Source organism: Streptomyces sp. NPDC001970, assembly GCF_053594115.1.
This window is the reverse complement of sequence record NZ_JBSFDW010000034.1, coordinates 1-57,671: the sequence shown is the minus strand read 5'-3', so window position 1 is coordinate 57,671 and position 57,671 is coordinate 1. Positions and strand designations below refer to the sequence as shown.

Below are 57,671 nucleotides of genomic sequence, written 5' to 3'. Positions count from 1 at the left end.
GCGGCCGGCGGCGTGCGCAAAGGCGCCGTAGCCGACGGCGCCGCAGAGGAAGCCGCCGCGGACGATGTTGTTGATGTTGATGAATCCGGCGATCCGGCCGTCGTCGCGGTCGCAGACCAGGAGGCCCTCCTTGGTCGGATCGTCGATGAGCTTGTGCGCGTAGGCGGCGTACGCCTCGCCCGTCTCGGGCGGGAAGAGCCAGGGCCGGTGCAGGTCTCTGCTCGCGCGGGCGAGCGCGGTGAACTCGTCGGCGTCGCCGGGACGGTAGTGCCGTATGCCTACGCGCGGCCCCTCGGCGAGCAGGCTCAGGGGTTCGGAGCGGGGGGAGGCGTCGGGCTTCATGTCGCCAGGCTAGGCCCATTCCGCGGTCACTTGTCGCGGCGCCGGACGAGGTACCCACCGCAGAGCAGGCCCAGGATCGTCGCGGCCGGCAGGGGCAGGTACAGCGGCATGACGACCTCGGGGACCAGGACCCTGAACCTTCACCCGACGGGTGTTCTCGAAGATGAAGATCAGCGTGAGGGCCGCGAGCACCAGGAACGCGATCCTCGCAGCGGTGAGCCGGCCACCGAGACCGCCTCCCCCGAGCCAGCCCCCGTCTTTGCCGCTGCCGGTCGTGCCGCCTCTCGAGGCGTCCTTGGGGCTCATGGGACCAGGATGGACGGATCCTGGCCCCATGAGGGCGGCGGAGCGGGCCGTACGGGTGAGACACCGACAGGCCCGCGCATCCTTGTCAGACAAGCTACTGCATGCCCGGTCCCTCAAAACTCCCCGGCCGTGAACTACGGTGGAAGCAACAAGGACATCGAATACCCAGCCCGCGCCAGTGAGCTGACAAGTGAGCCGGGGAGACGCAGTGGCAGTCAGCGGACCAGCCAGCGGACGAGCGAGCGGACCGCAGCGCCGGCCGGTCGTCGTCCTGTACGAGCGGATCGCGGACGCCATCCACGACGGCACCTATCCGCCGGGTTCCACCCTGCCGTCCGAGCCCCGTCTCGCCACCGAGCTCGGGGTCAGCAGGCCCGCCCTGCGCGAGGCGCTGCTGCTGCTCCAGGAGGACGGGCTGCTCACCGTGCGCCGGGGCGTCGGCAGGACCGTGAACGACCGCCCGCTCCGGCGCGGCTTCGAACACCTCCAGCCGCTGGAGGAGCAGTTGTCGGCCGGCGCGCCGCTGCGGGTGCGGGCGCTGCGGCGGGCCGTCGAGGAGCCGACCGACTTCACCACCCAGCATCTGCTCGCGCCTGCCCGCGCGGAGCTGCGGTTCTGGGAGTCCCTGCTGTACGGGGACGCCGCGGCGGCGCTCAGCCAGGAGTGGGCGGCGTCGGACGACGTACTGGAACGGACGCATCCGGCGTTCGCGCAGGCGCTGCGCGAGGCCGGTCGCGCCGACCGGACCTCGATGCTGGCCGTGCTGGCCGCGGCCTCGCGCGGGGTGCCGCTCACGGCGCACTCCGGGGTGACCGCGACCGTGCTCGGGCGGCGGCGTGGGGCGCAGCTGGAGCGGGCGGCCGACACCGCTGCGGTACTGGTCACGCAGGTCGTGCGTGCCGGGGACGTGCCGATCCTGGCGGCCAAGCACATGCTGCCGACGGGGGCGCCGGCGCTGCCGGTGCTCCAGTCGAACTGAGCCCCGCCGCCCCCGGGCAGCCCGCCGGTGCCGGGCACGCCCGGCGCCTGGGACCCTGCCCCCCCTCGACGCGGCGGAGTCCCAGGCCCCAGGCTCCCGGCCCGCCGGGGCCACGGGCCCCGGGTGGTCCCGCGTAGGCCCCGTCACGGCGCCGCGCCACCCCGTGCCGTACACTCACGCCGCATGCACTTGTCTGACAACTCCGCGCCCGCCTTCTCCCCCGTCGCGGACTGGGTCCGCCGCGCTCCCAAGGCCGTCCTCCACGATCACCTGGACGGCGGGCTGCGGCCCGGCACCATCGTCGAGCTGGCCCATGACTGCGGCTACGGCGGTCTCCCCACCGAGGAGCCGGAGGCGCTCGCCGTCTGGTTCCGGGACGCCGCCGACTCCGGGTCGCTGGAGCGGTACCTGGAGACCTTCGCCCACACCTGCGCGGTGATGCAGACCCGTGAGGCCCTCTTCCGTGTCGCCGCCGAGTGCGCCGAGGACCTGGCCGCCGACGGGGTCGTCTACGCCGAGGTGCGGTACGCGCCCGAGCAGCACCAGGACCAGGGCCTGAGCCTCGACGAGGTCGTCGACGCCGTGAACGAGGGCTTCCGCGAGGGCGAGCGCCGCGCGGACGGGCGCATCACGGTCCGCGCGCTGCTGACGGGCATGCGGCACACGCAGCGCTCCCTGGAGATAGCCGAGCTCACGGTCGCCCACCGGGACCGCGGCGTGGCGGGCTTCGACATCGCGGGCGGCGAGATCGGCAACCCGCCGGCGAACCACCTCCCCGCCTTCCAGCACCTGAAGCGGCACAACTGCCACTTCACGATCCACGCGGGCGAGGCCGTCGGCGCCGAGTCCGTCCACGAGGCGGTCCAGGTCTGCGGCGCCGAGCGGATCGGGCACGGGGTCCGCATCACCGACGACATCCAGGTCCACGACGACGGCACGGCGACGCTCGGCCACCTCGCCGCGTACGTGCGCGACAACCGCATCGCGCTCGAGGTCTGCCCGACGTCCAACCTCCAGACGGGCGCCGCGAAGGACTACGCCACGCATCCGATCGACCTGCTGCGGCGCCTCGGCTTCCGGATCACCCTCAACACCGACAACCGCCTGGTCTCGGGTACCACCATGAGCCGCGAGTTCCAGCACATGGTGGACGCCTTCGGTTACGGCCCCGAGGTCTTCGAGCAGTTCACGGCCGCGGCCGTCGAGTCCGCGTTCCTGCCGCTGCCGGAGCGCCGCCGCATCCTCGACGAGGTGGTACGGCCGGGTTACGCGGCGCTGTAGGCGGGCACCGCGTACCGCGGGCACGCGTCTGCGGGACCGGTCACGGGCGCGGGAGCGTGGCGGGGGACGTCTGGGCGACGATGTCGTTCAGTGTCTTGCGGGCCACGTCCGCGTACTCCGGCTCGATCTCCATCCGGAAGGCCAGCAGGTAGTGCTTGCCACCTGCGGCGAACGTCCGCAGCATCTGCAGATTGTAGAGCCTCCGGACCAGCGGCCAGTCCTCGTCCGGATTGCTGTCCGCTGTCAGCTCGGTGTACGTCGTAGCGTGATCCGGGTGCTTCCAGTCGTCGTCCTGCTTCACGCCGAACCACTCGAAGCGGGCGGCGAACCGCTCCTCCTGCGCTTCCGTGCAAGCCGTCCCGCCGCACTCGGCGACGTCGATACCCATCCATCCGTACACCGGCCTGGGCAGCCCGTCCACCTTGTCGCTGCAGGTCCAGGCCAGGAATCCGCCGGACTGCACGCACGGCATCCGGGGTCCGCGGAAGACGAACGGATAGGGCGGGAAATCGTGGAACTCGGAGTGCTCCGAGACCTGCCACACCGGGCCGACCAGCGGGCGCTGCTGGACATCCCGGTAGCGAGCGAAACGCGAGCCGGCGGGCGGCCGCGGCCGGGGCAGCGCGGCGAGCGGCCGGTCGGGCTCCGGGCCGAGATGCGCGTTGTAAAGCACCTGCTCGGCGATGGCGCCGGCGGCGGTCAGCACTCTCGCCCTGTCGGCGCCCTCCTCGTCGTAGACCACCGCCACGATGGCGTTCGCCGAGCGGGCCCGGACCGTCGCCTGGGTGAAGGATCCGTCGCTGACGTGGCCCCCGGCCCGGTCGCCCACGGCTGTGAGCTCGGGCTCGGGGGATCCGCCTGTGAGGACCCAGTTGTCGGCAGCCCGCACCGCGCTCGACCTGCCGTCCGGCCCGGCCGCCGAAACCCACAGCAGCAAAGTCGCCTTCGGGCCCGGCCCCATCGCCTTCCACTGGCAGGAGCCGTCCTCCTGCTCGGCGGAGAAGGCACCGGACACGACCGGGACGGAGACGGCACCGGACACGACCGGTTCGAGCTCCTCGACCGTGAGCAGCGAGCACGGATGAGTCTTGGGTGCCCGGTACGGGCCGGGATCTCCGGCAAGCAGGCCCATCGAGCCGACACCCACCAGTACCAGCGCGCCCACGGCCATCCCGTGGAGCCCCACGAGGGCGTACCGGCGCGCCCGGACAGCCACCGGCCGAGGCCGGTCGGCCGCCGGTACGCGCTCGCCCGCCATCCGGTCGAGCACCTCGGCATGCCTGAAGAGGTAGACGCCTCCGCTCTGCCTCAGCACACCGCGTCGGTGGGCGTCCTCCAGAAAGTCCCTGAGCCGCCAGCCCAGCCGGCCGGTCGCCGCCAGCCATGTCCGGGTCACCACGTAGCGGCCCCAGGCCGAGCGCGCCACTCGGCAGAGCGCAGCCGCCGCCACCCAGGCGGTGATGGCGAGTGCCCATCGCAGCGGGGTCATGTCGTTCCACCGGTCCGGCATCAGGCCTCCGATGACCACCAGCCCCCCGGCGAGGACCGCGTACTCGGCGAGCGAGAGCTCACCCTCGGCACGCTTCGGCACGGCCACCGAAGCGACGAGAGAGGCCCGTCTGTCGAGCCTGAGCACCTCCCACGGGCTCGCCGCGGAGACCGTGTCCGCGGGGGCGCTCAACGTGCGCAGCGGATCCCATATCCGCCAGCCCCGGGGGAAGGCAAGCTGCCGTGGCGCGGGCATCGACTCACGCCTGGTGGCCGCGGCGCCGGCGAGGATGCCGATGACGGCCCACGCGCTGAGCGGGAGCCAGACCGGCCAACCGCGCCACAGCAGGTGCGCCTCCGCCACGCCCGTCCATGCCAGGGCCGCCACCACCAGCGCGACCGACGCGAGGGGGATCGCGCACAGCGTGAGCCGCGGGGCGGCCAGGTCCAGGCGCCACCACGCTAGTTCCTGAGAGCGGGTCCGCTGAAGGTGCCGGGCGAGGAAGCCCAGCCAGCGCTCCGCCTGCGCCGCACTCCACGGTCCCCGCGCCTCCCGGTCGTCCAGCGGGATCCCGTACACCGCAGGAACGAACGCGTCCAGCAGATGGTCCTCCACGGCCTGCCGGTCGGGGAACAGGTCAACGTCCAGCAGATCCCTCGGGTCGGCGTCCGTGTCGCTGTACGCGGCGCGGGCGAGTCCGACCATGAGCGGGGTGGAGAGGGCCTGCCTCAGCGCACGTGCGGCGCCGTCCGAGCCCGGGTCGCGAAGCCGTCCCAGCACCAGGTCCCACTTCGTCACCGTGTGGCCGTCGGTGACGGTATGACGGCTCGTGCGCGGCAGGAACTCGGTCAGCTGACCGGCCGTGAGCGGGCAGAGCTCCACCACCGTCGCCCCGCTCAGCACGTTGGTGGCCTCGACCGCGTCGGCGTACTCCTGGGGGCGGCTGGTGAGCACCAGCCGCCGGTCGGCGCCGAGGGCGGCGTTGAGCTCCCGCAGTGCCCTCCCGCGGTAGTCGGCGGGCAGTTCGTCGAAGCCGTCGAGGACGGGCAGGATCCGGCCCTGGTTCAGCAGCGCCTCGGCCACGGCCAGCCGCTCCGGCTCGGTCCGCCCCAGCTCGGGGTACAGGCCCGCGATCCTGGCCGCCGCCCACCGCCACGGGCCGTCCACGGTCGGGTCCCAGCCGGCGATGGGCAGCACCACGGCCAGCGGCCGCCCGGCCGACTCGCTGTCGAGCAGCACGCGCGCGAGGCGCAGGGCGACGACGGACTTGCCCGCGCCCGCCGCGCCGAGGACCACCAGGCGGCCACGGGGCAGGCGGGTGAAGAGCTCTTCGAGGTCGGCCAGATCGCCGCCGTCCGGCTCGGGGGCTGTGGTCCACGGGTCGGTGACATCCCGGTTCCCGACGGCCCAGCGCACCCGCAGCGGCACCGGATCGTGGATACGCGCCAGCCGTTCCTCGCTGTCGTACGTCTCCCGCAGCCTCCCCGCGAGCAGCGCGACGGCAGCCGTCAGCCGGCTCTCCGGCACGACGACGACGGCCCGGGAGGCGGCGGCCCTGATCTGTGCGACGAGCTGCGCCAGGGCGAGGAGCGCCGACAGCGCCCCGATGACACGAATGAGCACGTCGGGCTGCACCAGGAGGAGCGCGGCGACGGCGCCGAGCGCCACCGTGCCGACCAGTCGCAGCATGTGCGAGCGGACGGTCAGCGGCGGGAGATGGATGTGGAGGGAGCCTCCCTGGATGAGCCATCCGACCGAGCCGCCGTCGAACCGGTTCTCGACGTGCGCCGGCCCCTCCCGCCCCCGTAGCCGCATCGCTCCCCCGTCGCCCCGCCGCTGTCAGCACCCATGGTGCCCCGAGCGGGTGGATCAGCTCAACGATCCCAGCACCACCGGGAGTTCCAGGACTCCGGTGTCCTCGGGGGCGCCGGTGACCGTCACGGGCTTGATGCCGCGATTGCCGAAGTACGCGCTGTCCCCGGCGGCGATCACGAACTCCAGTCGGTGGCCGGTCTCGTAGCGGTGCACGATGCCCGGGAGCTTCACCGTGAACGGCCTGGTGACGTCCGGCACGCGCACCGGCGCCACCAGTCGGTGCGCCGGCGTCTTCGTCCCGTCGGGCGCGACGTCGTACACCTTGGCGAAGAGCACCAGCTTGTCGGCGGCGTCCCCGGTTCAGCGCAAGCAGGGTTCAGCGCAGTGCCGGTACGTCGAGCGTCACCGTCCCGGCGTCCGCGTCCAGCACCGCCGGGACCCCCATCGGCATCGTCAGCGACGTCGGCCCGTGCCCGAAGCCCAGCTCCTCGACGACCGGGACACCGAGCCCGCCCAGCCGGTCCAGGAGAACGGCCCTGACCTCCTCGTACGGGCCGCACTCCGCCCAGGAGCCGAGGGCCACGCCGGCGACCCCGTCCAGCCGGCCCGAGCGCAGCAGCTGGGTGAGGATGCGGTCCAGGCGGTACGGCTCCTCGCCGATGTCCTCGATCAGCAGCAGCCCGCCCCGGGCGGAGGGCCGCGCGTGCGGGGTGCCCAGGTCGGCGGCGAGCAGGCTGACACAGCCGCCGAGCGTCACCCCCGCGGCCCGGCCCGGCACCAGGGGCACGGCCGTCTCCAGGCCGAGGGTGCGGACGGACTCGGGCTCGAAGAGCGTGGCGCGCAACGACTCCTGGGTGCGCGGGTCCTTGAGGAAGACCTCGGTCGCGGGCATCGTTCCGTGCAGCGTGGACAGCCCGGTCCGTACGGCGAAGGCCTCGTGGAGCGCGGTCACATCGCTGTAGCCGACGAAGACCTTCGGTCCCGCCGCCCGAATCGCCGCCCAGTCGACGAGGTCGACCATGCGCTGGGCGCCGTAGCCTCCGCGGGCGCACAGCACGGCGGAGACAGAGGGGTCGCACCACGCATCCTGGAGATCCCGGGCGCGGGCCGCGTCGTCGCCCGCGAGATAGCCGAGCCGCGGGTGCTCGTCGAGGACATGCGGCATCACGACCGGCTCCAGCTCCCAGCCGCGCAGGATGTCCAGGCCCGCTTCCAGCCGGTCGGCCGGAACGGGCCCGTTGGGTGCCACGACGGCGACCCGGGCGCCCGGGTGCAGTCGCGCGGGCCGGGTCAGGGGCCTCACGGGCACGGGGAGCATCGTCTCGGCCTCCGGTTCACTGCTTCAGTTCGAGCGCGGGGACATCGGTACGGGTGATGCCGAAGGTCTGGGCGTACAGGGACAGTTCGGCCTCCAGGGCGCGGACCATGGTGTCCGCGCGGCGGAAGCCGTGGCTCTCCCCCTCGAAACCGATGTAGGCGTGGGGGATGCCGCGGCCCGCCGTCCGCTGCAGGAAGCGCTCGCTCTGGGCCGGTGGGCAGATCGGGTCGTCCAGGCCCTGGAGCAGCAGGAACGGGACGGTGATCCGGTCGACGTGCTCGATCGGCGACCGCTCACGGTAGCGGGCGGGGACCTCGGCGAGCGGCCCGATCAGCGACTCGAGGTACTGGGACTCGAAGTCATGGGTCCCGTCGGCGGCCCAGCCCATGAGGTCGAGGATGGGGTAGATGATCGTGCCGCAGGCGTAGACGCCCGTGGTGGTGAGGGACGCTGCGGCGGTCCAGCCGCCGGCGCTGCCGCCGCGGATCGCAAGGCGCTCCGGATCTGCGGTGCCTTCGGCGGCGAGGGCCTGGGCGACCGCGGCGCAGTCCTCGACGTCGACGACACCCCACTGCTCGCGCAGCCGGTTGCGGTACTCGCGCCCGTAGCCGGTCGAGCCGCCGTAGTTGACCTCGGCGACGCCGATGCCGCGCGAGGTGAAGTAGGCGATCTCCAGATCGAGGACGAGCGGGGCGTGGCCCGTGGGCCCGCCGTGGGCCCACACCACATACGGCGGCAGCCCGTCGCCGGGAGCGATACGGTCCGGGTTGTGGGGCGGATAGACGTGGGCGTGGATCTCGCGGTTGTCGGGCCCGGTGAACGTACGGATCTGCGGCTCGGGGTAATAGGCGGGGTCGACCGGGTCGTCGTGGGCCGAGCCGATGACACGGGCTCGGCCCGTGCAGGTGTCCAGCTCGACGATCTCGTAACCGCTGCGCGGGCTCGCGGCGACGCCGATGACCCGGGTGCCGTTCACCGCGAGGGTCGACGCCCACTCGGTCCACGGGCCCGCGGCGTCGACGAGCTCACCGGTCTCCGGGTCGAGTACGCCGAGAGCGGTGGCGCCCTTGCCGTGGATGACGGCGATCAGCCCGTTCTCCAGTGGCTGGAACCAGGTGAGGCCGATCTTCCACAGCGGCCCGCCGAACTCCTCGCCGCGGCCCGCGCAGAGGCCCGTGCCCCTAGCCTCGCCGCCGTGGAGACCGTCGGGCCGGATGCGCTGCAGCTCCCACCAGTTGCTCCGGTCGGAGACGTACAGCAGCGAGCCGTCCGGAGCCCAGTCGACCTGCGGCACCGACTCGTCGGCGCCTCCGGCGACCTCCCGCACCGCGCGGAAGGGGCCGTCCTCCGACACCTCGCCGAGCATCACCGTCGTGCCGTCCCACGGCATGCGCGGATGGTCCCAGGCGATCCATGCGGCGTGCATCCCGTCGGGGGACAGCCGGGGCCCGGTGACGAAACGGTGCCGGTCGTCGGTCAGCTCCCGTACGGCGCCGCGGTCATCGGTCGCCGAACCGTCCAGCGGCACCGCCGCGATCACCCGGCGCACATCGGTGGGTGCGGGCCCGGTGAACTCCTCCAGCACGCACCAGACTTCACCGTGGTCCGGGCGGATGACCGGATCCACCCAGCGCAGCCCGCCGCCGACCGGGGACACGGGAGTGAGCGGCCGGGGCGACGCGCCGCCCTTGTCCGGCTCGTACGCGTACAGCCGCTGGTCGCTGTGGTGGACGAAGACGACGAGCGGGCCGGCCTCGGCCCGCGGCGCCCCGGCCCAGGGCCGGCCGCCGTACTCGATCACTCGGCTGCGGACGTTCCACGGGGCGGGCAGCACCGACTCCTCGGCGCCGTCGGCCCGCCGCCGCATCAGGGCGCGTCTGCCGCCCTCGGCGGGGCGCGGCTCGGTCCACCACACCTCGTCGCCGACCGTGCCCGCGTACTCCGGGCGACCGTCGTGCGAGGCGGCGAGCGCGGCGTCGATCGGCGACGGCCAGGTCCCGTAGGCCCCCGTGGGTACCATTGCCCATTCCCCCCTATGCGGACTGCAGATAGTGGTCGAGCACCCGGACGCCGAAGTGCAGCGCGTCGACGGGGACGCGTTCGTCGACGCCGTGGAACATGGCGCCGTAGTCGAAGCCTTCCGGCAGCTTCAGCGGTGAGAAGCCGTAGCCGGTGATGCCGAGCCGCGCGAACTGCTTGGCGTCGGTGCCGCCCGACATGCAGAACGGGACGACGTGACCGTCGGGGTCGAAGCGCTCGACGGCCGCGCGGAGTTTGGCGAAGGTCGGGGAATCGACGGGCGCTTCCAGGGCGATCTCGCGGTGGTGGAACTCCCAGTCGACGTCCGGCCCGGTGAGCCGGTCGAGGGTGTCGCGGAACTCGTCCTCGCCGCCGGGAAGCACCCTCCCGTCGATGAAGGCGGTCGCGTGCCCGGGGATGACGTTGACCTTGTAACCGGCTTCCAGCATGGTCGGGTTGGTGCTGTTGCGCACGACGGGCTCGACGAGCAGGGCGGCCCGGCCGAGCTTGTCCATCAGCGCGTCCACGTCGTAGCCGGGCGCGTCGAGGTCGGCGGCGATGCCGTGCACCGCGGCCAGCTCGGACAGCGCGGCCCGCACGGTCGGGGTGAGCCGCACCGGCCACTCGTGTGCGCCGATCCTGGCGATCGCCTCGGCGAGCCGGGTCACGGCATTGGCCCGGTTGACCTTGGAGCCGTGGCCCGCCCTGCCGTGGGCGGTGAGCTTCAGCCAGGCGGTGCCGCGCTCCCCCGCCCCGATCGGGTACAGCGCCATGCCGGGCCCGGCGTGGAAGGTGAAGGCCCCGGATTCGCTGATGCCCTCGGTGCAGCCCTCGAACAGCTCCGGGTGCCCGCCGGCGAGGAAGTCGGCGCCGTCGATCGCGCTGGCCTCCTCGTCCGCCGTGTACGCGATGACGATGTCGCGGCGGGGCCTGATCCCTGCGCGATGCCAGGCCCGTACGACCGAGAGGACCATCGCGTCCATGTTCTTCATGTCCACCGCGCCGCGGCCCCAGACGACTCCGTCGCGGACCTCGCCGGAGAAGGGGTGGACGGTCCAGTCGGCGGGCTCGGCGGGGACCACGTCGAGATGGCCGTGGACGAGCAGGGCGTCCGCCGAGGGGTCGGTGCCCTCGATCCTGGCCACCACGTTCGTACGGCCCGGGGTGCGCTCGAGGAGGACCGGCTCCAGGCCGGCTCCGGCGAGCCGTTCGGCGACGTACTCGGCGGCGGGCCGTTCCCGGCAGTCACCGCCGCCGCGGTTGGTGGTGTCGAGCCGGATCAGCTCGGAGGTGAAGGTCACGACTTCGGTGAGGGCGGTCTCGTCGACGCCCGGATGTTCGGTACGGGTCACGTCAGCCATACTGCTCCTCCACGGCGGCCGAGACGATCGTCGTGACCGCCTTGAAGGTGCGAATCGCCTCGTACATCGTCGCGCTGGTGAAGGCGATGCGCCGCTCTCCGCTCCGGGCGGCGCCCGGCACGACCGTCGCGGCCGCGGCGAGATGCTCGGCGTCGAACTCCAGCTCCACGGTGAACGGTCCGCCCCGCACCGGTTCATGGCGGACGGCGAGCGCGGTGGCCTCCTTGGCGGCGGCACGGATCTCGGCGGCGGTACGGGCCGGGGTGCGGCACACCGCCGCGTACCGCGACACATGGTCCTTGACCGCGACCTTACGGGCCCCCGGCGCGTAGCCGAGGGCGTCCTCGCAGGTCAGGTCGTCTCCGGTGACCAGGATGACCGGCACTCCGTACTCGGCGACCACATGGGCGTTGAGCAGGCCCTCGCTCGCCCGCTCGCCGTTGAGCCACACGCCGGTGATGGAGTTCGCGAGGTACGTGTGCGCGAGCACGCCCTCCGTACCCGCGCCCGTGTGGTAGCCGACGAAGGCGATGCCGTCCACGTCGCCGTGCTGCACGCCCTCCACCATGGACAGCGCCTTGTGCCGTCCCGTCAGCATCTCGGCTCGGTCGTCCAGCCGCTCCAGGAGCAGATTGCGCATGGTCCAGTGCGCTTCGTTGACGACCACCTCATCGGCGCCACCGTCGAAGAAGCCGAGCACCGCCGCGTTCACGTCCGAGGTGAACATCGCCCGGCACCGCTCCCACTGGGGCGTACCGGGCAGCACGTCGGCGGGCCAGGTGACGCCCGTGGCGCCCTCCATGTCGGCACTGATGAGGATCTTCACCATGGACCATTCCTACCGCAGGTTCACGCATGTACGCACGGGTCGCGACGTCGGCCGTCGATCGCGATCCCGCACGCGCGGCGGGGTGCCTGGTACGGGTGGGGGGCGCCTGCCGGCCGGACGGGTGCGGAGTCGGAGGGCCGGCGCTCCGGTGAGGGCGAGGGCTTCCGCACCTTCTACATGCACCCGTCTTCCTCAGCACATAGAAACGAAGATCGCGGCTTGCGAAGTATCAGCATCACCAGGCGAGAGAGGAGCGATGTCGGCCGCGTCGGCGGATCTGGTGGCCCCCGCTGCCGCATGGGCGCCTGCACTTCCTGTCACGGCCAGGATCGCACCAGCCGCGCTGAGCCACACACCGGGGAAACGTCGGGAGAGGCGTCGGGATGTCATGACGCCGATGCTGTCAGCACTGCCACTTGCCCCCCGTCCGGGACGTCGCTGAAAGCTACCCGGCCCGAACCCTGACCCGACCTGAGCGCCGCAGTCGGCGGAATCCGCCGACGGCAACGGACGGTCACAGTCCATGAATCGTGGTCCTGGCCCAACTTCCGTGGTTGGTCACAGGACGTGTCGGCCATGGGCGCCTGGCAGTGGTGCGCTGACGGCCAGGTCGTCGTCGAGTTCGGCGGCCAGGTCCATGGTGAGGGACCGATTGTGCCGGAAGGGCCCAGTACCTGGTCGGGGAGGAAGCCGTGTCATTCGTCTCGCACCGCCACGAGGGCTGCGATCAGATCGTGACCTCGCCCTGATCCGCCCGACGGTGCCTAAGCTTCTGCCGTGAACGACAGCGCACACGGCATACGGATCAGACCAGGCAGCCTGGCCGACGCACCGGCCGTCCTGGACATGCTCGACTCCGCGGTGGTCTGGATGAACGAGCGCGGCAACACCGAGCAGTGGGGCACGACACCGTATTCGCAGAGGCCCGGCGGGGTGGCGCGGGTCGAGCGGTACACGGCCGAGAACGCCCCGTACATCGCGGAGTTGGACGGAAAACCCGTCGGAGCCTTGGTGTTGGACTCCGGGCCCAGCCCGCAGATGCCGATCGCGCGGGCGGCGGAACCCGAGCGGTACGTCCGGCTGCTGGTCTCCGACCGACGGTACGCGGGTCTGGGTATCGGGGCGGCGCTGCTGGCCCACGCCGTCGAGGAGACCCGGCGGGCCGGCGTGGAGCTGCTGCGGGTCGACTGCTGGGCGGGCGGCGCGGGCGAACTGGTCGCGTACTACGAGCGCAACGGCTTCACCCCCACCGATCGTTTCCTGTCCGAGGCCTGGCCGGGACAGGTGCTGGCCCGGCGCGTGGGCTGACGGCGCGGGCGGGGCACCCGGCGACGGGCTCGTCCGGCGGGTCCGGGAACGGGTGCCGCCGGTCGATCCTGGCGCGGTTCCCCACCGGTGGTTCCGCCGCGGTGCCCTCCTACGCCGTCACGGCCCACCGCGCCGCACTGCGCCCGCCCTGGCCACAGATCGCGCCGGCGGCCGTGTCCGGTACGTACGGACAACCGGGCCGCACACGTCATGGGCGGCGCCGGCCCCGGATCGACGTACGGGTCGGGGATCTCGTCGACGAGCAGCGCCCCTGCACCCGGGCGCGCCGGCCAACCGGCCGCTCGGTGCACGCGCACGGTCGTCCGCGTGCACCGAGCGTCTCACCCTCACACGCTCCGGCCCACGACCAGCCATGTCGACGGCAGTTCGAGGCGTGAGCCGTCGTCCGCGTACTCGGTGGTGGCGAGTGGCAGTTCGCCGGTGGCCAGCACCTCCAGCCCGGCCGAGCGGAAGTACTCGGGCACCTCGGCGTCGGCGACCGCGCCCGGCGCGATGCCGTGGCGGAAGACCGGCTGGAGCTTCGCCGGGGGGCCGGACGGGCCCTGGGCGAGGCCCATGAGGATGCGCCCGGCCGCCTCGGTGAGCTCGACCACGAAGGCCCGGCCGCCGTTTCCCACGAGGGTGGCGATCGACCGGGCCAGAGCTCCTCGGTCCTGGGGCTCGCACTGGTGCAGCACGCCCCGCATGTACACATTGGTGTCGCCGAGCTCGGCGTGCAGCTGCTCCACGGCCGTGGCGTCCACCGCGTCGATCGCGCGGAACCGCGCCTCGCCGTCCTTGTTCTGCTGCTGGGCGTGGCCGACCGCGGCCTGCGCGAGGTCCACGCCGAGCACCTGCGGGAAACGCTCCGCGAGGTAGCGCGTCTGGGTGCCGTTGCCGCAGCCGAGGTCCAGCAGCGGCAGTTCGGGCGCTGCCAGATGCGGCGTGAAGAGGGTGAGATGGACGCCCGCGGTGACGGCCGGCTCCGCGTCCCAGAAGACCGCGCCCGGCTCGTCCGGCGCCTCCCCCCAGAAGCCCTCCCAGGCGTCCTTGTACCGACTCGTCACGCTCATGACCAGCTCCCCACGGCGAAAAGGACCGCGTGGCACCGGTATGTGATGCCACGCCATGAGCGGTCTATCGCCCGGGGGTTACGGCGGCAAGATGCCCGCTCATTCCTTCACCTGGCGTTCGACCGATTGCGCGGCACCGACAGTTCGCACCACACCGACTTGCCACCGGCCGACCGGCTCGTGCCCCACTCCCGCGCCAGTCCGCTGACCACTCGCAGCCCGCGCCCCGACTCGTCGCCGGGACCGGCGCTGAGCAGGGTGGGCAGCATGTGTCCGTCGTCCGTGACCTCGCACAGCAGGGCGTCCGTCCGCACGAGCCGCAGCTCGATCCCACCGCCGCCCGCACCGCCCGCGGCGCTCGCCCCGTCCGCACCGTGCCGTACGGCATTGGTGACGAGCTCGCTCACCAGCAGCTCCAGGGTGTGGGCCTGCTCGTCCAGTCCCCAGACCGTCAGCTGCTCCCGTACGAGCCGACGGGCGCGGCGCACCTCCTGCGGCTCCGCCGCGAGCTGCCAGCGGGCGACGTCCTCGGACGCTATGCCGTTCAGCCGGGCCATGAGGAGGGCGACGTCGTCCTTGCGCCCGCCGCGGGTGTTGAGGGCCCGGATGATGGTGTCGCAGGCGTCGTCCATGGAGGCGGCGGGGTGCGCGGCCGACTCGCAGAGGGTCGCGAGTCCGACCCCGATGTCCTCGCCGCGCACCTCGACCAGTCCGTCCGTGCACATGATGAGCCGGTCGCCGGGCTCGACGGCGACCCGGACGGTCTCGAAGGGCACCCCGCCGACGCCGATGGGCGCCCCGGTCGGCAGGTCGAGCAGCTCGCTGCGCCCGTCCGCCGCGCGCACGACGACCGGTGGGACATGGCCCGCGTTCGCCAGCTGCAGCTCGCCGGCGATCGGGTCGTACACGGCGTACAGACAGGTCGCCAGGTAGTGCTCGCCGAGCCGCTGTGCCAGGTCGTCGAGGTTGCGCAGGAGCCGGCCCGGCGGCAGGTCGAGCGCGGCCATGGTCTGCACGGCCGTCCGCAGCTGGCCCATCATCGCCGCCGAGTTGAGGCCGTGGCCCATCACGTCGCCGACGACCAGGGCGGTGCGCGAGCCGGGCAGTTTGATGGAGTCGAACCAGTCGCCGCCGACCCTCCCGAGAAGGGTGCCGGGCAGATAGCGGGTCGCCGTGTCACAGCCCGCCATGCGCGGGCTGATCTGCGGCAGCATCGAGTCCTGCAGGGTCTCGGCGACGTTCTCCTGGTACGTGTACATCCGCGCGTTGTCGAGGACCAGCCCCGCACGGGCCGCGAGTTCGGCGCCCGTCACCCGGTCCATGTCGTTGAACACGGCGCGCTCCCGATGGCGCAGCAGAACCATGAAGCCCAGCACGACATGGCGCGCCTTGAGCGGCACGACCAGCATGGACCGGCCGTTGATCAGCGGCCGGATGTCGCGCTTCTCGAACTGGGAGGCGATGGCCGTGCCCATCTGTTCGCTGATGCGCGGCACCAGTACCGGTTCGCCGGTGGTCATGCACCGGAAGAACGGCGTGTGTTCGGGAAACGGCATGGACTCGCCGACCGGTACGACGTCGTCCCAGCGGCCGGGCTCGTCGACGTGCTCGACGGCGACGCGGTGCCACATGGTGGTGGCGTCCGGCGGTCCGTCCGGGAAGCCCTCGCCCGCGATGACCTGCTCGCGCAGATAGGTGCCGGCGACGTCCGTGAACCGCGGCACGACGGCCGCGCTGACCTCCTGGATCGTCCGGGCGAGATCGAGCGAGGAACCGATGCGTCCGCTCACCTCGTTGAGGAACTCGAGCCGCTCGCGCACCGCGGCGTGTTCGAGGTCCTCCCCGAGATCGGCCGCGTCCACGTCCACGGCACGGCCCGCCGCCACCGCCTGGCGCGCGGCCTGCCGGCGCTCCCTGCGCTCGGCGCGCTTCGGCACACCCCAGTCGGGGGTGACCGGCACCCGGTCGTGGTGGCTGAACTCGAGGACGGGATAGCCCAGCTCGAGGACCTGACCGACGATCCGCGTGGACTCCTGGACGCTCATGCTGGGCAGGATCTCGGGGAACCGGCGTGCCAGTTCGTCGGCGCCGGGGAACTCGGTGTGCAGCGCGAAACCGGGGGCGACGCGCTCCGCGCCCGGCCCGTCCTCCCCGCCGTCCCCGTCCTCCCTGTCACCCTCGCCGCCCATCCCGCCGATCCCGAACTGCGTGGCGTCCGCGGCGAGCACCAGCAGCCGCTCCCGCCCGGGGCCCACCAGGGGATAAGCCCACCACACCACGTCGACCCGGTCGCCCTCGCCGCCGCCCGAGAGCCGGGCGCGGCCGGCCGCGGGGTAGGACGTCAGCCCGTTCAGCGAGGCGTCGAGCCCGGGGCCGAGGCCGCCGTAGCTCTCGTACGCCTCGTAGGGGCCCTCCTGCTCGGCCAGTGCGCCGGAGACGGGGAGCAGCTCGACGGCGGGGCGGCCGACCGCGGCCTCCTTGGCGTGGCCGAACAGCCGCCGCGCACCGGTCGACCAGTGGGACACCAGTCCACCGTTGTCGACGACGACCACGGCGAGCGGAATCCGTCCGTCCGCGGCGTACTGCCGTGGCAAACGCGACGGCACGCCACTGTCCATGGGTCGGACGCTCCTTCCCCTGCCGCCCGGGCTGTGCGGCTACCTGCACCACGGTAGGCCCCTTCGGCCGCGGTGCGCCGGGCATCGATGGAATCGGTCGTGCGCCCGCGCACGGAGCCGCGCAGTCCCGGTGCTCCGCTGACGCGAGGTCAGTCCTCGTGGCCCAGCTGGAGATCGCGCTCCGTGCGTCCGCCGCCTGCGACCTGCAGCACGGTGGCCACCGGTGGATAGCCCGCCGCGATCACCGTGTACTCGCCCGACGACAGGTCGACGAAGCGGAAGGTGCCGTCGGGCCCGGTGGTGAGGGTGTCGACGACGTTGCCGGCCGCGTCGAGCAGCGTCACGCGCGCGTCCTCGACGGGCCGTCCGCCGCCGGCCCGCACGGTGCCGCGCAGCACGGCGCCGCCCGCGAGTTCGATGTCCTGGCGGGTCTCGCGCGACGCCTGGACGCTCACGGGGAGCGCGGCGGGCCGGAAGGCCGGGGCGCTTGCGGCGAGCGTGTACTCCCCCGCCACCAGCTCGGAGATCACATAGCCGCCCTCGCGTCCGCTGCGCGTGCCGGCGACGACTTCGCCGCGTACGTCGGTCAGGGTCACCGCGGCGTCGCGCACCGGGCTGCCGTCCGCGGTGACGACGGTGCCGGCGAGCCGCCCGGCGCCGCCGAGGACGACATCGAGGTCGACGGGCCGTTCGCCGACGGTGACCGAGACGGCCTGCGGCTGGTGGCCGCCGGCCGCGGCGATGAGCACGTACGAGCCGGGGCCGGGGACGCTGAGCGCATAACGTCCGTCCTCGCCGCTCGCACCGCGGCCGACCTGCTGCCCCTGCACATCGATGAGGGTGAGGGCGGCGCGCGGGACGGTGGTGCTGTCGTGGTGCTGGACGGTGCCGCACACGGGCACGCCGGCGACGTAGGCCGGGGCGGGGGCGGGGATCCGGTGCTCGGTCCGGGCGTGCGGCACGGACGTGGGCTCGGCGGCGGTGGGGGCGTTGTGGGACACCAGCGGTTTCTCCTTGAGGAAGAAGGCGAGGACGAGGCCGAGGACGAGTACCGGCACGAGGTAGAGGAAGATCCGCGGCATGGCGTCCGCGTACGCCTGGATGTAGCCGTCGCGCAGCGCGGGCGGCATGGCGTGGACGAGCTGTGGGGTGATGGATTCGGCGGCGGGCAGTCCGGCGCCGGCCGGGAGCCGGTCGGCGAGGGAGTCGGTGAGCCGGTCGGCGAAGAGGGTGCCGAAGACAGCGGCGCCGACGCTGCCGCCGATCTGCCGGAAGTAGTTGTTGGCGCTGGTGGCGGTGCCGAGATCGGCGGGCGGCACGGCGTTCTGCACGGCCAGGATGAGGACGGGCATCACAAGGCCGATGCCGAGGCCGAGGATGGCCTGCCAGACCGAGTACTCGAGCCGGGTCGTGTCGGTCTCCAGCCGCGACAGCAGCCACATGCCCACGGCGGAGACGGCGGAGCCCGCCACCGGGTAGACCTTGTAGTGGCCGGTGCGGCTGATGAGCTGTCCGGAGACGATCGAGGCGACGACGATGCCGCCCATCATCGGGAGCATCAGCAGCCCCGACTCGGTGGCGCTGGCGCCGTCGACCATCTGCAGGAAGGTGGGCAGATAGCTGGCGGCGCCGAAGAGGGCGACCCCGACGACGGCCCCGACCAGGCTCGTGACGTTGAAGACCGAGTCGCGGAACAGCCGCAGGGGGATGACCGGTTCGGGCGCGTAGTGCTCGACGACCAGGAAGAGCAGGGTCGTGCCGACGGCTCCCCCGGCGAGTCCGATGATGACGCGTGAGTCCCAGGCGTACTCGGTGCCGCCCCAACTGGTCAGCAGCACCAGGCAGGTGGAGGCGGCGGTGAGGAAGAACGCGCCGAGGACGTCGAAGCGCGCCCGCGCCACCGGCTTCGGCAGTTTGAGGACGACGGCGACGACGGCGAGCGTGACGAGGCCGAACGGCACGTTGAAGTAGAAGCACCAGCGCCACGAGACATGGTCCGTGAAGAAGCCGCCGAGCAGCGGGCCCGCGACCGACGCGAGTCCGAAGGCGGCGCCGATCAGCCCCATGAAGCGGCCGCGCTCCCTGGCCGGGACGATGTCGGCGATGATCGCCTGTACGCCGATCATCAGGCCGCCCGCGCCGATGCCCTGGACGGCGCGGAAGGCGATGAGCTCGTTCATGCTGCGCGACCAGCCTGCGAGGGCCGAGCCGATGACGAAGACGACGATGGCGAACTGGAAGACGCCCTTGCGGCCGTAGAGGTCGCCGAGCTTTCCGTAGATCGGAAGGCCGATGGTGGCGGTGAGGAGATAGGCGGTGATCGCCCAGGGCATCCGGTCCAGGCCCTGGAGTTCGCCGACGATCTTCGGCAGGGCGGTGGCGACGATCATCTGCTCGAGCGCCGCGAGCAGCAGCGCGAGCATGAGGCCGAAGAAGACGAGGCGTACGCGGCGGGGGCTGAGGGCCGGTGCCGCATCGGCCCGGGTGCCGGTCGGTGGGAGGTTGCCCGCGGCGTCCGTTTCGGCGGGGGCGGGGTCCCGGGGTCCGGCCGCCGCCCCGTCGGCCTGCCCGTCCTTCACCAGCGTGATTCCGCCCACGTACTGCTCCCCTCGTCGCGGCTGCGCGGCGTCATTCTTCGCATTACGCGCCAAGACGGAGCAAGCGGGAGGTTACCGGGATCAGAGGTACGGACGGCAGGCGCGCCGGGGTCGCAACGGGCGCGCTACGGGCGCTCATCAGGGGCTTTCCCGCGACGTCCGGCGCGCCCGGCGCACGGCGGAGCCGCGGGGAAAACCACTCGAAACGGTGACCTTTACAGCAACCCGGAAGGAGGGCCGGGGACTACTTCTCCACCTCGGCGGCGAGCTTGGCGAGGAGCTCGTCGTAGATCCGCGCGAGGCCCTTGGGGGCGAAGGTCCGCTCGAAGAAGCCGCCGATGCCGCCGGCGCCGTTCCAGACGGCGGTGACCACGACCCGCGAGGAGGCGGCGCGGCCCTCGGCGGCCGGGGCCGGCGTGACCGTCCATGTGGTGACCATGGAGGAGTTGCGGTCCTTCTCGACGAGCTGCCCGTCGGTCGGCTCGGTCACCTCGAGCAGGCAGTCGCGGACGCGCTTGCTGGTGGCCTGGAGCTTCCAGTGGACGAGGGTGCCCTCGCCGTCGCCGCCCTCGCGCACCTCGTACTCGCTGAAGTGCCCGGGCAGGAGCTTCGCGCGGCTGTCCTTGTAGTCGGCCAGCGTGTCGAACACGGTCTCCGCGTCCGCCGCGATGATCCGCTCCGTCGTGGCCTCGACCTGCGCCATGCCTCATCCTCCAGCACTCGGTTCTTCGGGTGATCCCCCAGCCAACCACCTTCCGCGCGGCCCCCCAAATCAGGGTTGCGGTGCCATGAATCGAGAAGTCTCCGATCAGGGACGGCGGGCCGCAAGGACGCAGAACTCGTTCCCCTCCGGATCGGTGAGCACGACCCAGCTCTCGTCGCCTTGGCCGACGTCGGCGTGCCGAGCACCCAGGCCCAGCAGGCGACGGACCTCTTCGTCCTGCTCCCTGTCGGTCGGGTTGACGTCGATGTGGAGCGGCAAGCGATCTCAACACCGGGATGTCCGCGCAGTCATAGGACTGGCTCGACCAGCTCACCGCCAGTGGAATGGCGCCGCTCGCCGGTACCGCCACAGCCCTGGGCGAAGACCAGCACGCGGTTGCCCAGGGATCAACGGGCTCGACGGCCCACGCGGTGAGCACGATGGCGTCCGAACGGTCCGCGCGGTCGGTCGGCCACGCGGACCGACCGCGCGGCCGGCGGGTCGTCGGTCAGGGAGTCTGCTCCTGCGCTGGATCAGAAGCGCGGGGTCGGGTGGACGAAGTGCTTGGTCTCCTGGAACTCCTCAAGGCCGCGCAGGCCGTTCAGGCGGCCTATGCCGGACTGCTTGAAGCCGCCCTCCTCGAACTGGTCGTGGACCACGCCCCAGGTGTTGGTCCACACGGTGCCGGCCTTGATGTCGCGGCCTACCCGCAGCGGGCGGTCCACGTCCCGGGTCCAGATCGACGCGGCGAGGCCGTAGTCGGTGGCGTTGGCGCGTTCGACGGCCTGCTCCTCGGTGTCGAAGACCTCGAAGGTGGCGACGGGTCCGAACGCCTCCTGCTGCACGATCGGCGCGCTCAGGTCGGTGACCTCGACCAGGGAGGGGCTAAGGAAGGCGCCGCTGCGTTCGCCGCGGACGATGACGTCGGCGTAGTCGGCGGCGTCCGCGACCATGCGCTCGACGCGGCCCGCGTTGGGCTCATCGATCATCGCACCCATCTCGCTGGAAGGGTCGTCTCCCGGTCCGACCTTGACCGCCTCCAGGGCGGGCACGAGCCGTCGGCGGAGCTCATCCGCGATGCCGCGCTGCGCCAGGATGCGGCTGCCCGCCATGCAGAACTGGCCGGTGAAGGTGGTGATGGCCTTGACGAGGACGGGAACGGCGACGTCCAGGTCCGCGTCGTCGAAGACGAGCATCGGATTCTTCCCCCCGAGCTCCAGGGAGAGTGGCTTGAGAGTGGCCGCGGCCGACTCCATGATCTTCCGGCCGACCATCGTGGAGCCCGTGTAGCTGAGCACGTCGACGTCCGGGGAGGAGACCAGCAGCGGGGCGCCGTCGTTGCCGGACTCGGTGAAGACGTTCATCACCCCGGGCGGAAGGCTGGTGGTCTGCTCGACGAGTTCGGCGATCAGGCCGTTGATCAGGCCGGTCTGGCCTGGGAGCTTCATGGCGACAGTACAGCCTGCGGCGAGCGCCGGGGCGAAAGAGCGCACGGCCAGGACGACAGGGGAGTTCCAGGGCGCGATGACACCGGCGACTCCAGCCGCCTCGTGCAGGGTCATCGAGTACATGCCGGGCCGCACCTCGGCCGCGCGACCGTGGTCGGCCAGCGCGAGGGCGGCGTAGTAGCGCAGCTTCGGGACCGTGAGGTCGATCTCGAAGGCCGCCTCACCAAGGATCTTGCCGTTCTCACGGGCGAGCAGGGTGATGAACTCATCTCGGCGAGCTTCGAGACGGTCCGCCATCTCGAACAGGGCTTTGGCCCGCGCGTTGCGGTCCCGGGACCAGTCGGTGGTGTCGAAGGCGCGCCGGGCGGCGGCGATGGCGGCCTTCGCCTCCTCGGCGCCGCCGTCGGCGAACGTCCCGAGGACCTGTCCGGTGGCGGGGTTCAGGGATTCGGTGCGCTGGGCGGAGTCGACCCAGTGTCCGTCGATGTAGTGGCGGGCGTGCGGGAAGCGGGCGGAGCTGTTCATCAGGGGGCTTCCTTGTTCTCGAACGATGTGCGTGAGGCGTTGAGTCGGAGGAGTTACGGGAGCTTGGTCGGTCGGCACGGGCAGTGCGACTGCAAGGTGGTCGGCCGCCGCTCGTATGGGCCGGCACCGTGACTGAGCGTGCTGTTCCCCGTCGGACGGCCGAGTCATGGCGCGAAGCCGGCTGCTGACGGCCGGGCTGGTGACCGTGACGGACATGGCGTCGGCGGCCGGTGCCTCGCCGAAGACCGTCTTCGGTGAGGCACCGGCCGCAAGAGCGGCATCCTGGACCGGATCCTCGACCAAGCCGTCGCCACCCCCGGCCGCGAACAGGCCGTCGAGCCGGCCTGTCCCTGCAGACATCCCAGGCGGTCCGGGAAACGCTCGCTCGCGTGACGCAGGCGGGGAACCAGAGGCTCGCCACGCCCGCTACGGATCCATCAGCGATCCGCGGCCCCTTCGATGACGTGGAGCTTCAGCTTCTCGCTGAGCCCTACGACCTCAGACGGGCGGAACTACGCGTCCCGACTGGATGGAAGCAGGAGGCGCGCTTGCTCTGCCCGTGCAGGAGGCCTCGGCGGGCCGCATCGAGTTGTCGATGTGCAGCCGTGCAGGTGTGCTGTTTTCGGCTTCGTCGAGCGGGGCGGCGTCGTTTCGGTCGGGGTGCCGGTCAGCCGTAGAACATCTCGTTGGAGAAGGTTGCCTGGTGGTCGGCGAGTTCGAGGATGGCATCGGCGTCGTCGACCGGGGGGTAGATCCATTCGGCGTTGATCTGGCGCTTGAGTTCCTTGCCCTTGTCTCCGGTCTTCTGGACGGTTCGTTCCCAGCCTGTCGTGACGACCGCGCCGGCGGGTCCGAGGTCCAGGCAGGTGACGTACTCGGCCGGGGTGAAGACTGCCAGGTCCAGTCCCAGGATGTCGGCGGCGACGTTGTGGCCGGCGAACTTGCCGAGGGGGGTGGCGTGCTGGCAGCTCTGCATCACCTTGTGGTCCGCGTCGGCGGCGGCCGCTGCGGTGTCACCTGTGGCGAACACTTCGGGTGCCCCCTGGACGCGGAGGTACTCGTCCACGTGCAGTCGGCCGAGCCGGTCGCGCTCGCCGGGGATGTGCCGGGTGAGCGGGCTGGCGGCCATGCCGGCTGTCCAGATCACGGTGGAGGCCGGAAGACGCTCACCGTCGGAGAGCTCGACCTCGCTTTCGGTGACCCGCTCGACCGTCTTGCCCAGGCGAAGGTCGACTCCGAGATCACTCAGGGCGGAGCTGATCTCCGGGCGCGGACCTTCGCCCAGCTCGGGACCCACAGCGTCGGCGCGCTCCACCAGGACGACGCGTACGTCGTCCGCGTCGCCGGCCGCTTCCCGCAGTCGGGCGACAAGTTCCGTGGCTATCTCCAGGCCGGTGAAGCCTGCTCCGATGACGACCGCGGTGAAGCGTCCGGGCGCAGCCGGGCGCTCGGGCAGGCGACGGATGTGATGGTCGAGGGACGTGGCGGCGCCCAGGGTGTCCACGTCGAAGATCAACTCGGAGCCCGGGATCGACGGGCGTACGAGCTGGCTGCCCGCGGCCAGCACCAGACGGTCGTAGCTCAGTTCCGTGTTCCGGCCGCTTCGGTCGACCGCGGTCACCGTGCGGGCGCCGGTGTCGATGCCGGTGACGGTCGCGGCGATCCGCCGCACCCCGATCGGACCGAGCACCCGGTCCAGCGAGACCCGCATCCGCTCCGGATCGGCCTCGTAGAGCCGTGGACGCATCACCAGGTCGTCGCCGCTGCTGACCAGCGTGACCTGCAGTTCCGACTGCGGCACACCGTGGGCGCGTGCCGCGCGTACAGCGCCGGCGGCGCTCCACACGCCGGCGAACCCACCACCGATAATCAGGATATTTTTCATCCAGATTCACCTCCTGAAGAAATGCGCGGTCACACCGCGCGGAAAAAGGGATCAGTCGCGCCCGAGTGCCTGGCGAACACGCTTCGCCATGGCGGGGACGTACGTCTCGGACCTGGCCTGCACGTCGGCGAGACTCTGCTCGGCCAAAGCCTTCCGCCAGGCCACCTCGGCCCGCCCCATGGCGATCTTGACCGAGCACGGCCGGGTGAAGTCACCGTCCGGGCATCGTTCGCCGATGGTGCCGCACTGGCGGATCTCGCTGCAGCGGAAAAGGGGCTCGTCGCCCTCGATGGCGAGGACCACGTCCAGCATCGACATCGTGTCCAGGGGGCGGGCCAGCCGGAAGCCGCCCGTCGCACCCGGAGCGGATTCCAGCAGACCGGCCTTGACCAGCAGCTGCAGTTGCTTGTTCAGGTAAGACGGCGACAGCTCGTGGCCGGCGGCCAGCTGTGCGGTGGGCACCGGCTCACCGCCTCCCAGCCATGCCAGATTGAGCAGTGTGTGCACCGCCCATTCGACACCCTTACCCGTTCGCATGACCTGGATAATAAATGTCCAGGTTCCGATCGTCAAGCGATCCACGAACATTCGAGGCGTCACCCGGTTTCCCGACTCTGGCCTTGTTCAGCGGACCCGGCCAGACGGCATCGATCAGCTCCGGCCGAGGGGTCGCTCGGGTACACCGGGGGTGGTGTTGAGTCAGAAGATTATTTTCTCAGTAAAACACCTGTTAATCTTTGTGGCTATGAGCAGGAGCAGTAGCGCACCCACCCCCACATCTCAGACCCACCGAATCCGCCGCCTCCCCCTGGCCGGCGCACTCCGCCTGGGCGCACCGTCCGACATCTGGTTCAAACCGTCGACGAGCGTGGTGGTGTCCACCGCCATGCCCAACGTGACCCTGCTCCTTCTCGGCCGGCTCGACCTGGTGCTGTACACGATGGCCGGGTCGCTCTGCGCCCTCTTCGCCCACAACGTCCCGTACGCCGCCCGGGCCCGGACCCTGGCAAGGGTCGTCCTCGGGATGCTGGCGGGCGTTGCCGTCGCCCTGGTCACCGCGTCGCTCACGCACTCCGCCGTCGTGCTCGTCACGGTCGGCGCCCTGCTCGCGGCGGCCCAGAAGGCCCTGTGCGACGCCAGCCGCATCGGCCCGCCCGGCAACATAATCTTCACCTTCATCAGTTCGGCGAGTCTCTTCACACCCCAGACGCTGGGCCAGGTCCCCGGGCATCTCGCGCTGGCGGCCGGCGCGGGCGCCGTCGCCTGGCTGGTCGGCATGGCACCCGTCCTCGTACGCCCCCATGGCCCCGAGCGCCGTGCCACGGCCCGCGCCCTGAACGCGGCTGCCGCCTACGCCGCCACCCGGGGCACCGGACCCGACCATGAGCGGGCCCGCGCCGGGGCGGCCGGCGCCGTGCACGCCGCCTGGCAGTGCCTGCTGTCCGCCGGCGCCCGGAACCCGGTCCGTCATTCCCTCGAACGGCTCGTCGTACGCGCCGAGGTCACCCTCGCCGCCCCCGCGGCCACCGACCCCGCACAGCTGCGGGCCTGGGCCCACGAGCTGCGCGGTAACCGGCCCGTCCCGCACCCCGTCGGTCTCGACCGCGGCGACGCGGACGAGCTCCTCGGCGTGCGGGCCGGACTCGAGGCCCCCGGGCGTCCGTTGTGGCGGCTGATCGGGCCGGGCTCCCTGCTGCTGCCCATCGCCCTGCGTACCGCCGTCGGCTGCGCCCTCGCCGGCTACGTCTCACTCGCCCTCGGCATCGGCCTCCCCTTCTGGGCCCTGGTCACCGCCGCATCGCTGTACCAGGCCAATATGACGCTGTCATGGAGCCGCGGAGTGCAGCGCGTGGTGGGCAACCTCGCCGGTGTCCTGGTGTTCGCGCTCATTGCGCCGCTCGCCCACCTCAACCAGGCCGCGCTCGTGGTGTGCTGCCTCGCCTGCAACTTCGTCGCCGAGGCACTCGCCGCCCGCAACTACTGGCTCTGCAGCGTCTTCGTGACCCCGATGGCGCTGATGATCACCGAGTTCGCCCACTTCCAGCAGCCCGGGGAGCTGATCCTGGACCGCGTCGTGGACACGCTCACCGGTGCCGCCGTCGGCATCGTCGCGGCCCTGGCCGTCACCAACCGGCGCGTCGGGGACCAGCTCCAGCGGGCCCTCGACACCATCGACGCGGCCCGTGACCGCGCCGAGAGCGTCCTCGCAGCGGACCGCCCCGATCCGCGCGCCCTGGAGACCGCTCGCCGCCGGCTCACCGCCGCCCTCGTCGAGCTGCGGGCCGGCGCCGACGCCGCCGCCGGCGAATGGTGGCAGCGCGCGTTGCCCGAGGAGCGCCTCGTCCGCACCGAGCGCGCCGGACACCGTACGCTCGCCGCGACAATACGACGGCAGGGACTGCATTCCGGGGAGAGACTGAACGTGGAGGGCGCACGGGCATGACGACAGGGAACGGCCAGGCGGTGACAGGCGACACCCTGGCCGCGGTGGTCCGCCAATGGCAGGCGGTCCATCCGGACATCGACACCGGCCCGATGGAGATCATCGGCCGGATCAACCGCTCTGCCGCCCTGCTCCAGCAGGCCGAGGACGCCCCGCTGCGCCGCGCAGGACTCACCCGCCCCGAATTCGAGCTGCTGGGCGCGTTGCGCCGCACCGGCCACGAGCTGACCCCCGGGGAGCTCGCCCGCGAGACCTTCTCCTCCGGAGCAGCCGTCACCAAACGGATCAAGTCCCTGACCGAACGCGGCCTGGTGGAGCGGCGCGGCGACGCCCGCGACCGCCGCATGGCCCATATCCGCCTCACCGACGCGGGCCGCGATCTGGTCGACGCCATCCTCCCCGCCCAGCTGTCGTACGAACGGGACATCCTGTCCGGCCTCGACCCGGCCGGGCAGGCTCGCCTGAGCGCGCTCCTGCGTTCCTTCCTCACCATGCTCGAAGGCGCGCTCGGCGGCCCCCGGCCCTGAAGCCCCCCGGCCGGGGCACAGGGCCCGGGCCGGAGAGTCACTCCCACCCGGGCCCTGTCCCGTTCGTGCGATGACGAGCCGCAGGACCACCGAGTCTTCACCGCGCCGGACGCGGACCTGAAGCGCCCTGCGCTGTCCGGCCAACTCCCGGATCTCCAGCCGGCGGTAGCGCCCCTCCGCCGCTGGGTCGTTGACGCTTCAGCGGCCACAACGCTCCCCCTGAGCGCGAGCCGGCAGCGCATCACGGCGTGGCCCTGAACACGGTCAGACGGGCCGTCAAGGAGCTTCGGGGGCGGGCCTTGTCGCAACCCTGCCCAACAAGGGGACGTGGCGTGCTGAAGCGACCGGAGGCCGACAGCGGAGAGGCGTGACCGACATGCCGGCGGTCGCGGCTGCTCCTCCAAGCGGCCACGTGAGACAAGGCCCCCGACTTCGGTCGAGGGGCCTTCTTCATGCCTGGAACAAGCTTGACCCCACATGGGAACAGGTGTTCTATTCTAAGTGCGAACGCCTACACCTACGGAGGGCCCATGCGCTGGGACGGCTTGAGAGAAGGAGCACCAGGTCAGCTAGGCCTCTCATACACCGTTGACGACGACTCGGACACCCCGGAGTTCCGCGGGATCACCTTCCATGAGGTGCGCGCACGTTCGATCCTGAACCGGGTGCCCGGGGCGTCACGGATGCCGTTCGAGTGGACCGTCAATCCGTACCGCGGCTGCACGCATGCCTGCGTGTACTGCTTCGCCCGCAAGACCCACAGCTATCTGGACCTCGACACGGGTCTGGACTTCGACACCCAGATCGTGGTCAAGGTCAACGCGCCCGAGCTGCTGCGCCGCCAGCTGGGCTCGAGCCGCTGGCAGGGGGCGCACGTAGCGATGGGCACGAACGTCGACTGCTACCAGCGGGCGGAGGGCCGCTACCGGCTGATGCCGGGGATCATCGGCGCCCTGCGCGACTACGCGAACCCCTTCTCGATCCTCACCAAGGGGACGCTCATCCTGCGCGACCTGGACCTGCTGCGCCAGGCCGCCGCGGTCACCGAGGTGGGCATCTCCGTTTCGGTCGGGTTCACGGACCGCGAGCTGTGGCGGACCGTGGAGCCCGGGACGCCGTCACCGGAGCGGCGCCTCGACGTCGTACGGACCCTGACCGAGCACGGCATCGGCTGCGGGGTGCTCATGGCACCGGTCATCCCCTTCCTGAGCGACCACCCCGACCACCTGCGGGCGACCGTACGGGCGATCGCGGCAGCCGGGGCGACCTCCGTGACACCGCTCGTGCTGCATCTGCGGCCCGGGGCGCGCGAGTGGTTCATGGCGTGGCTGGGCCGGGAGCATCCGCACCTGGTGCGGCGGTACGAGCGGCTGTACGCGGAGGGGGCCTACGCGCCCAAGTGGTACCAGCGGCGCATCACCCGTCATGTGCACGAACTCGCCACGGAGTTCGGCATCGGCCCGGCCCAGCGCGGTACGCCGCGGCGGATCCCGGCGCCCGTGCAGCCGGCTCTCGCGGAGCCGGGAGCCACGCAGCTCACCCTGCTCTGAGCAGCCGACGGCGCAGCTTGGGGAGCAAACGGGTCAAGTCTGTACCGAACGTGTCCTTCCGGGAGGGAATCCGGGAACGCTGCCGCCGGGGCCGAGCCGCTCCGGGCCGCGCCCCGCCACCACGGGAGGCCGTATGTACAGACGCACAGGAGTGCTGGTCGCCGTCGGAGCGGCGGTGACCGGACTGCTCGCGGGCGTGCCGGCCGCGGCAACCGCAGGACCGGCGGAACCACGGCCCGCAAGCCCCCTGACCTGGCGGAGCTGTGCCACGGACGAGCATCCCAGGCTCGAATGCTCCGCGTTGAAGGTGCCGCTCGACCACGCGCAGCCGGGCGGGCGGCAGATCACGCTCGCGCTGTCCCGCGTACGGCACACCGCCAGGACCTTCCAGGGGCCCCTGCTCGTCAACCCGGGCGGCCCGGGTGGGAGCGGAGTGGAACTGGCCGGGTTCGTCGCGGCCTCGCTGCCCCCGAAGGTCGCCGCGCAGTACGACGTCATCGGCTTCGACCCGCGCGGTGTGGGCTCCTCCCGGCCGGCGCTCGACTGCAAACCCGGCCACTTCGCGCCCGTACGACCCGACTCGGTGCCGCACGCGCAACAGGCGGAGGATGCGAATCTGGCGCGGGCGGCGGCGTTCACCCAGGCCTGCGCCGCCAAGTACGGGGACGTGCTGCCCCATATGAACACCGTGAGCACGGCCAAGGACATGGACGTCATCCGCCAGGCACTCGGCGCCCCGCAGATCTCCTACCTGGGGTACTCCTACGGCACGTATCTGGGTGCCGTGTACGCCAAGCACTTCCCGCACCGGGTGCGGCGCGCGGTGTTCGACTCCGCGGTGGACCCGAACGGTGTCTGGTACGACGCCAACCTCGCCCAGGACCTCGCCTTCGACGCCCGCCACAAGGCCTTCGCCGCATGGGTGGCCAGGCACCACGCGACGTACCGGCTCGGCAGCGACCCGGCCGAGGTCGAGGCGGCGTGGTACACGATGCGGGATGCGCTGGGCCGGACCCCGGCGGGCGGGAAGGTCGGCCCCGGCGAACTGGAGGACACGTTCCTGCCGGGCGGCTACTACGACGGCTACTGGCCGCACCTGGCCGACGCGTTCGCTGCGTACGTGACGCGCAAGGACGCGGCTCCGCTGGTGAAGGCGTACGAGAACTTCGGTGCGCCCGACAGTGAGCGCGACAACGGCTATTCCGTCTACACGGCGGTGCAGTGCCGCGACGCCGAGTGGCCGAGGGACTGGTCGCTCTGGCGCAGCGACAACTGGGCGCTCCACGCCAAGGCGCCCTTCTCCACCTGGAACAACGCCTGGTACAACGCACCCTGCGCCACCTGGCCCGTCCCGCCGCTCCGCCCGACGGACGTCTCGAACGTCGCCCTCCCCCCGGTACTCGTCTTCCAGGCGACGGACGACGCGGCGACGCCGTACGAGGGCGGCGTCGCCGTCCACCACCAGTTGCACGGTTCCCGTCTGGTCGTCGAGCAGGGCGGCGGAAACCACGGGATCACCCTGGGTGGGAACAGGTGCCTGGACCGTTATCTGACGGACTATCTGGCCACCGGCAGGGTGCCCTCGTCGAGCACGACCGGGGAGGCGGACGCCGTCTGCGCACGCACGCCGGAGCCGAAGCCCCTGAAGGCCGCGCCCCGTGCCGGCACGCCGGACCAGGCCCGCACCGGGGCGGCGCTGCACCGGGCTCTCGGGCACTCACGCTGACCGGGGCGCCGTCAGTGGTGTGCGCCAGAATGCGGGAGATGACTTCGCACCTGCCGTCGGACGGGTCTTCGCACCTCAGCCACGTCCACGCCCCTGACGGCGTCGTTCCCGGCACCGGCTACACCCATGTGGTCATGGGCACCGGCAGGTTCATTGCGATATCCGGTCAGATCGCCCTGGACGAGAACGGCGAGCTGGTCGGCGGCGCGCCGCTTCTACGAGAAGGCGGGTTCGCACCGGACGGTGCCGAGGAGCCGTTCGAGGTGGGCGGGGTCGCGGTACCCGAGGTCCGCTACGTGAGGCGGCTGAGCGCCGCGGAGGCGGCTGCGGACAGCCGGGGGTGAGCGAGGGCCGACTCCAGAACCGGGCGGGCGCGTTCGTCGGCGAGCGCTCCGAGGCCTTCGACGCAGGCGAGGGCGACGCGCCAGTGAGGGTCGCCCGGCGCCAGCCGCCGCTGCAGGGTGGTGATCAGAGCCGGGGCCGATTCGGGGGCGCGGAGCTGGGTGAGGAGACGGACCGGGAGCAGGGCGTAGGCGACGCGCAGCTCATTGGTGGCGAGGGCGGCGGCCGCGCGGGGGGTGCGGGGGTCGCCGAGGCGGGTCAGGGCGTAGGAGGCGGAGACGCAGCGCTCGGGATCGCGGTGGTTGAGGAGCAGCACGAGCGACTCGAAGGCGCGGTGGTCCCCGGCACAGCCGAGGCGGAAGGCGGCGATCTCGCGCGCCCATAACGGGCGTTCGCCCTCGGTCAGCACGGCGGCCAGCGCGTCGAGGTCCACAGCGGCGGTCAGCCGCCGGTGCAGCTCCTCGTCGGCGGGACCGGTCAGCTCCGCCTCGGTACGCCGGGCGAGGTCGAGCAGATCCGCGTCCATGCCCAGCAGCGTAGAGCAGCAGCACGCGGCACAGATCACATCCGCACAGGGCTGGCGCGCTCATTACTCACGGGTTAACCTCATGTGAGCGGGTCACACCCGCAGCTCTCGGCGGCCTGGTGACGCAGCCGTCCGGAGCACCTCCCCTGCCGTATGGCTATGGGGGAGCTTGTCGGTTCGGCAGTTCTGTACGACGCGACTCCGGGACAGAGTCCGTCGCCCCCAGGGCGCGCATCGCCGCGCGCCTCACCGCGACACGCACCTCCGCGCATCTCCGCGCCCCTTGCGCACGCGCGCCCTCCCTCAGTCGTCACTCATTCCTGGAGTCCCGTGATGGACACCCCTCTCTCCACCATCGCCGTCGTCGGCCTCGGCACGATGGGCACCGGCATCGCCGAGGTCCTCGCCCGCGCCGGCCGCGAGGTCATCGGCATCGACATCAGCGACGCCGCCGCCCACCACGCCGTCACCGCCCTCGAAGCCGCCACCGCGCGCGCCGTCGAGCGCGAGCGCATCACCGAGGAGGAGCGCCGGAACGTCCTCGCACGCTTCCGCACCTTCTCCGACCTGCAGGCGGCCGCGGACGCGGACCTCGTGATCGAGGTCGTGCCCGAGTCGTACGAGACCAAGCAGCAGGTCTTCCGCGAGCTGGACGCCGTCCTCCGCCCGGACGCGATCCTGGCCACCGGCACCAACGCCCTGTCCGTCACCCGCCTCGCCGCCGACTCTGCGCACCCCGAGCGCGTTCTGGGCCTGCACTTCTTCAACCCGGCCCCGGCGATGAAGCTCGTCGAGGTGGTCTCCTCGGTGCTGACCGCCCCGCAGGCGGTGGAGGCCGTCACCGCACTCGCCCGTGACCTGGGCAAGGAGCCCGTCGCGGTCGGCGACCGGCCGGGCTTCGTCGCGGACGGTCTGCTCTTCGGCTACCTCAACCAGGCCGCCGCGATGTACGAGGCGAAGTACGCCTCCCGCGAGGACATCGACGCCGCGATGAAACTCGGCTGCGGCCTCCCGATGGGCCCGCTCGCACTGCTCGACCTGATCGGCATCGACACCGCCCGTACCGTCCTCGACGCCATGTACACCGAGTCCGGGGACCGGCTGCACGCCCCCGCCCCGATCCTGAAGCAGCTCAGCGAGGCGGGCCTGACCGGCCGCAAGTCGGGCCGCGGCTTCTACACCTACGAGGCGCCGGACAGCGGCACGGTGGTGCGCGACGCGCTGACGCCCCTGGAGGCCGCGCAGACCGCCGGCGGCCGTCCGGTGCGCGCGGTGGGTGTCGCCGGGTCGGGCACGATGGCGAGCGGCATCGCCGAGGTCTTCGCCAAGGCCGGGTACGACGTGGTCCTCGCCGCCCGCGGCCAGGAGAAGGCCGAGACGGCCAAGTCCCGTATCGCCAAGTCTCTTTCGCGCTCTGTCGACAAGGGCAGGATGACCGCCGAGGCCCGCGAGGAGACGCTGGCCCGGATCACCCCGGCCGACTCGCTCGACGCCTTCTCCGAGGTCGACCTGGCCGTGGAAGCCGTCGCGGAGGACCTGGAGATCAAGCAGCAGCTGTTCGCCACGCTCGACAAGGTGTGCAAGCCGGGCGCGGTGCTCGCCACCACCACCTCCTCGCTGCCCGTCGTCGCCTGCGCCCGCGCCACCTCGCGCCCGCAGGACGTCATCGGCATGCACTTCTTCAACCCCGCCCCGGCGATGAAGCTCGTCGAGGTGGTCCGTACGGTCCTGACCGCGGACGACGTCCACGCCACGGTCCGTGAGGTCACCACGAAGATCAGGAAGCACCCGGTGGACTGCGGCGACCGCGCCGGCTTCATCGTCAACGCGCTGCTGTTCCCGTACCTCAACAACGCGATCAAGATGGTCCAGGAGCACTACGCCTCGCTCGACGACATCGACACCGCGATGAAGCTCGGCGGCGGCTACCCGATGGGGCCCTTCGAGCTGCTCGACGTCGTCGGACTCGACGTCTCGCTCGCCATCGAGAAGGTGCTCCACCGCGAGTTCCGTGACCCGGGCCTGGCCCCCGCTCCTCTGCTCGAGCACCTGGTGGCCGCGGGCTGCCTCGGCCGCAAGACGGGGCGCGGCTTCCGCGAATATGCCCGTCGCTGAGCCGCAGGGGCCCTGGGGAGGGCTGCTCCGCTCTTCGGGCGGCCCTCCCCCAGAGGCGCACTCTCCTGCACAGATGCAGTACGTTCAGGTCATGCCCCACCCCGCCAAGTCACCCCGTGCCACCGCCGCCTCCGAGGCCCCGGAGAGCGCCGCAGGCAGCCGCGCAGCCGCTCAACGGCTCAAGATGCGCCGGGAACTGGCCACGGCGGCGATGGAGCTGTTCGCGACCAAGGGGTACGAGGCGACGACCGTCGACGAGATCGCGGCGGCGGCGGGGGTCGCGCGCCGGACCTTCTTCCGCCACTTCCGCTCCAAGGAAGAGGCGATCTTCCCGGACCACGACGACACGCTCGTACGCGCCGAGGCGGTGCTCAACGCGGCTCCCGCGCACGAGCACCCGCTCGACACCGTGTGCCGTGGCATCAAGGAAGTCATGAAGATGTACGCGTCCTCGCCCGCGGTGTCGGTCGAGCGCTACCGGCTCACCCGGGAGGTACCCGCGCTGCGGGAGCGCGAGATCGCCTCGGTGGCCCGCTACGAGCGGCTGTTCACACGCTATCTGCTGGGCCACTTCGACGAGCGCGACCACCACGACGGCAACGACGACCCGCTGCTCGCCGAGGTGGCGGCGTCCGCCGTCGTCACGGCGCACAACCATGTGCTGCGCCGCTGGCTGCGGGCGGGGGGCCAGGGCGACGTGATGGCGCAGCTGGACCACGCCTTCGACATCGTCCGCGACACCTTCGGCACGGGCATCGGCGCCGGCCGCACCCCCGCCACCGGCCGTGGCCCGGCCGCCCAGGTGCAGTCGACCGGCGAGGTCCTGGTGGCCGTGGCCCGCACGGATGCGCCGCTGCCGGAGGTCATGCGCACGATCGAGCAGGCGCTGCACGGACGGAGCTGACCGCGGTACCGTGCCGCGGAACGGAGCGGTACGGCTCCGGGGTCAGTGGCGGCCCTTGTCGACCCGCAGATCCACGGCGACCGGGAGGTGGTCAGAGGCCAGCGGGTCGCTCGTGATCACGGCCGCGCTCTCCGCCCGGACGTCGGACGAGTGCATCACATAGTCGATACGGGCGTGCGGGTGCTCGGAGTCGTGGGTGTACCCGTCGCCCGAGCCCACCTCGGTCCACGCGTCCTTCAGGAACCCGGTCATGGTCAGCATCTCGGGGGTGCCGGGGACGGCGTTCAGGTCGCCGACGAGGATCGTGCGGTCGGCGTCGTCGCCGAGCAGCTCACGGATCCTGGCGGTCTGCAGCTGGCGCTCGAAGGCGTCGTTGTGCTGCAGGTGGGTGTTGGCGAACCGCACCCGGGAGCCGTTGACCACGATCTCCGCCTGGAGCAGACCGCGCTGCTCGTGCGTTCCCAGCTTGGGCAGCAGGGTGTTGCTCGAGGACTTGACCGGCCAAGGGGTCAGGATCGCGGTGCCGTACTGACGACGCGGATCGCCGGGCACCAGCGGGTCGAGGTCGAGGTTGGCGCCGTACACGTAGCGCATCCCCAGCCGCTCCGAGAACCACTCCGGAAGGTCGAGCCACTGGCTGCGCGCGGACCAGTGGCGGTCGACCTCCTGCAGACCGACGATGTCGGGGCGCACCGCCTCGATCACCTTGGCAACGCGCTCCAGGTCGAAGACCTCGGCACCGCTCGCTCCGTGGTGGATGTTGTAGGTCAGGACACGCACGCCGGCGGTCGACTTGAGGGCCGCGGCGGCGGCCGGCCCGGCGCCCAGCAGTGCGGTTGCGGCGCCGGCGGCGCCGGCGACGCCCGCGGCCAGCAGCGTCCGACGAGACGGTGACGAAAGAGTCGATGACAACGTTGTTCCTTGCTCTCTTTGGGGGGTGATCTTCCGGGCGATCATGAACCGCGCTTCCGAATCTCCGGCATCCACGGCGTGAACCTGTCCGATCCACATCGGAACGCGCGATCGATCATCGCTCATCTGTGACGGCCGGATTGCATCTGAGTGAAATTGTTGGCACCCAGTGTCTTGCGGCCTGGCACGGCGTGCCATACGTTGATGTTGTCCGGGCGGCCGGCGTGCAGACAACTGTCGTACGTCGGCTGTCCCCGCAAGCCTCCCGGCTCGCGCGCCCGGACGCCTGCGTCACAGGCAACCTCCCGCGCCCACAAAAGCGCTGCCACAGCACCACCCCCGCCGAACCGACGGCACCTCCACAGCAGCACTTCCCCGACGTTCCCCTCAGCGTTCCCGAAGTCGAACGCTCTTCGCCGGAGGCAACACCGTGAAGGAAATCCTGGACGCGATCCAGTCGCCGGACACGACGTCCGCCGACTTCGCCGCACTCCCCCTCCCCGAGTCGTACCGTGCGGTGACCGTGCACAAGGACGAGACCGAGATGTTCTCGGGCCTGACCACGCGCGAGAAGGACCCGCGCAAGTCACTCCACCTCGACGACGTGCCCGTCCCGGAGCTCGGCCCCGGCGAGGCGCTGGTCGCGGTCATGGCCAGTTCGGTCAACTACAACTCCGTCTGGACCTCGATCTTCGAGCCGCTCTCGACCTTCGGCTTCCTGGAGCGCTACGGAAAGCTCTCCGAGCTCACCAGGCGCCACGACCTGCCGTACCACATCATCGGCTCCGACCTCGCGGGCGTCGTCCTGCGCACCGGCCCCGGCGTCAACGCCTGGCACCCCGGTGACGAGGTCGTCGCGCACTGCCTCTCCGTCGAGCTGGAGAGCTCGGACGGCCACAACGACACGATGCTCGACCCCGAGCAGCGCATCTGGGGCTTCGAGACCAACTTCGGCGGCCTGGCGGAGATAGCCCTGGTCAAGTCGAACCAGCTCATGCCCAAGCCGAAACACCTGAGCTGGGAGGAGGCGGCGGCCCCCGGGCTCGTCAACTCCACCGCGTACCGCCAGCTGGTCTCCCGCAACGGCGCCGGGATGAAGCAGGGCGACAACGTCCTGATCTGGGGCGCGAGCGGCGGGCTCGGCTCGTACGCCACCCAGTTCGCGCTGGCCGGCGGCGCCAACCCGATCTGTATCGTCTCCAGCGACCAGAAGGCCGACATCTGCCGGGCCATGGGCGCCGAGGCGATCATCGACCGCAACGCCGAGGGCTACAAGTTCTGGAAGGACGAGCACACCCAGGACCCGAAGGAGTGGAAGCGCTTCGGCAAGCGCATCCGCGATCTCACGGGCGGCGAGGACGTCGACATCGTCTTCGAGCACCCGGGCCGCGAGACCTTCGGCGCCTCCGTGTACGTCACGCGCAAGGGCGGCACCATCGTCACCTGTGCCTCCACGTCGGGCTACAACCACGAGTACGACAACCGCTACCTGTGGATGTCGCTGAAGCGGATCATCGGTTCGCACTTCGCGAACTACCGCGAGGCGTGGGAGGCCAACCGCCTGATCGCCAAGGGCAAGATCCACCCCACCCTGTCGAAGGTCTACTCCCTGGAGGAGACCGGTCAGGCCGCGTACGACGTGCACCGCAACCTGCACCAGGGCAAGGTCGGCGTGCTCGCGCTGGCACCCCGCGAGGGCCTGGGCGTGCGCGACGAGGAGATGCGCGCCAAGCACCTCGACGCCATCAACCGCTTCCGGAACGTCTGAGTCAGAGGTCCGTCAGATGACAGAGCGTCAGAACGCGACTGAGCCAAAGGGCGCGCCGGTGTCGAAAGAGACGAGGGCAAGGGAGCGAGGAACGAGCGACCGCGGGCCGAGGAACGTCGACACCGGGTACGAGCGCCCGGAGGCGAACGCGCGGAAGGAAAGGGACCGGCCGTGGCTCATGCGCACGTACGCCGGCCACTCCACGGCAGAGGCGTCCAACGAGCTGTACCGGCGCAACCTGGCCAAGGGTCAGACCGGCCTCTCGGTCGCCTTCGACCTGCCGACGCAGACCGGCTACGACCCCGACCACATCCTCGCCCGCGGCGAGGTCGGCCGGGTCGGGGTCCCGGTCTCGCACCTCGGTGACATGCGCCGGCTGTTCCAGGACATCCCCCTGGAGCAGATGAACACCTCGATGACCATCAACGCCACCGCGATGTGGCTGCTGGCGCTCTACCAGGTGGTCGCCGAGGAGCAAGGTCTCGACGAGGAGGCCATCGCCAAGCTCCAGGGGACGACGCAGAACGACATCGTCAAGGAGTACCTGTCGCGCGGGACGCACGTCTTCCCGCCCGGGCCGTCACTGCGCCTGACGACCGACATGATCACCTACACGGTGGCGAACATCCCCAAGTGGAACCCGATCAACATCTGCAGCTACCACCTGCAGGAGGCCGGGGCCACGCCGGTCCAGGAGATCGCCTACGCGATGTCCACGGCGATCGCCGTCCTGGACGCGGTCCGTGACTCGGGGCAGGTACCGGCGGAGAAGTTCGGCGACGTCGTCGCCCGTATCTCCTTCTTCGTGAACGCCGGGGTCCGCTTCATCGAGGAGATGTGCAAGATGCGCGCCTTCGGCCGCATCTGGGACAAGGTGACACGCGAGCGCTACGGCATCGAGAACGACAAGCAGCGCCGCTTCCGCTACGGCGTCCAGGTCAACTCCCTCGGCCTGACCGAGGCCCAGCCGGAGAACAACGTCCAGCGCATCGTCCTCGAGATGCTGGCCGTGACCCTGTCGAAGGACGCCCGCGCCCGCGCCGTGCAGCTCCCGGCGTGGAACGAGGCACTGGGCCTGCCCAGGCCCTGGGACCAGCAGTGGTCGCTGCGCATCCAGCAGGTGCTCGCGCACGAGAGCGATCTGCTGGAGTACGAGGACATCTTCGCGGGCTCGCACGTCATCGAGGCCAAGGTGGACGCCCTGGTCGAGGAGTCGCTCGCCGAGATCGACCGCATCCAGGAGATGGGCGGCGCGATGGCGGCCGTCGAGTCCGGCTATCTGAAGTCGCAGCTGGTGTCCTCGCACGCCGAGCGGCGCGCCCGGATCGAGGCCGGTGACGAGAAGATCGTCGGTGTCAACATCTTCGAGACCACCGAGCCCAACCCGCTCACCGCGGACCTCGACACCGCGATCATGACGGTCGACCCGGCGAACGAGGCCCGTGTCGTCGCGAAGCTCCACGAGTGGCGTGACAACCGCGAGGAGGGCCGCGCCCAGGAGGCGCTGGCCGCCCTGAAGGCCACGGCGGCCGGTGACGGCAATCTGATGGCCGCCACCGTCGAGTGCGCCCGCGCGGGTGTCACCACCGGCGAGTGGGCGTGGGCGCTGCGGGACGTCTTCGGCGAGTACCGTGCTCCCACGGGCGTCTCGTCCGCGCCGGTCGCGGTGACCGCCGAGGAGGGCACCCCGATGGCTCTCGTACGCGAGAAGGTGGCCCGTACCGCCGACGAGCTGGCCTCGGGCCGGCTGCGGCTGCTGGTCGGCAAGCCCGGCCTGGACGGGCACTCCAACGGTGCCGAGCAGATCGCCGTACGGGCGCGCGACGCGGGCTTCGAGGTGGTCTACCAGGGCATCCGGCTCACGCCCGAGCAGATCGTCAACGCCGCCCTCGCGGAGGACGTGCACTGCGTGGGCCTGTCGATCCTGTCCGGGTCGCACGCCGAGCTGGTGCCTGACGTACTGTCGCGCCTGCGTGAGGCGGGCGCGTCCGACATCCCGGTGATCGTGGGCGGGATCATCCCGAACAGCGACGCCGAGGACCTGAAGCGTGCGGGTGTGGCCGCCGTCTTCACCCCGAAGGACTTCGGTATCACGGAGATCATCGGCCGTATCGTCGACGAGATCCGGAAAGCGAACAAGCTCGACCCTCTGGAGGTCCCCGCATGACCACGCCGTCCCCCGTGAACCGGCTGCGCCCGCGCCGCTCCTGCCTCGCGGTCCCCGGTTCGAACCCGCGCTTCCTGGAGAAGGCCCAGGGGCTGCCGGCCGACCAGGTCTTCCTCGACCTGGAGGACGCGTGCGCGCCACTGGCCAAGCCCGAGGCGCGGCACACCATCGTCAAGTTCCTCAACGAGGGCGACTGGACGGGCAAGACGCGCGTCGTGCGGGTCAACGACTGGACGACCCACTGGACGTACCGGGACGTCGTGACCGTCGTCGAGGGCGCGGGCCAGAACCTCGACTGCATCATGCTGCCGAAGGTCCAGGACGCCGAGCAGATCGTCGCCCTCGACCTCCTGCTGACCCAGATCGAGAAGACCATGGGCTTCGAGGTCGGCAAGATCGGCATCGAGGCGCAGATCGAGAACGCCCAGGGCCTCAACAACGTCAACGCGATCGCCACGGCCTCGCAGCGCGTCGAGACGATCATCTTCGGCCCGGCCGACTTCATGGCCTCCATCAACATGAAGTCCCTGGTCGTCGGCGAGCAGCCGCCCGGCTACGACGCCGACGCCTACCACTACATCCTGATGAAGATCCTGATGGCCGCCCGCGCCAACAACCTCCAGGCGATCGACGGCCCCTACCTGCAGATCCGCAACCAGGAGGGCTACCGCGCCGTCGCCCAGCGGGCCGCCGCCCTCGGCTTCGACGGCAAGTGGGTGCTCCACCCGGACCAGGTCGCCGCGGCCAACGAGCTCTTCTCGCCCTCCCAGGAGGACTTCGACCACGCCGAGCTGATCCTGGACGCGTACGAGTACTGCACGTCCGAGGCCGGCGGGAAGAAGGGCTCCGCGATGCTCGGCGACGAGATGATCGACGAGGCCAGCCGCAAGATGGCCCTGGTCATCTCCGGCAAGGGCCGCGCCGCCGGTATGACCCGCACCTCGAAGTTCGAAGTCCCGGAGGCCTGAGCATCATGCAGTTCGGACGTACGTACGAGGAGTTCGAGGTCGGGGCGGTCTACAAGCACTGGCCCGGGAAGACGGTCACGGAGTACGACGACCACCTCTTCTGCCTCCTGACGATGAACCACCACCCGCTCCACATGGACACCAACTATGCGGAGAAGACGACAGATTTCGGGAAGAACGTCGTCGTGGGCAACTACATCTACTCGCTGCTGCTCGGCATGTCCGTGCCGGACGTCTCCGGCAAGGCCATCGCCAATCTGGAGATCGAGTCGCTGCGGCACGTGGCGCCGACCTTCCACGGCGACACGATCTACGGCGAGACGACCGTCCTCGACAAGACGCCCTCCCGGTCCAAGTCGGACCGCGGGATCGTCTACGTCGAGACCAAGGGCTACAAGCAGGACGGCACGCTCGTGTGCGTGTTCCGCCGCAAGGTGATGGTCCCCACCGAGACGTACATCAAGGAGCGCGGCGGCGAGCAGCCGGGCCGCCCGGAGCTGATCGAGCCCTCGAAGAAGGCGGAGAAGTAGTCATGGCCCGACTCGCCCAGACCGCTGGTCTGACCGACATCCAGCAGGAGATCCTGTCGACCGTCCGGGACTTTGTCGACAAGGAGATCCTTCCGGTCGCGACGGAGCTGGAGCACCGCGACGAGTACCCGCAGCAGATCGTCGACGGCCTCAAGGAGCTCGGGCTCTTCGGCCTGATGATCCCGGAGGAGTACGGAGGCCTGGGCGAGTCCCTGCTCACGTACGCGCTGTGCGTCGAGGAGATCGCGCGTGGCTGGATGTCCGTCTCGGGCATCATCAACACGCACTTCATCGTGGCGTACATGCTGAAGCAGCACGGCACCGAGGAGCAGAAGGACTACTTCCTGCCCCGGATGGCGGCCGGCGAGGTGCGCGGCGCGTTCTCGATGTCCGAGCCGGGCCTCGGCTCGGACGTGTCGGCGATCACGTCGAAGGCGGTGAAGGACGGCGACGAGTACGTCCTGAACGGCCAGAAGATGTGGCTGACGAACGGCGGCACGTCGACCCTCGTCGCGGTGCTCGTCCGGAGTGACGAAGGGCACCCCGAGGGCACCGCCCCGCACAAGTCGATGACGACCTTCCTGATCGAGAAGGAGCCCGGCTTCGGAGAGGTCCGGCCCGGCCTCACCATCCCGGGGAAGATCGACAAGATGGGCTACAAGGGCGTCGACACGACCGAGCTCATCATGGACGGACTGCGCATTCCGGCCAATCGGGTTCTCGGCGGCACCACGGGCCGAGGGTTTTACCAAATGATGGACGGGGTGGAAGTCGGGCGCGTGAACGTGGCGGCGCGTGGCTGTGGCGTCGCCCAGCGCGCCTTCGAGCTGGGCGTCTCTTATGCCCAGCAGCGTCACACTTTCGGAAAGCCGATCGCGCAGCATCAGGCCATTCAGTTCAAGCTCGCCGAGATGGCTACCAAGGTCGAGGCCGCCCATGCCATGATGGTCAACGCAGCACGCAAAAAGGACTCCGGGCAACGAAATGACCTGGAGGCAGGGATGGCGAAGTACCTCGCGTCCGAGTACTGCAAGGAAGTCGTCGAGGACGCCTTCCGTATCCACGGCGGTTACGGCTTCTCCAAGGAGTACGAGATCGAGCGCCTCTACCGCGAGGCTCCGATGCTGTTGATCGGCGAAGGTACCGCCGAGATCCAGAAAATGATCATTGGTCGTCGGCTCCTCGAGGAGTACCGCTTCCAGGGCTGATCGTCGCTTTTGAGTCGGTTCGGCCGCGAAGAAGATCACACCCTGTCATCGCCTTCCGGCCGCCGACTCGAGTTCCGGCTTGCCCAGTTGCGGTCCGCAACCGATAGCATCGCCGGAAAGCCGCCGTCCCCCTGTTGCCAGCGCGGCATCATCCGCTACGAAGGTCATCCATGCCCCACAGCCAAACCTCTGCACCTCGCGGCCGTGTCCGCCTCGCGCGCGGAGCATCGCCGTGGCTCCTGCCGACCGTCGCGACCGCGGCCCTGAGCCTGGCGCGTGCGCGCCGGTCGAAGCGCGCCGCGGCCATCGCCGTGCCCATCACCGCACTCGCGGCGGGCATGCTGTGGTTCTTCCGCGACCCCGAGCGCGAGATCGCCCAGGGCCGGGTCATCTCCCCGGCCGACGGTGTGGTGCAGAGCATCATGCCGTGGAAGGACGGGCGCACCCGCGTCGCCATCTTCATGAGCCCGCTGAACGTCCACGTCAACCGCGCTCCGCTCGCCGGAACGGTGACGTCCGTCGAGCACGTGCCCGGCGGATTCGTCCCGGCGTTCAACAAGGAGAGCGAGAACAACGAGCGCGTTGTCTGGCACTTCGACACCGAGCTCGGTGACATCGAGATGGTGCAGATCGCGGGCGCCGTCGCCCGTCGCATCGTTCCCTACATCCCGCAGGGCACCAAGGTCGAGCAGGGTGAGCGCATCGGCCTGATCCGCTTCGGCTCGCGGGTCGACATCTACCTTCCCGCAGGTGTCGAGGTCGCTGTCGAGGTCGGCCAGGCCACGACTGCGGGGGTGACTCGCATTGACCGTGATTGATCCCGAGACACAGGCGGGCTGGGCTTCGGATGCCGAGGGCTCCGAGTCCGTGTCCACGCCCGGGGCCGCCGACGAAGCCGAGGAGATGCCCCTCTCCCTCCGGCTCTCGATAGCGGACACGCTCACGCTCGGCAACGCGACGTGTGGATTCATGGCGGTGTACTTCACCACCACCGGGATCCTGATCCCCCATCTCGTCGGCAGCGACGAGAGCGGCATGGCCCGGCACTCCGCCGCCACCGCCGTGATCCTCATGCTCTGCGCGGCGGTCTTCGACCTCTGCGACGGGCTCGTGGCACGCAAGCTGCGCAGCTCGCCGATGGGCGCGGAGCTGGACAACCTGTCCGACCTGATCAGCTTCGGGCTGGCCCCGGCGTACTTCGTCCTCGTGTACGGGATGGTCGCCGACGACGCCCACCAGAAGGTCTCGGCGGTCGCCGCGATCGTGGTGCTGCTCGCGGTCGTGCTGCGACTGGCCAGATTCTCGTGCGTGACGATGAAGGACGGCATGTTCCAGGGCATGCCGAGCCCCTTCGGCGCGCTGACGGTCGTCTCGATCGTGCTCCTCGAGCTGCCGTTCATCCCGACGCTCCTCGCGATCATCGGCACGGCCTGGCTGATGGTGAGCCGGGTCGAGTACCCGAAGCCGCGCGGAGTCCTCGCGGTGGCGATGCTCAGCTGGATCGTGGCGGCGATGGGACTGCTCGCGGCGTGGGCGTTCGACGCGCCGGGCGGCCAGCTGCTGCTCCAGACCGGCTGCGCGCTGCAGATCGTGCTGGCGGCGACGATCCCGCTCTTCGCCACGGCGCGGCGGGTGAACACGTTCCGGGACAACCGACGTGAGGCGCGGGCTTCGGCACAGCTGCCGTAACGGCTGACGCGGCCACATCCGTACGACGAAGAAGGGCCCGGGTGCACGGCACCCGGGCCCTTCTTCGTACCCGGAACGTCAACTGCTGATCAAGGCATGACCGGTTATTGTGGACAGACTGCGACGCCCCGTGCGCCCTGTCCACCGCGAAGGAGGGATCTTCCTGTGCCGCCCACCATCGAGGCCGACCCCCGGCCGCTGACCGGCGAGCCCCTCTCCGTCGATCTCCTCAACACCCGCTGGATGGATACGGACGGCCGCCACGACCTGCTGGACTCCGTCGACGGCCTGTCCGTATGGCTCGGCAGCCCTCTCGTGCGCGAGGCACTCGGCTACCGCCCCGTTCCGGCCGGCCGTGACACGCTGGATCGGCTCCTCCAGGCCCGGGCGGCGCTCGACGCGCTCGTCGCCTCGCCCGCGCAGCCCTCGGCGGAGGCCGTCGACGCGCTCAATGCGGTGCTGGAGCACGGGCGTGTCCGCCACCTGCTGGGCTCCGGCGGGCGGCCGGAGGACGACGCCGAGGTGGACGACCCGTCCTGGCTGCCGGCCTGGTCGGCGGCCGAGAACTGGCTGCGCCTGCTCGCCGACCGCCCCGACCGGATCCGCCCGTGCGCGAACCACGAGTGCCTGCTGCACTTCTACGACGTGTCCAAGAACGGCACCCGGCGCTGGTGCTCCATGGCGGGTTGCGGCAACCGCGCCAAGGCGCAGCGCCACTACGCACGCAACCGCCCGGCCTGACCGGCACTGGCCCTGGCCGGGTACCGATGGTGCGGCGCCTGCCGTCATCGATCGAGTACCGGGGCACTCCAGGCTGACGCACACGGGGATGCCGGGAGGACCGGACCGTGGCGGAAGAGCAGAAGCACGAGCTGAAGCCGGAGGGCCGAGGCTCAGCAGCGGCACTGGCAACGCACCTGTGCCGCTCACCCTGGCATGTACGGCGAGCAGCCTTCCGCGCCTGCCCTCCATGCCGCCGAGGTGTTCCGCACGGCCGCCGCGAAGGACGTGCTGGAGCTGGGGGCCTCCCAGGTCCGTGCACGCAGGCCCGCTCCACACACCGGCTCGGGCGTCGGACGGATCGCAGACCCATGCCGGCCCAGTCGACTCATCGCCTGTCCGGCTCGGTCGGCGGAACGATCTCCCTCTTGAGGATCTTGCCGGTCGGTCCCTTCGGCAGTGCGTCCGCGATCCATACCTTCCGCGGATACTTATAGGCGGCGACCTGACGCTTGACGTACTCACGCAGTTCCTCGGCCGTCGTTCGGGCGCCCGGCTTGAGAACGACCGCCGCCCCGACCTCCTCACCGAGATCGGGGTTGGGCAGGCCGATGACCGCGGCGTCGGCGACCGCCGGATGCTCGTACAGCACATCTTCGACCTCGCGGGGGTACACGTTGTACCCGCCCCGAATGATCACGTCCTTCGTCCGTCCGACGATCCAGAAGTATCCGTCCTGGTCGACCCGGCCGAGGTCCCCGGTGTAGAACCAACCGTCCCGGATCGCGGCGGCGGTCTCCTCGGGGCGTTGCCAATACCCTTTCATCACGTTGTGCCCGCGGATCGCGATCTCACCGGTGTCACCCTGCGGTACCTCCGTGCCTTTGTCGACCACCCGCATCTCGACGCCCCGGACCGGGGTGCCGACCGAACCGGGCTTGGGTCCGGCCTGCAGGCTGTTGAACGAGGCGACGGGCGAGGTCTCCGACATCCCATACCCTTCGAGCACGACGCAGTCGAACGCGGCCTGGAAGTCGTGCAGCACCTGGACCGGCATCGCGTCGCCGCCAGAGAGGGACAGCCGCAGCCTCGACACGTCGTAGGTGTCCCGGTCCGGAGGCTGCAACAGCCTGCTGAACACCGTGGGCACCCCGGCGAAGACGGTCACCCCGTGCTCGCCGAGGATTCCCAGTGCCTTCCCGGCGTCGAAGCGCGGCAGGAGCGTGAGGCACGCGCCGGAGGCGACGGCGGCGTTGAGCGTGCAGGTCTGTCCGAACGCGTGGAACAGTGGCAGCCCACCGAAGATCACGTCGTTGGCGGTGAGCAACAGCTCGGTGGCCACGATGTCGCAGTTGCGGGTGAGGTTGGCGTGGGTCAGTTCGGCGCCCTTCGGCTGACCGGTCGTTCCCGAGGTGTAGAGAATCACCGCGGTGTCGTCCTCGTGCCGGTCGACCAAGTCCTCGACGGGTGGCCCGGACACCAGCAGCTCGTCGAATTCGCCGGGACCGACGACGACCGCCTCGGCCTCGGCCTGCTGCGCACCGGTCCGTGCCTCGTCGGCGAAGGCGTGCCAGGCGAACAGGAGCCGGGCACCTGAGTCACCGAGGTAGTAGGCGACCTCGCGCGACTTGAGCAGGGGGTTCATCGGGACCACGATGCCGCCGGCCCGGAGTACGCCGAAGTAGGCGAGGGCGAACTCGGGCACGTTGGGCAGCATGATCGCAACTCGGTCCCCGGGTTTCACGCCCCGGTCGTGGAGCAGTCCGGCCATGCGGGCACTGCCCTGGTCGAGCATGCGATAGGAGACAGCGGCGTCCCCGAGACGGAGCGCGGCGCGATCCGGATGAATCCGGGCGCTGTTCACCAGGTGGGATGCGAGGTTCATACCAGATCCTTTCCATCATGCCCGGGCAGATCTTGTTCAGCCCAGACGACCTTGCCGCCCGTTGTCCAGCGGCAGCCCCACCTTCGCGACAGCTGGGAGACGAGGAGGATGCCGCGGCCGTCCTCATCTGTGCTGCGGGTGTGACGAAGGCATGGGAAGGTCCTGCCGGCATCGGATACTTCGCAGGTCAGCAGCCGGTGTTTGATCAGGCGCAGGGCAATGGACCCGGCGCCGTGACGGATCGCGTTGGTGACCAGTTCGCTGGCGATCAGCTCCGTGTCTGCGATCAGGCTCTCCAACCCCCACCGGGTCAGTTGCCGGCACACCAGGCTGCGGGCACTGCTGACGACGGCCGGGTCCCGGGGCAGGTCCCAGGCCACGGTCTGGCACGGATTCAAAGCACGAGTCCGGGCCAGGAGCAGGGTGACGTCGTCGGTGGGTGACTGGGTCGGCAGTGCCTCGATCACTGAGGAGCAGAGGTCGTCCAGGGGCCGACGGGGCTGGGCTGCCAGGGTGGCGCCCAGCTGCCGCATTCCGATGTCGATGTCCCGGTCGCGGGTCTCGACCAGGCCGTCGGTGTAGAGGGCGAGCAGGGTCCCCTCGGGCAGTTCCATCTCCACGGCCTCGAAGGGGACCGAGCCGACGCCGAGGGGGGCTCCGGTCGGGAGGTCGGGGAACGTGACCTTTCCCTGCGGGTCGACGACAGCGGGCGGAGGGTGCCCAGCCCGAGCCATCGTGCACCGCCGGGTGACCGGGTCGTAGACGGCGTAGAGACAGGTGGCGCCGATGATCACGGGGCTTCCGTCGCAGGCGTCGTCGTCTTCCTCGGTCTGGCGCCGGACCGTGTCATCGAGGTGGGACAGCAACTCGACGGGGGGCAAATCCATGTCCGCCAGCGTGCGTACGGCCGTTCGGAGCCTTCCCATGGTCGCTGCGGCGTTGATGCCGTGCCCGACCACATCCCCGACAACCAGCGCCACCCGGGCGCCGGACAGCGGGATCACATCGAACCAGTCGCCTCCCACACCGTTGTCCACGTCGGCCGGCAAGTAGCGCGAGGCCGCCTCGATCGCCGCGCTGTCCCTCACGCCGCACGGAAGCAGCTTGCGTTGAAGCGCGAGGGCCGCTGTGTGCTCGCGGGTGTACTGGCGAGCGTTGTCCAGTGACAGTGCGGCCCTGGTGACCAGTTCCTCGGCAAGGAGCATGTCGTCCTCCTGGAACGGCGTCGGTTCCTCGGTACGGATGAACAAGGCCACACCCAGCGTGGCGTGCCTCGCGCGGATGGGGACGAGCATCATGGAATGCATCCCGTTTTCACGGATGGCCTGCGCCCGCGCGGGGTCGTTGTCGACCCATGTACCAGGAGAGGTGTCCAGGGTGGGTTGCAGGTAAGAGGCGCCGGAGGACAGCACACTGATCCAGGGGGAGGTCGGCGGGACGAAGATCGGCTCACCGCGTGTCCAAGGCGACTCGGGAGTCCCGGGGTGGATCGAGGCCAGGCCGGCGCGGCGAAAAGCCGTGCTGCCCTGCCCCGTCGGGCTGATGCGGGCGACAGGTTCTTCCCCGAGCGGGACGAACTCGGCCAGGTCGACGACGGCGTAGTCAGCCAGGAGAGGCACGGCGAGGTCGGCCAGTTCCTGGCTGGTCTGCATCACGTCCAGGGTGCTGCCTATCCGGGTGCTGGCCTCGCTGAGGATGGCGAGCCGCTCGCGGGCCCTCCGGTTGCCGGTGACATCCACGCTCATGGAGCACACCCCCAGTGGCCGGCCATCGGCGTCACTCAGGCAGAAGAACGAGACCGCGAAGGCGTGCTCCCGGCGCTGATCCGCCGGCGGCCATGCCCGGAACTCATGGACCGCGGTCTTGCCGCTGCTCAGCACCTGGCGCATCGTCGCTTCGAGCGCCTCGGATTCGAAGCCGGGCAGCGAGTCCGGGAGGCGCCGTCCGAGCCGCCGGTCACGAGGGACGCCGTCCTGAAGTTCGGTGACGTCGTTGACCCAGGCACAACGCAGATCCACGTCACGCACCACGATGCCGATCGGTGTGTGGGTGAGAAGCGACTCCCGCACCGATCCGGCGATCTCCATCGCGGAAAGCGCGGCGATATTGGTGGCGGAGACGAGCCAGTGGACTGCTCCGTCGCGCCCCCACAGCAGCGAGACACGCACGCTTACATGGAGTGTGTGGCCGTCGCGGTGATGGATCGTCGCCGTGCCGGACCAACCGCCCCGGGCGCGGCGCTGCTCGCAGGCCGGCCATACTTGCAGTGCGTTCTGGAGAAACGGCAGCACGAACCAGGCGGGTCGGCCCACCACTTCCCCGGCCGCGTAACCGACGAGCCGCTGCGCGGTGTTCGTCCAACCGACCACCGTCCCCTCGCCGTCGATCATCGCAATCGCAGAGTCGGGCACCTCTCGAGGGCTCAGCGGCTCTGTGAGGCTGTATCGGAGAGTATCGGTCAACGCGGATCACCCCTCGGGTGGTTGTCGAGCGACGGGTTGAAGGCCAGTCGATCCCCCTCCAGGTCGTGCGCCGGACGGTCCCGTCTGTTAGAGGCTAGGCGTGGACCGCACGAGAGCCACTGGGCGCGCGGTACGACCTTCGGGTTGGAATTGGTGCCGATGAACCAATCCGTCTGCAGTATTCGCGCAGGCTCGCCGGAGTGCGGCCTATCGCGTCCCGAAGAAGCGGATAGGTAACGGACCACCCTGTAGGATTGAGGTATGGCTGCGGAGCATCCAGAGGCCGCAAAACAACTGTCTGTGGTCGCAGAGAACGTTGGGTCACGCCTCCCGGAATTCTGCCGCGACACAGAGGAGTATGTTCTTGCCGAGATTCCGGAGCTCAGGGGCGACGCAACCCTCACTAAAATCCTGCAGGCGACCATCGCGGAAAATTCCGCCACTTTGCTGCACGTTTTCGAGAACGAGATTCCTCTGGACAAGATCGAGGGGCCTCCAGCTGCTCTTGAGTTCGCCAGGAGGCTGGCTCAGAGGGACATCCCCCTCACCACGCTGATCAGGGCCCACAGGTTCGGCCACTGGCGTTTTCTGCAGTGGTGCCTGGACGAACTCACCCGGCAGGTCGCCGACGAGGCTCTCTCCACCGCGACCACCCGACGCATGCTGCAGGTGGCCTTCGGTTACAACGACCGGGTGACCGAGCATGTCGTCGTGGTCTACCAACAGGAACGCGATCACTGGCTGCTGAGCCAGACCGCCGCGCGCGCCGCGCGCGTGCGAGACATCCTCACCGAGAAGAATGTCGACCTCAACTGGGCTGAACCAGCCCTTGGTTACCGGCTCCCGCAGAACCACCTCGGGCTGGTGGTCTGGTTGCCCATGCTGAAGGGTGAGGGTGCGGGACTTGCTCTGCTCGACCGGATCACCAACGAGATCGCCCGGAAGCTCGACTGCCCCACCAGGCCGCTGTTCGTCCCCCGAGATGCCGTTTTGTCCTGGGCTTGGCTGCCGTTCGGCTCGCGCAGCGACGTCTCCTTGGAACAGCTGTCGAATGTGATCGAGCTCTGCGATCCTTCCGTGCACGTGTGCGCTGGATGCGTCGGGTACGGCATCGAGGGATTCCGCTCCACGCACCGGCAGGCACTGCGCACGCAGGAACTTGCGGCAGCGGCCAGTCCAGCCCCCCAGTTCACCGACTTCTCCGCTGTCGCTCCCATCGCCTTGATGGCCACGAACATCGACGACATGCGCGCTTGGGCGTGGGGCATCCTGGGTCCGTTGGCCGTCGATGACGAGAACTCCGCACGGCTTCGGGAGACCGTGCATGTATTCCTGGAAACCGGCTGCAGTTATACCGCTACCGCCAGCGTTCAAATTCTGCACAAGAACACCGTGCAGTACCGCATCCGGAAAGCCGAGGAAATCATGGGACACCCGGTCCAGAAAGGGCACACCGATCTGGAAGTCGCGCTGCGCGCCATTCAGTACCTCGGCTCGACCCTCCTTCGCACCAGCCCCGAATGAAATGGCCGACCGTGCGCATGCGTCATTGGCCGCCGCTGATGACATCCGAGGTACCCGTCGGCGGACCGCCGACGCTGATGAGCACCCCGTCCAGCCGCTGTGAAGCACAGTGCGCCGCTTCGACGAGCCGGTCCGGTGTCCCTGCGTCGGCGTTGTCGGCGACCACCCCGAGCACCCGCTCGGCGCCGCCGAGTGCCTCCGCGTCGGCGGCCACCAACTTCTCGCTGCGCCCGCTGACGACGGCTCTCGAGCCTTTTTGCCACCCGCTCGCAGGCGGCAGTCGGCCCAACCCCCGGATACCACCGGTGACGTTGCACGCGCGGCCCTTCAAACCAAGGCCCATGGCCATGGTCTCCTTCGGCTCCTGCGGACTCATGCCCTACAGCATGGCTTTCTGGGGCTGCGTGGGGACCACGATGACCGTGGTGGTGTCGGCGGTCAGGGCCGCCTTGAACTCCCGCTCCAGATCCTCGGTGGTCTCCACGTCGACCGCACGGCACCCGAAGCCGCGGGCCACGGAGGCGATATCGAGCCCGGGCAGGTCGAGCCCCGGAACACCGGGCGTCTCCTCGAGCACCGCGAACGACTTGAGGATGGAGTACTCGCGGTTGCGCATGACCACGTACACGATCGGGAGGTTGTGCTGGGCCGCCGTCCAGATGGCCTGCACGGAGTACTGGAAGGAGCCGTCGCCGATCAGGCCGACGACCGGACGTTCGACGCCGCTGTCCCGGTCGCCGAGCGCGACTCCCACCGCAGCCGGGGTGCCCCATCCGATGCCCCCACTGGCCGTGGCGAAGAACGATCCGGTCCTGACCGTCGGAAGCCACTCGACCTGCTGCGCCATGGTGGACGTCGACTCGTTGACGATGACCGCGTCGGACGGCCTGACCCTGCTGAGGGCGGCGTACACCTCCGGCGGGGTGAGGGGGCTGCTCGGCACCTGCGGCAGCTCACGGGGCCGCGCCATAGGCTCGGGCGTGGCGCGTGCGGATCCCTCCGTGACCATGTCCAGGAGCAGCTCGATCGCCGTCTTGGGATCGCCGATGAGGCTGTCGCCCACGCGTGCCGCCGCGGCGACATCGGGGTCCGCAGTGATCTGCAGCAACTCGGTGCCTGCGGGCAGGTAGTCGCCGGGCACGTAGGGGTAGTACCGGAACACCTCCGCGCCGATCACGACCACCAGGTCGTGTCCCGACAGCCGGTCGCTGATGGTCTTCACCGACATGCCGAGCGGTCCGCCGAAGAGGACGTGGTCCTCCGGGAAGGAGGCGCGGTCCAGCAGCGGGGCGCCATAGACGGAGGCGCGCAGCTTCTCGGCCAGGGCGACGGCCGCGTCCCAGCCGCCGCTGCGGTCGACCTCCGGTCCGAAGACCAGCGCGGGACGGCGGCTGGCGGAGATGCGATCGGCGAAGCCGCGCAGCCGCTCCGTGTCGGGGGCGACGCGGTCGCTCACCGCCCGTACACGGGCAAAACCGGACAGGGGCCGCTTCCAGTCGTCCATGGGAATCGACAGGTAGACCGGTCCCGCCGGCGGCTGCAACGCCTCCGCGTAAGCCCGCATGAAGGCCTCGGGGACGTCTTCGGCGCGGGCCGGCTCGTAGGACCATTTCACCCACGGCTTCGGCAGTGTGGTGGCCTCACGGTTGCCGAGATACGGCTCCCCGATCACCAGTTCGCGATGCTGCTGTCCCGAGGTGACGATCAGGGGAGTGTTCCCGTGGTAGGCCGCCACCAGGTTGCCCACAGCGTTGCCCAGCCCGGCCGAGGAGTGCACGTTGACCAGTGCGGGGCGGCGGGTGACCTGGGCGAAGGTGTCGGCCATCGCCATGACGGACGCCTCCTGCAGCGCCAGGACATAAGTGAAGTCCTCGGGGAAATCCTGCAGGAACGGCTGCTCGGTGGAGCCCGGATTACCGAAGACCGTGGTGAGGTGGAGAGTCCGCAGCAGATCGTAGGTCACACTTCGGACCGTGGATTGCCCGGTCATCGTAGGTCACCTCTTCTTCCGGTGTGGGGGTGGCGGTGCCCGTGGAGCGGGCGGGCGGCAAGCGGTCTGTAGGGCGGGCGGGTGTCAGCGGCCCTGCCAGTGCGGTGGGCGCCTCTCCGCGAAGGCGTGGGCGCCCTCCTGCGCGTCGTGGGACGCCAGGACCGGTGCGACGATCCGGTCCTGCTCGACGAAAGCGTCCTGGTCGCTGAACGCTCGCCGCTCGTTGACGACGCGTTTGACGGCTGCCACGGCCAGGGGCGCGTTGTGTGTGATGCTGGTGGCCAGTTCCAGGGCCCGCTTCAGGGCCTGGCCCGGTTCTGCGAGGTAGTTGACCAGGCCGAATCGCTCGGCGCGCTCGGCGGGCAGAGGCTCGCCGGTGAGCAGAAGCTCCAGGGCGATGTTGCGCGGGATGCGCTCGGGCAGGCGCACCATGCCTCCTTCGGGCGGCACGATGCCGTAGTGGACCTCGGTCTGGCCGAAGGTGGCGTTCCGCGCAGCCACGATCATGTCGCAGGCGAGCGCCATCTCGGTTCCGCCGCCCAGCGCATAGCCCTCGACGGCGGCGATGAGCGGGGTCTTGATCTGGGCGCGTGTGATGCCGGCGAAGCCCCGTCCTTCGACGATGGGCGTGTCTCCGGCCGCGAAGGCCTTGAGGTCCATGCCCGCGCTGAAGACGCCACCGGCCCCGGTGAGGATGCCGACCCTGAGGTCGTCGCGGGCCTCGAGACGGTCGACGGCGGCGGCCAGGGCCCGGGCGGTGGCCCCGTCGATGGCGTTGCGGGCCTTCGGCCGGTCGATCGTGATCACGAAGATGCCGTCGTTCTCCTCGGTCCGTACGGTCGGCGTGTCCGTGGCGGTGGTCATGATGGTGGTTCCCTTCTTCTCTGGCGCTGCTGAACGCTGTGGCTTCAGTCGATGGCTTCGGCCTTGCGCAGCTCCTCGATTCCGGCGGCGTCGAAGCCGAGGTCGCGGAGCACGGACTCGGTGTGTTCGCCCAGGTCGGGGGCCGGGCCCGGACGGACCTTCTGTTCCTGGTCCAGTCGGACGGGGCTGTCGATGGTCAGATGCCGCTCGTCGCTGCCGTCGTCGATCGGTACGAACACCCGGTTGGCGAGGAGCTGAGGGTCGTGGGCGCTCTCTTCGAGCGTCTGGGCGACTCCGAACGTGAGGCCCGCGGCGTCGAGCACCTCGCGCCACTCGGCCAGGGAGCGAGTCGCGAATGTCTTGTCCAGCAGGGCAACGATCTCGGCGGCGTGGGCGCGGCGGCTCGGGGTGTCGGCGTAGCGCGGGTTCTCCGCTGCCTCGGGATGACCGATGGCCTTGAGGAAGGGCGGGACCTGCTTGTCCTCGTTGGCGAAGACGAGGACGATCCAGCGGTCGTCTGCCGTGCGGTACATGTTCGCGAGCGCGTTGGGCGGGTCGGACCGGTCGATGGGGCGGGGGGGCTTCGCCCCGACCAGCACGGCTTGCAGCCACATGCTCGCCGCCCAGGCGCCTTCGGCGAGCAGCGAGGCTGTGACCCGTGCGCCCTGGCCGGTCTTCTCCCGCCGGTACAGCGCGGTCATGATCCCGGCGAACAGGGTGATCGCCGTGGAGTGATCGCCCGATCCGAACGCGTTCATGGCCGGCGGCACGTCCCTTTGGCGTGTGAGGTCCATCAGGCCGCTGCGCGCCCAGTACGCCGTCACGTCGAAGCCGGGCAGATGCGCATCGGGACCTTCCTCGCCGAAGCCGGTGACATCGGCATAGATCAGCCGGGGATTGAGGGAAGCCAGAGCGTCGTACTCCAGGCCCAGCTTCTCGCGCGTCCGCGGCGGAAAGTTGGTCACCAGCACATCGGCCCACCGCACCAGACTCTCGAGCACGGGCCGGGCGCCGGGCGACTTGAGGTTGAGCGCGATGCTGCGCTTGTTGCGGTTGTCCAGCTGCCAGGGGTAGTTGACCCCTTCGACCTGGGGGTTGGGAGGGATGCGGCTGAGCGAACGGTATGCGTCGCCCACGTGCGGGGGTTCCACCTTGACGACGTCGGCGCCGAAGTCACCGAGGACGGTGGCCGCGGCGGGCCCGGCGATGAAGCTCGCGAGATCGACGACGTGCAGTCCCTCCAGGAGGGGCGTTTTGTTCATGACTGCTCCTTGTCTTCCGTGGGGTCGTGCGCGGTGCCCGGGGCGGCCCGACCCGCTCTCGCGGGGCGCCGCGATACACGCCGGGTCAGTGGCTCGGCGCCACAGGCACGAAGGCGTTGTAGCCAGTAATGTCGCGGCCGACGATCAGCGCCTGCACGGTGTCGGTGCCCTCGTACGTGTCGATCGCCTCGATGTCGCAGAGGTGCCGGGCCACGTGGTAGTCGAGCAGGATCCCGTTGCCGCCGAGCATGTCGCGGGCGTCGGCGAGGATGGCCCGGGCCCGTTCGGTGTGGTGCATCTTGGCCAGCGCGACCCGGGGCATCGAGTACTCGCCCTCGTCCAGAAGCTGGCTGAGCCGGAGCTGCATGCACAGCATGTCGGTGATGTCCGCCAGCATGCGGGAGAGCCGGTACTGGATGAGCTGGAAGGCGGCCAGCGGCATCCCGAACTGCTTGCGCTGCTTGGCGTAGGCCAGAGCCGTCTCGTAGCCCGCGATGGCGGCGCCGATCGATTCCCAGGCGACGCAGAAGCGCGAGGCCAGCAGGACTTTCTCGGTGTCGCGGAAGGTGTTGACGTTCGCCAGCCGGTTCTCGGCGGGCACCCGGACGTCGGTGAGGGAGATCTGCGCGTTCTGGACACAGCGCAGAGCCGTCTTGCCCTTGATGACCTGGGCGTCGAACCCGGGCGTGCCCGTTTCGACCACGTAGCCGCCCACATGCCCGTCGTCGCCGCGGGCCCAGATGATCACGTAGTCGGCGAAGGTCGCGTTGCCGATCCACCTCTTGTAGCCGTTGAGGACGTAGGAATCACCGTCCCGGCGCGCGGTCGTCTCCAGCTTGACCACATCCGTGCCGTGCGCGGGCTCGGTCAGGCCGAAAGCTCCGATCTTCTCCAGGCGTGCCATCGGCGGCAGGAAGCGCTGCTTCTGCTCCTCGGAGCCGAGCAGCGCGATCGACATCATGGCCAGGGCCGAGTGGACCCCGGCGAACGTCGAGATGCTCAGATCGCCCCGGGCCAGCTCGAGAATCACCAGGCCTGCCGTCACATTGCTCATCCCCGGGCAGCCGTAACCGGAAATCTGAAAGCCCGCGATGTCCAGCTGCGCCAGCTTGGGCACCAGCTCGAAGGGGAACTCCGCCCGCTCCCAATACGGGTTGATGATCGGGATGACCTCCCGGTCCATGAACTCGCGGACCTTCTTCCGAAGGGCCCGCTGCTCGTCGGTGAGCAGGTTGTCCAGCAGGTAGTAGTCGGAGTGCTCCGGTCCGCCCAGTACCGGCGGCTCCACCCCGGACGGCTCTCCGTTGCCGCCCGGGAAAGCGCCGTTCGACACGGTCTGGCCCGGGTCGACTGCTGTGCCCTGTGTTGCCTTCATGTTCCGCTCCTTCCGATCGGGGATCCGATGGCGTCAGTGAGATCGACGCTAGGAGCAGCCAGAGACACAGCCATTGGGCGCGGAACACCACATTCCGGCGTAAATTGGTGTTCCTGAACCAATTCGCCCGACAGGTCCTGCGCGTCAGCCTTGCAGCACGGCTCGGGAAGAGCCGCGGCGCCGCCCTTGCCGCCCGAGCTGACACCACGATCTGAGGAAACGAACATGACCACACCCGACGCATGGGTCGGACTGCTTCCCCCGACCTTCGACCCGGACTACATCCAGCGCGCCGTCGTGCCCTACCTCTCGAGCAGCGAGTACGTGGGCGAGCGGCCCGCACTCCCCATGATTGATCTCGCCCTGAGCAAGGAGAACGCGGCTCCGCCCCACTTTTGGGGCATGCTCTACGACGGGTGGGCGCCCGACCCCAAGGAGGGCACCACAGTCTTCATCACGGGCTACGACCAGCGAGGTCCGGACAACGAGCGGAAGAAGATCTACGCCTCGGCGACCACGCCCGACCTCTACGCAGCCAAGTACGCCCCCAAGGTCCACGGCTTTCTCGCCCGGCTCTTCGCCGAGACCAACGCCGGCAAGCCACTGATGCACGAGTACTACCAGAACTACTTCGACCTCTATTGGGACCTCCACCTCGGCGTCACCGGCGAGGCCATCCCGCCCGAGGTGCGGACGATCGGCACCAGCTTCACCGCCGTCCTCGGCCACTGGTATCCCACCGAGGACATTGTGCGAGAGAACATCATGCGGGTGCGCGAACTGCGCCCGCAGCTCAAGGAGTGGATCGACCACCGGGTGCAGGCAGTGCTCGACGGCGACGTCCAGGACCCGGAAAGCACCTTCGTCCACTACTGGCTCAAGAACGGCCAAGGGGGCGAGAACTTCCGCCGCGAGGACATCGTCTTCGAATGCTTCCACAACTTCCTGGCGTTCAGTCAGTGGGGCAACACGCTCTACCAGACCATGGCCCTGCTGGACGCGGGCCACGGAGACCCGGCCGTCAGGTCGTCCTTCGAGCGGACGATGACCCACAGCCCGGACACGGCGGACGGCGGCGCGTTCACCCCATTCGACCGCTACGTGATGGAGCTCTTCCGCACGGTTTCACCGAACGGGGGCAGCCTGTCGACCGTGAGCACCGAGCGAGGTGCCGAGCCTCGCTTGGGCAATGTGCTCACCCTGCACCCCTCAGCGAGCCGAGACCCCCGGCACTGGCTCAACCCGGACGAGTTCGATCCCGACAGGTACCAGGCAGCGCCGACGACCGCCGACAACACCGAGACGAGAAGCCGCCAAGCCGGGCTTGCGCGCTGCCCCTTCCCACCCGCATCGTTCCCCGTCATGGACGGCCGCCGGGCAGAGATGACCAACAGCGCTTTCGGAGCCGTGTACGGAGTCGTCGACGGCACCGCGTACCCGGTCTGCGACACGGCCGGTTATGCGCCGTTCGGATTCGGCTACCGGCGCTGCGCCGGAGAGCAAATGACCACGGAGTTCGTCAAGGAGTTCCTGCGAACGGTGTGGAGGCGCGGGATCGAATTCACCACGCTCGACCTTGAGCATCCCGAGAAACTGCCCGTCTCGCCGCGCACAGTCATCGACGACAACATCGGCTTCCGACAGGGGTCGTGAGAACCGCAGCCTGAGTCGCGGATACGCCGGCTTCTGCAGCGGCGTGTCCGCGTACGTGTGAGGAGAGCGAGAGGGGAATGTCCGCGCCGGTGCAACCAACCGGCAGGCGGTCCCGTCGTGTTGCCGGGGTCGTATGGCCGGTAGCCGGCAGGCAGGCGAACGGGGGCCGGGCCGACCACAAGGCCGCCGCAGCCCCCGCTCGGGATGCTGTCCCCTGCATTGTCCCCTCCTCAAGCCGCACAGGGGTCGCAGTGACCTGTCCGACTGCCTGGTGATGGGTGTCCGGTCGCAGCAACTGGAGACTCATCGACCTCGGCTTGCGGCTGCGGCAGGGGTTGCTCGGTCCAGATCACCTTGCCGGCCTGCGTGTGCCGGGTCCCCCAGCGCTCGGAGAGCCGGGCGACAAGAAACAGACCGCGTCCGCCCTCGTCCGTAGTGGACGCCTCATGCAGATGGGGGAATGCGGGACTGGAGTCGAACACTTCACACGTAAGGGCATGGTCACAGAGCAGCCGAAGGTGGATCGGACCAGTGGTGTAGCGAATAGCGTTCTGCACCAGCTCGCTGAGGATCAACTCGGTCGCGAAGACAAGGTCGTTCAGGCCCCAGTGCGCAAGCTGGCGCGTAACAGCAGCACGCAGGTCCGCCACCGCCGACGGCTCCGC

Annotated in this window: 42 protein-coding genes and 4 pseudogenes (1 of these 46 running past the window's edge); 21 read left to right on the top strand and 25 right to left on the bottom strand. The window is 70.2% G+C overall.

Annotation, left to right across the window (positions count from 1 at the left end; genetic code table 11):
* Positions 1-342 carry the 5' portion of a GNAT family N-acetyltransferase gene (locus tag ACWCP0_RS32040; protein ID WP_451082257.1) on the bottom strand. The gene continues 243 nt to the left of window position 1, outside the view, so only the first 342 of its 585 coding nucleotides appear in the window; the start codon lies at positions 340-342; its stop codon lies beyond the left edge, outside the window.
* A gap of 514 nt (positions 343-856) precedes the next feature.
* Here ACWCP0_RS32040 and ACWCP0_RS32035 point away from each other — a divergent pair.
* Both ACWCP0_RS32035 and ACWCP0_RS32030 read left to right on the top strand, forming a co-directional pair.
* Positions 857-1,627 (top strand): GntR family transcriptional regulator, encoded by a 771-nt coding sequence (locus ACWCP0_RS32035; protein ID WP_451082256.1) that lies wholly within the window; start codon positions 857-859, stop codon positions 1,625-1,627.
* A gap of 183 nt (positions 1,628-1,810) precedes the next feature.
* Positions 1,811-2,908, top strand: a complete 1,098-nt coding sequence (locus ACWCP0_RS32030) for an adenosine deaminase (protein ID WP_451082255.1) — start codon at positions 1,811-1,813, stop codon at positions 2,906-2,908.
* Between the two features lie 40 nt (positions 2,909-2,948).
* Here the strand turns inward: ACWCP0_RS32030 and ACWCP0_RS32025 are convergent, their stop codons facing one another.
* The 6 genes and pseudogenes from ACWCP0_RS32025 to ACWCP0_RS32000 all read right to left on the bottom strand — a co-directional run bounded on the left by ACWCP0_RS32025 (position 2,949) and on the right by ACWCP0_RS32000 (position 11,736).
* Positions 2,949-6,212: an NACHT domain-containing protein gene (locus ACWCP0_RS32025; protein ID WP_451082254.1), complete on the bottom strand. Its 3,264-nt coding sequence runs from the start codon at positions 6,210-6,212 to the stop codon at positions 2,949-2,951.
* A gap of 54 nt (positions 6,213-6,266) precedes the next feature.
* Positions 6,267-6,572 (bottom strand): annotated as a pseudogene (locus tag ACWCP0_RS32020) (peptidase S15); the annotation flags it as partial.
* A 16-nt stretch (positions 6,573-6,588) separates the two neighbouring features.
* Positions 6,589-7,530, bottom strand: a complete 942-nt coding sequence (locus tag ACWCP0_RS32015) for a S66 peptidase family protein (protein WP_451082253.1) — start codon at positions 7,528-7,530, stop codon at positions 6,589-6,591.
* A 16-nt stretch (positions 7,531-7,546) separates the two neighbouring features.
* On the bottom strand, positions 7,547-9,550 hold the full coding sequence (locus tag ACWCP0_RS32010; RefSeq protein WP_451082252.1) for a prolyl oligopeptidase family serine peptidase: 2,004 nt from the start codon (positions 9,548-9,550) through the stop codon (positions 7,547-7,549).
* A 13-nt stretch (positions 9,551-9,563) separates the two neighbouring features.
* A complete protein-coding gene (locus tag ACWCP0_RS32005) occupies positions 9,564-10,910 on the bottom strand; it encodes a M20/M25/M40 family metallo-hydrolase (RefSeq protein ID WP_451082251.1) in 1,347 nt (448 codons plus the stop codon).
* Positions 10,903-11,736: a M55 family metallopeptidase gene (locus ACWCP0_RS32000; protein WP_451082294.1), complete on the bottom strand. Its 834-nt coding sequence runs from the start codon at positions 11,734-11,736 to the stop codon at positions 10,903-10,905. Before ACWCP0_RS32000 ends, ACWCP0_RS32005 begins: the two co-directional genes overlap by 8 nt.
* Before the next feature lie 780 nt (positions 11,737-12,516).
* Here ACWCP0_RS32000 and ACWCP0_RS31995 point away from each other — a divergent pair.
* The gene (locus ACWCP0_RS31995; RefSeq protein WP_451082250.1) at positions 12,517-13,047 is read left to right on the top strand and encodes a GNAT family N-acetyltransferase; all 531 of its coding nucleotides are present in this window, start codon (positions 12,517-12,519) and stop codon (positions 13,045-13,047) included.
* Positions 13,048-13,394: 347 nt separating this feature from the next.
* Here ACWCP0_RS31995 and ACWCP0_RS31990 read toward each other — a convergent pair whose 3' ends face one another.
* The 8 genes and pseudogenes from ACWCP0_RS31990 to ACWCP0_RS31955 form a co-directional block, all read right to left on the bottom strand.
* The gene (locus tag ACWCP0_RS31990) at positions 13,395-14,120 is read right to left on the bottom strand and encodes a class I SAM-dependent methyltransferase (RefSeq protein ID WP_451082249.1); all 726 of its coding nucleotides are present in this window, start codon (positions 14,118-14,120) and stop codon (positions 13,395-13,397) included.
* Between the two features lie 107 nt (positions 14,121-14,227).
* Entirely contained in the window at positions 14,228-16,738 is a 2,511-nt protein-coding gene (locus ACWCP0_RS31985) for a SpoIIE family protein phosphatase (protein ID WP_451082248.1), read from the bottom strand.
* A 149-nt stretch (positions 16,739-16,887) separates the two neighbouring features.
* Positions 16,888-19,335 (bottom strand): MFS transporter, encoded by a 2,448-nt coding sequence (locus tag ACWCP0_RS31980; RefSeq protein WP_451082247.1) that lies wholly within the window; start codon positions 19,333-19,335, stop codon positions 16,888-16,890.
* Positions 19,336-19,579: 244 nt separating this feature from the next.
* The gene (locus ACWCP0_RS31975; RefSeq protein ID WP_451082246.1) at positions 19,580-20,038 is read right to left on the bottom strand and encodes an SRPBCC family protein; all 459 of its coding nucleotides are present in this window, start codon (positions 20,036-20,038) and stop codon (positions 19,580-19,582) included.
* Positions 20,039-20,143: 105 nt separating this feature from the next.
* A pseudogene (locus ACWCP0_RS31970) lies at positions 20,144-20,311 on the bottom strand (VOC family protein); the annotation flags it as partial.
* A gap of 260 nt (positions 20,312-20,571) precedes the next feature.
* On the bottom strand, positions 20,572-22,011 hold the full coding sequence (locus ACWCP0_RS31965) for an aldehyde dehydrogenase family protein (protein WP_351222753.1): 1,440 nt from the start codon (positions 22,009-22,011) through the stop codon (positions 20,572-20,574).
* Positions 22,012-22,678: 667 nt separating this feature from the next.
* Positions 22,679-23,896: an NAD(P)/FAD-dependent oxidoreductase gene (locus ACWCP0_RS31960; RefSeq protein ID WP_451082245.1), complete on the bottom strand. Its 1,218-nt coding sequence runs from the start codon at positions 23,894-23,896 to the stop codon at positions 22,679-22,681.
* 51 nt (positions 23,897-23,947) lie between these two features.
* Entirely contained in the window at positions 23,948-24,433 is a 486-nt protein-coding gene (locus tag ACWCP0_RS31955; RefSeq protein WP_451082244.1) for an RrF2 family transcriptional regulator, read from the bottom strand.
* A gap of 208 nt (positions 24,434-24,641) precedes the next feature.
* Between ACWCP0_RS31955 and ACWCP0_RS31950 the strand changes: the two genes are divergently transcribed.
* The 6 genes and pseudogenes from ACWCP0_RS31950 to ACWCP0_RS31925 form a co-directional block, all read left to right on the top strand.
* A complete protein-coding gene (locus tag ACWCP0_RS31950) occupies positions 24,642-26,339 on the top strand; it encodes an FUSC family protein (protein WP_451082243.1) in 1,698 nt (565 codons plus the stop codon).
* A complete protein-coding gene (locus ACWCP0_RS31945) occupies positions 26,336-26,866 on the top strand; it encodes a MarR family winged helix-turn-helix transcriptional regulator (protein ID WP_451082242.1) in 531 nt (176 codons plus the stop codon). The genes ACWCP0_RS31950 and ACWCP0_RS31945 overlap by 4 nt, the downstream gene beginning before the upstream one ends.
* Before the next feature lie 530 nt (positions 26,867-27,396).
* The gene (locus ACWCP0_RS31940; protein WP_451082241.1) at positions 27,397-28,416 is read left to right on the top strand and encodes an Rv2578c family radical SAM protein; all 1,020 of its coding nucleotides are present in this window, start codon (positions 27,397-27,399) and stop codon (positions 28,414-28,416) included.
* Positions 28,417-28,549: 133 nt separating this feature from the next.
* Positions 28,550-30,142: an alpha/beta hydrolase gene (locus ACWCP0_RS31935; protein ID WP_451082240.1), complete on the top strand. Its 1,593-nt coding sequence runs from the start codon at positions 28,550-28,552 to the stop codon at positions 30,140-30,142.
* Positions 30,143-30,180: 38 nt separating this feature from the next.
* A pseudogene (locus ACWCP0_RS31930) lies at positions 30,181-30,345 on the top strand (RidA family protein); the annotation flags it as partial.
* A 1-nt stretch (position 30,346) separates the two neighbouring features.
* Positions 30,347-30,486: pseudogene (locus tag ACWCP0_RS31925) on the top strand (GNAT family N-acetyltransferase); the annotation flags it as partial.
* Here ACWCP0_RS31925 and ACWCP0_RS31920 read toward each other — a convergent pair.
* Complete coding sequence (locus ACWCP0_RS31920) at positions 30,435-31,010, bottom strand: HEAT repeat domain-containing protein (protein WP_451082239.1); 576 nt, start codon at positions 31,008-31,010, stop codon at positions 30,435-30,437. The pseudogene ACWCP0_RS31925 and the gene ACWCP0_RS31920 overlap by 52 nt on opposite strands.
* Positions 31,011-31,343: 333 nt before the next feature.
* Here ACWCP0_RS31920 and ACWCP0_RS31915 point away from each other — a divergent pair, with 333 nt between their 5' ends.
* Positions 31,344-33,125: a 3-hydroxyacyl-CoA dehydrogenase family protein gene (locus ACWCP0_RS31915; protein WP_451082238.1), complete on the top strand. Its 1,782-nt coding sequence runs from the start codon at positions 31,344-31,346 to the stop codon at positions 33,123-33,125.
* Between the two features lie 91 nt (positions 33,126-33,216).
* Positions 33,217-34,029 (top strand): TetR family transcriptional regulator, encoded by an 813-nt coding sequence (locus ACWCP0_RS31910; protein ID WP_451082237.1) that lies wholly within the window; start codon positions 33,217-33,219, stop codon positions 34,027-34,029.
* A 42-nt stretch (positions 34,030-34,071) separates the two neighbouring features.
* Here ACWCP0_RS31910 and ACWCP0_RS31905 read toward each other — a convergent pair whose 3' ends face one another.
* Complete coding sequence (locus ACWCP0_RS31905; protein ID WP_451082236.1) at positions 34,072-34,941, bottom strand: endonuclease/exonuclease/phosphatase family protein; 870 nt, start codon at positions 34,939-34,941, stop codon at positions 34,072-34,074.
* A 430-nt stretch (positions 34,942-35,371) separates the two neighbouring features.
* Between ACWCP0_RS31905 and ccrA the strand changes: the two genes are divergently transcribed.
* The 8 genes from ccrA to ACWCP0_RS31865 all read left to right on the top strand — a co-directional run bounded on the left by ccrA (position 35,372) and on the right by ACWCP0_RS31865 (position 44,012).
* A complete protein-coding gene (ccrA, locus tag ACWCP0_RS31900) occupies positions 35,372-36,709 on the top strand; it encodes a crotonyl-CoA carboxylase/reductase (RefSeq protein WP_451082235.1) in 1,338 nt (445 codons plus the stop codon).
* A 16-nt stretch (positions 36,710-36,725) separates the two neighbouring features.
* Positions 36,726-38,876, top strand: coding sequence for a protein meaA (locus tag ACWCP0_RS31895; protein ID WP_451082234.1), 2,151 nt, complete (start codon positions 36,726-36,728; stop codon positions 38,874-38,876).
* Positions 38,873-39,844: an HpcH/HpaI aldolase/citrate lyase family protein gene (locus ACWCP0_RS31890; RefSeq protein WP_451082233.1), complete on the top strand. Its 972-nt coding sequence runs from the start codon at positions 38,873-38,875 to the stop codon at positions 39,842-39,844. The genes ACWCP0_RS31895 and ACWCP0_RS31890 overlap by 4 nt, the downstream gene beginning before the upstream one ends.
* A gap of 5 nt (positions 39,845-39,849) precedes the next feature.
* On the top strand, positions 39,850-40,374 hold the full coding sequence (locus ACWCP0_RS31885) for a MaoC family dehydratase (RefSeq protein ID WP_351222726.1): 525 nt from the start codon (positions 39,850-39,852) through the stop codon (positions 40,372-40,374).
* Between the two features lie 2 nt (positions 40,375-40,376).
* Complete coding sequence (locus tag ACWCP0_RS31880; RefSeq protein WP_451082232.1) at positions 40,377-41,582, top strand: acyl-CoA dehydrogenase family protein; 1,206 nt, start codon at positions 40,377-40,379, stop codon at positions 41,580-41,582.
* 170 nt (positions 41,583-41,752) lie between these two features.
* Entirely contained in the window at positions 41,753-42,400 is a 648-nt protein-coding gene (locus ACWCP0_RS31875; protein WP_451082231.1) for a phosphatidylserine decarboxylase, read from the top strand.
* A complete protein-coding gene (gene pssA, locus ACWCP0_RS31870; RefSeq protein ID WP_451082293.1) occupies positions 42,393-43,271 on the top strand; it encodes a CDP-diacylglycerol--serine O-phosphatidyltransferase in 879 nt (292 codons plus the stop codon). Before ACWCP0_RS31875 ends, pssA begins: the two co-directional genes overlap by 8 nt.
* Before the next feature lie 165 nt (positions 43,272-43,436).
* Positions 43,437-44,012, top strand: a complete 576-nt coding sequence (locus ACWCP0_RS31865) for a CGNR zinc finger domain-containing protein (protein ID WP_451082230.1) — start codon at positions 43,437-43,439, stop codon at positions 44,010-44,012.
* 367 nt (positions 44,013-44,379) lie between these two features.
* On the opposite strand, the gene ACWCP0_RS31860 is transcribed toward ACWCP0_RS31865, so the two are convergent.
* A complete protein-coding gene (locus ACWCP0_RS31860; protein WP_451082229.1) occupies positions 44,380-45,876 on the bottom strand; it encodes a long-chain-fatty-acid--CoA ligase in 1,497 nt (498 codons plus the stop codon).
* Positions 45,873-48,287 (bottom strand): SpoIIE family protein phosphatase, encoded by a 2,415-nt coding sequence (locus ACWCP0_RS31855; protein ID WP_451082228.1) that lies wholly within the window; start codon positions 48,285-48,287, stop codon positions 45,873-45,875. The genes ACWCP0_RS31860 and ACWCP0_RS31855 overlap by 4 nt, the downstream gene beginning before the upstream one ends.
* Before the next feature lie 312 nt (positions 48,288-48,599).
* On the opposite strand from ACWCP0_RS31855, the gene ACWCP0_RS31850 reads away from it, so the two are divergent.
* On the top strand, positions 48,600-49,862 hold the full coding sequence (locus tag ACWCP0_RS31850; RefSeq protein ID WP_451082227.1) for a PucR family transcriptional regulator: 1,263 nt from the start codon (positions 48,600-48,602) through the stop codon (positions 49,860-49,862).
* Positions 49,863-49,884: 22 nt separating this feature from the next.
* On the opposite strand, the gene ACWCP0_RS31845 is transcribed toward ACWCP0_RS31850, so the two are convergent.
* The 5 genes from ACWCP0_RS31845 to ACWCP0_RS31825 form a co-directional block, all read right to left on the bottom strand.
* Positions 49,885-50,238, bottom strand: a complete 354-nt coding sequence (locus ACWCP0_RS31845) for a hypothetical protein (RefSeq protein WP_451082226.1) — start codon at positions 50,236-50,238, stop codon at positions 49,885-49,887.
* A gap of 3 nt (positions 50,239-50,241) precedes the next feature.
* A complete protein-coding gene (gene mdlC, locus ACWCP0_RS31840; protein ID WP_451082225.1) occupies positions 50,242-51,825 on the bottom strand; it encodes a benzoylformate decarboxylase in 1,584 nt (527 codons plus the stop codon).
* A gap of 111 nt (positions 51,826-51,936) precedes the next feature.
* Positions 51,937-52,716 carry a crotonase/enoyl-CoA hydratase family protein gene (locus ACWCP0_RS31835; RefSeq protein ID WP_451082224.1) on the bottom strand — a complete coding sequence of 260 codons (780 nt, stop codon included), beginning with the start codon at positions 52,714-52,716 and terminating at the stop codon, positions 51,937-51,939.
* A gap of 44 nt (positions 52,717-52,760) precedes the next feature.
* Positions 52,761-53,978, bottom strand: coding sequence for a CaiB/BaiF CoA transferase family protein (locus ACWCP0_RS31830; RefSeq protein WP_451082223.1), 1,218 nt, complete (start codon positions 53,976-53,978; stop codon positions 52,761-52,763).
* Between the two features lie 85 nt (positions 53,979-54,063).
* Complete coding sequence (locus ACWCP0_RS31825; RefSeq protein WP_451082222.1) at positions 54,064-55,353, bottom strand: acyl-CoA dehydrogenase family protein; 1,290 nt, start codon at positions 55,351-55,353, stop codon at positions 54,064-54,066.
* Between the two features lie 225 nt (positions 55,354-55,578).
* Between ACWCP0_RS31825 and ACWCP0_RS31820 the strand changes: the two genes are divergently transcribed.
* The gene (locus tag ACWCP0_RS31820) at positions 55,579-57,006 is read left to right on the top strand and encodes a hypothetical protein (protein WP_451082221.1); all 1,428 of its coding nucleotides are present in this window, start codon (positions 55,579-55,581) and stop codon (positions 57,004-57,006) included.
* 230 nt (positions 57,007-57,236) lie between these two features.
* Here ACWCP0_RS31820 and ACWCP0_RS31815 read toward each other — a convergent pair.
* The coding region (locus ACWCP0_RS31815) for an ATP-binding protein (protein WP_451082220.1) at positions 57,237-57,671 on the bottom strand (435 nt) is incomplete at its 5' end.

Bases quoted from the DNA above. Each gene is read 5' to 3' on its own strand.
- ACWCP0_RS32030 (WP_451082255.1), top strand. From the start codon at position 1,811: ATGCACTTGTCTGACAACTCCGCGCCCGCCTTCTCCCCCGTCGCGGAC.
- ACWCP0_RS32025 (WP_451082254.1), bottom strand. From the start codon at position 6,212: ATGCGGCTACGGGGGCGGGAGGGGCCGGCGCACGTCGAGAACCGGTTC.
- ACWCP0_RS32015 (WP_451082253.1), bottom strand. From the start codon at position 7,530: ATGCTCCCCGTGCCCGTGAGGCCCCTGACCCGGCCCGCGCGACTGCAC.
- ACWCP0_RS32010 (WP_451082252.1), bottom strand. From the start codon at position 9,550: ATGGTACCCACGGGGGCCTACGGGACCTGGCCGTCGCCGATCGACGCC.
- ACWCP0_RS32005 (WP_451082251.1), bottom strand. From the start codon at position 10,910: ATGGCTGACGTGACCCGTACCGAACATCCGGGCGTCGACGAGACCGCC.
- ACWCP0_RS31990 (WP_451082249.1), bottom strand. From the start codon at position 14,120: ATGAGCGTGACGAGTCGGTACAAGGACGCCTGGGAGGGCTTCTGGGGG.
- ACWCP0_RS31985 (WP_451082248.1), bottom strand. From the start codon at position 16,738: ATGGACAGTGGCGTGCCGTCGCGTTTGCCACGGCAGTACGCCGCGGAC.
- ACWCP0_RS31975 (WP_451082246.1), bottom strand. From the start codon at position 20,038: ATGGCGCAGGTCGAGGCCACGACGGAGCGGATCATCGCGGCGGACGCG.
- ACWCP0_RS31965 (WP_351222753.1), bottom strand. From the start codon at position 22,011: ATGAACAGCTCCGCCCGCTTCCCGCACGCCCGCCACTACATCGACGGA.
- ACWCP0_RS31960 (WP_451082245.1), bottom strand. From the start codon at position 23,896: ATGAAAAATATCCTGATTATCGGTGGTGGGTTCGCCGGCGTGTGGAGC.
- ACWCP0_RS31955 (WP_451082244.1), bottom strand. From the start codon at position 24,433: ATGCGAACGGGTAAGGGTGTCGAATGGGCGGTGCACACACTGCTCAAT.
- ACWCP0_RS31950 (WP_451082243.1), top strand. From the start codon at position 24,642: ATGAGCAGGAGCAGTAGCGCACCCACCCCCACATCTCAGACCCACCGA.
- ACWCP0_RS31945 (WP_451082242.1), top strand. From the start codon at position 26,336: ATGACGACAGGGAACGGCCAGGCGGTGACAGGCGACACCCTGGCCGCG.
- ACWCP0_RS31940 (WP_451082241.1), top strand. From the start codon at position 27,397: ATGCGCTGGGACGGCTTGAGAGAAGGAGCACCAGGTCAGCTAGGCCTC.
- ACWCP0_RS31935 (WP_451082240.1), top strand. From the start codon at position 28,550: ATGTACAGACGCACAGGAGTGCTGGTCGCCGTCGGAGCGGCGGTGACC.
- ACWCP0_RS31920 (WP_451082239.1), bottom strand. From the start codon at position 31,010: ATGGACGCGGATCTGCTCGACCTCGCCCGGCGTACCGAGGCGGAGCTG.
- ACWCP0_RS31915 (WP_451082238.1), top strand. From the start codon at position 31,344: ATGGACACCCCTCTCTCCACCATCGCCGTCGTCGGCCTCGGCACGATG.
- ACWCP0_RS31910 (WP_451082237.1), top strand. From the start codon at position 33,217: ATGCCCCACCCCGCCAAGTCACCCCGTGCCACCGCCGCCTCCGAGGCC.
- ACWCP0_RS31895 (WP_451082234.1), top strand. From the start codon at position 36,726: ATGACAGAGCGTCAGAACGCGACTGAGCCAAAGGGCGCGCCGGTGTCG.
- ACWCP0_RS31890 (WP_451082233.1), top strand. From the start codon at position 38,873: ATGACCACGCCGTCCCCCGTGAACCGGCTGCGCCCGCGCCGCTCCTGC.
- ACWCP0_RS31885 (WP_351222726.1), top strand. From the start codon at position 39,850: ATGCAGTTCGGACGTACGTACGAGGAGTTCGAGGTCGGGGCGGTCTAC.
- ACWCP0_RS31880 (WP_451082232.1), top strand. From the start codon at position 40,377: ATGGCCCGACTCGCCCAGACCGCTGGTCTGACCGACATCCAGCAGGAG.
- ACWCP0_RS31875 (WP_451082231.1), top strand. From the start codon at position 41,753: ATGCCCCACAGCCAAACCTCTGCACCTCGCGGCCGTGTCCGCCTCGCG.
- ACWCP0_RS31860 (WP_451082229.1), bottom strand. From the start codon at position 45,876: ATGAACCTCGCATCCCACCTGGTGAACAGCGCCCGGATTCATCCGGAT.
- ACWCP0_RS31850 (WP_451082227.1), top strand. From the start codon at position 48,600: ATGGCTGCGGAGCATCCAGAGGCCGCAAAACAACTGTCTGTGGTCGCA.
- ACWCP0_RS31845 (WP_451082226.1), bottom strand. From the start codon at position 50,238: ATGAGTCCGCAGGAGCCGAAGGAGACCATGGCCATGGGCCTTGGTTTG.
- ACWCP0_RS31835 (WP_451082224.1), bottom strand. From the start codon at position 52,716: ATGACCACCGCCACGGACACGCCGACCGTACGGACCGAGGAGAACGAC.
- ACWCP0_RS31830 (WP_451082223.1), bottom strand. From the start codon at position 53,978: ATGAACAAAACGCCCCTCCTGGAGGGACTGCACGTCGTCGATCTCGCG.
- ACWCP0_RS31825 (WP_451082222.1), bottom strand. From the start codon at position 55,353: ATGAAGGCAACACAGGGCACAGCAGTCGACCCGGGCCAGACCGTGTCG.
- ACWCP0_RS31820 (WP_451082221.1), top strand. From the start codon at position 55,579: ATGACCACACCCGACGCATGGGTCGGACTGCTTCCCCCGACCTTCGAC.